The 54,925-nt window shown below is 74.8% G+C and carries 51 protein-coding genes (1 of these 51 cut by a window edge); 29 read left to right on the top strand and 22 right to left on the bottom strand.

Annotated elements, in window-relative coordinates:
• Positions 1–512, bottom strand: the 5' portion of a protein-coding gene (locus AB0K43_RS25530; protein ID WP_363643598.1) for a hypothetical protein. 127 nt of this gene lie to the left of the window's left edge; only the first 512 of its 639 coding nucleotides appear in the window; its start codon is at positions 510–512; its stop codon lies off the left edge, out of view.
• Positions 513–704: 192 nt separating this feature from the next.
• Between AB0K43_RS25530 and AB0K43_RS25525 the strand changes: the two genes are divergently transcribed.
• From AB0K43_RS25525 to AB0K43_RS25510, 4 genes are read left to right on the top strand one after another with little or no spacing between them, the layout of a single operon-like run.
• Complete coding sequence (locus AB0K43_RS25525; protein ID WP_363643596.1) at positions 705–1,184, top strand: hypothetical protein; 480 nt, start codon at positions 705–707, stop codon at positions 1,182–1,184.
• A 4-nt stretch (positions 1,185–1,188) separates the two neighbouring features.
• Complete coding sequence (locus AB0K43_RS25520; protein WP_363643594.1) at positions 1,189–3,090, top strand: ABC transporter permease; 1,902 nt, start codon at positions 1,189–1,191, stop codon at positions 3,088–3,090.
• Positions 3,087–3,848 carry an ATP-binding cassette domain-containing protein gene (locus AB0K43_RS25515; protein ID WP_363643592.1) on the top strand — a complete coding sequence of 254 codons (762 nt, stop codon included), beginning with the start codon at positions 3,087–3,089 and terminating at the stop codon, positions 3,846–3,848. Before AB0K43_RS25520 ends, AB0K43_RS25515 begins: the two co-directional genes overlap by 4 nt.
• Complete coding sequence (locus AB0K43_RS25510) at positions 3,845–4,492, top strand: ATP-binding cassette domain-containing protein (RefSeq protein ID WP_363643590.1); 648 nt, start codon at positions 3,845–3,847, stop codon at positions 4,490–4,492. Before AB0K43_RS25515 ends, AB0K43_RS25510 begins: the two co-directional genes overlap by 4 nt.
• Positions 4,493–4,551: 59 nt before the next feature.
• Here the strand turns inward: AB0K43_RS25510 and AB0K43_RS25505 are convergent, their stop codons facing one another.
• Positions 4,552–6,027 carry a carboxyl transferase domain-containing protein gene (locus AB0K43_RS25505; RefSeq protein WP_363643588.1) on the bottom strand — a complete coding sequence of 492 codons (1,476 nt, stop codon included), beginning with the start codon at positions 6,025–6,027 and terminating at the stop codon, positions 4,552–4,554.
• 340 nt (positions 6,028–6,367) lie between these two features.
• Between AB0K43_RS25505 and efeO the strand changes: the two genes are divergently transcribed.
• From efeO to AB0K43_RS25460, 9 genes are all read left to right on the top strand, one after another.
• Positions 6,368–7,507: an iron uptake system protein EfeO gene (gene efeO, locus AB0K43_RS25500; protein ID WP_363643586.1), complete on the top strand. Its 1,140-nt coding sequence runs from the start codon at positions 6,368–6,370 to the stop codon at positions 7,505–7,507.
• An 88-nt stretch (positions 7,508–7,595) separates the two neighbouring features.
• Positions 7,596–8,909, top strand: a complete 1,314-nt coding sequence (efeB, locus tag AB0K43_RS25495) for an iron uptake transporter deferrochelatase/peroxidase subunit (protein ID WP_363643584.1) — start codon at positions 7,596–7,598, stop codon at positions 8,907–8,909.
• A gap of 34 nt (positions 8,910–8,943) precedes the next feature.
• Positions 8,944–9,786: an iron uptake transporter permease EfeU gene (efeU, locus tag AB0K43_RS25490; protein WP_363643582.1), complete on the top strand. Its 843-nt coding sequence runs from the start codon at positions 8,944–8,946 to the stop codon at positions 9,784–9,786.
• Positions 9,787–10,148: 362 nt separating this feature from the next.
• Entirely contained in the window at positions 10,149–11,741 is a 1,593-nt protein-coding gene (locus tag AB0K43_RS25485; RefSeq protein WP_363643580.1) for an amino acid adenylation domain-containing protein, read from the top strand.
• Complete coding sequence (locus AB0K43_RS25480) at positions 11,738–11,959, top strand: acyl carrier protein (RefSeq protein WP_363643578.1); 222 nt, start codon at positions 11,738–11,740, stop codon at positions 11,957–11,959. Before AB0K43_RS25485 ends, AB0K43_RS25480 begins: the two co-directional genes overlap by 4 nt.
• Positions 11,956–13,296 carry an FAD-dependent oxidoreductase gene (locus AB0K43_RS25475; protein ID WP_363643576.1) on the top strand — a complete coding sequence of 447 codons (1,341 nt, stop codon included), beginning with the start codon at positions 11,956–11,958 and terminating at the stop codon, positions 13,294–13,296. Before AB0K43_RS25480 ends, AB0K43_RS25475 begins: the two co-directional genes overlap by 4 nt.
• A 35-nt stretch (positions 13,297–13,331) precedes the next feature.
• Positions 13,332–15,056, top strand: a complete 1,725-nt coding sequence (locus AB0K43_RS25470; RefSeq protein WP_363643574.1) for a class I adenylate-forming enzyme family protein — start codon at positions 13,332–13,334, stop codon at positions 15,054–15,056.
• Entirely contained in the window at positions 15,053–16,435 is a 1,383-nt protein-coding gene (locus AB0K43_RS25465; RefSeq protein WP_363643572.1) for a lysine 2,3-aminomutase, read from the top strand. The genes AB0K43_RS25470 and AB0K43_RS25465 overlap by 4 nt, the downstream gene beginning before the upstream one ends.
• Before the next feature lie 3 nt (positions 16,436–16,438).
• Positions 16,439–17,026 carry a TIGR03086 family metal-binding protein gene (locus tag AB0K43_RS25460; RefSeq protein ID WP_363643570.1) on the top strand — a complete coding sequence of 196 codons (588 nt, stop codon included), beginning with the start codon at positions 16,439–16,441 and terminating at the stop codon, positions 17,024–17,026.
• A 25-nt stretch (positions 17,027–17,051) separates the two neighbouring features.
• Here AB0K43_RS25460 and paaI read toward each other — a convergent pair whose 3' ends face one another.
• The gene (gene paaI / locus AB0K43_RS25455; RefSeq protein WP_363643610.1) at positions 17,052–17,456 is read right to left on the bottom strand and encodes a hydroxyphenylacetyl-CoA thioesterase PaaI; all 405 of its coding nucleotides are present in this window, start codon (positions 17,454–17,456) and stop codon (positions 17,052–17,054) included.
• 173 nt (positions 17,457–17,629) lie between these two features.
• Between paaI and AB0K43_RS25450 the strand changes: the two genes are divergently transcribed.
• Positions 17,630–17,812, top strand: coding sequence for a hypothetical protein (locus AB0K43_RS25450; RefSeq protein WP_363643568.1), 183 nt, complete (start codon positions 17,630–17,632; stop codon positions 17,810–17,812).
• Here the strand turns inward: AB0K43_RS25450 and cobF are convergent.
• A complete protein-coding gene (gene cobF / locus AB0K43_RS25445; RefSeq protein WP_363643566.1) occupies positions 17,792–18,550 on the bottom strand; it encodes a precorrin-6A synthase (deacetylating) in 759 nt (252 codons plus the stop codon). The genes AB0K43_RS25450 and cobF overlap by 21 nt on opposite strands.
• Before the next feature lie 159 nt (positions 18,551–18,709).
• Between cobF and AB0K43_RS25440 the strand changes: the two genes are divergently transcribed.
• Positions 18,710–19,648 (top strand): DUF5996 family protein, encoded by a 939-nt coding sequence (locus AB0K43_RS25440; protein WP_363643564.1) that lies wholly within the window; start codon positions 18,710–18,712, stop codon positions 19,646–19,648.
• A 32-nt stretch (positions 19,649–19,680) separates the two neighbouring features.
• On the opposite strand, the gene AB0K43_RS25435 is transcribed toward AB0K43_RS25440, so the two are convergent.
• Both AB0K43_RS25435 and AB0K43_RS25430 read right to left on the bottom strand, forming a co-directional pair.
• Positions 19,681–20,034 (bottom strand): UBP-type zinc finger domain-containing protein, encoded by a 354-nt coding sequence (locus AB0K43_RS25435; protein ID WP_363643562.1) that lies wholly within the window; start codon positions 20,032–20,034, stop codon positions 19,681–19,683.
• Between the two features lie 133 nt (positions 20,035–20,167).
• Positions 20,168–20,506, bottom strand: coding sequence for a hypothetical protein (locus tag AB0K43_RS25430; protein WP_363643560.1), 339 nt, complete (start codon positions 20,504–20,506; stop codon positions 20,168–20,170).
• A gap of 86 nt (positions 20,507–20,592) precedes the next feature.
• Here AB0K43_RS25430 and AB0K43_RS25425 point away from each other — a divergent pair, with 86 nt between their 5' ends.
• The gene (locus AB0K43_RS25425; protein WP_363643558.1) at positions 20,593–21,381 is read left to right on the top strand and encodes an oxidoreductase; all 789 of its coding nucleotides are present in this window, start codon (positions 20,593–20,595) and stop codon (positions 21,379–21,381) included.
• 229 nt (positions 21,382–21,610) lie between these two features.
• On the opposite strand, the gene AB0K43_RS25420 is transcribed toward AB0K43_RS25425, so the two are convergent.
• Both AB0K43_RS25420 and AB0K43_RS25415 read right to left on the bottom strand, forming a co-directional pair.
• Complete coding sequence (locus tag AB0K43_RS25420; RefSeq protein ID WP_363643556.1) at positions 21,611–21,835, bottom strand: hypothetical protein; 225 nt, start codon at positions 21,833–21,835, stop codon at positions 21,611–21,613.
• A gap of 120 nt (positions 21,836–21,955) precedes the next feature.
• Complete coding sequence (locus tag AB0K43_RS25415; RefSeq protein ID WP_363643554.1) at positions 21,956–24,745, bottom strand: LuxR C-terminal-related transcriptional regulator; 2,790 nt, start codon at positions 24,743–24,745, stop codon at positions 21,956–21,958.
• Positions 24,746–25,000: 255 nt separating this feature from the next.
• Here AB0K43_RS25415 and AB0K43_RS25410 point away from each other — a divergent pair, with 255 nt between their 5' ends.
• The 4 genes from AB0K43_RS25410 (at position 25,001) to AB0K43_RS25395 (ending at position 27,521) form a co-directional block, all read left to right on the top strand.
• Positions 25,001–26,260, top strand: a complete 1,260-nt coding sequence (locus AB0K43_RS25410; RefSeq protein WP_363643552.1) for a DUF2254 family protein — start codon at positions 25,001–25,003, stop codon at positions 26,258–26,260.
• A 68-nt stretch (positions 26,261–26,328) separates the two neighbouring features.
• Positions 26,329–26,739 carry an SHOCT domain-containing protein gene (locus tag AB0K43_RS25405; RefSeq protein WP_363643550.1) on the top strand — a complete coding sequence of 137 codons (411 nt, stop codon included), beginning with the start codon at positions 26,329–26,331 and terminating at the stop codon, positions 26,737–26,739.
• Between the two features lie 15 nt (positions 26,740–26,754).
• Positions 26,755–27,174, top strand: coding sequence for a DUF6325 family protein (locus AB0K43_RS25400; RefSeq protein WP_363643548.1), 420 nt, complete (start codon positions 26,755–26,757; stop codon positions 27,172–27,174).
• 32 nt (positions 27,175–27,206) lie between these two features.
• Complete coding sequence (locus AB0K43_RS25395) at positions 27,207–27,521, top strand: SHOCT domain-containing protein (protein WP_363643546.1); 315 nt, start codon at positions 27,207–27,209, stop codon at positions 27,519–27,521.
• Positions 27,522–27,542: 21 nt separating this feature from the next.
• Here the strand turns inward: AB0K43_RS25395 and AB0K43_RS25390 are convergent, their stop codons facing one another.
• Positions 27,543–28,397: a carbon-nitrogen hydrolase family protein gene (locus AB0K43_RS25390; protein WP_363643544.1), complete on the bottom strand. Its 855-nt coding sequence runs from the start codon at positions 28,395–28,397 to the stop codon at positions 27,543–27,545.
• 182 nt (positions 28,398–28,579) lie between these two features.
• Between AB0K43_RS25390 and AB0K43_RS25385 the strand changes: the two genes are divergently transcribed.
• The 3 genes from AB0K43_RS25385 to AB0K43_RS25375 all read left to right on the top strand — a co-directional run bounded on the left by AB0K43_RS25385 (position 28,580) and on the right by AB0K43_RS25375 (position 31,554).
• A complete protein-coding gene (locus AB0K43_RS25385) occupies positions 28,580–29,425 on the top strand; it encodes an inositol monophosphatase family protein (protein WP_363643542.1) in 846 nt (281 codons plus the stop codon).
• Positions 29,422–30,687 carry a hypothetical protein gene (locus tag AB0K43_RS25380; RefSeq protein WP_363643540.1) on the top strand — a complete coding sequence of 422 codons (1,266 nt, stop codon included), beginning with the start codon at positions 29,422–29,424 and terminating at the stop codon, positions 30,685–30,687. Before AB0K43_RS25385 ends, AB0K43_RS25380 begins: the two co-directional genes overlap by 4 nt.
• A 267-nt stretch (positions 30,688–30,954) precedes the next feature.
• Entirely contained in the window at positions 30,955–31,554 is a 600-nt protein-coding gene (locus tag AB0K43_RS25375) for a hypothetical protein (protein ID WP_363643538.1), read from the top strand.
• Positions 31,555–31,561: 7 nt separating this feature from the next.
• On the opposite strand, the gene AB0K43_RS25370 is transcribed toward AB0K43_RS25375, so the two are convergent.
• Positions 31,562–32,335 (bottom strand): hypothetical protein, encoded by a 774-nt coding sequence (locus AB0K43_RS25370; protein ID WP_363643536.1) that lies wholly within the window; start codon positions 32,333–32,335, stop codon positions 31,562–31,564.
• Between the two features lie 302 nt (positions 32,336–32,637).
• Here AB0K43_RS25370 and AB0K43_RS25365 point away from each other — a divergent pair, with 302 nt between their 5' ends.
• Both AB0K43_RS25365 and AB0K43_RS25360 read left to right on the top strand, forming a co-directional pair.
• Complete coding sequence (locus AB0K43_RS25365; RefSeq protein ID WP_363643534.1) at positions 32,638–34,491, top strand: phosphatidylglycerol lysyltransferase domain-containing protein; 1,854 nt, start codon at positions 32,638–32,640, stop codon at positions 34,489–34,491.
• Entirely contained in the window at positions 34,484–35,245 is a 762-nt protein-coding gene (locus AB0K43_RS25360) for a hypothetical protein (protein WP_363643532.1), read from the top strand. Before AB0K43_RS25365 ends, AB0K43_RS25360 begins: the two co-directional genes overlap by 8 nt.
• Before the next feature lie 107 nt (positions 35,246–35,352).
• Here the strand turns inward: AB0K43_RS25360 and AB0K43_RS25355 are convergent, their stop codons facing one another.
• The 3 genes from AB0K43_RS25355 to AB0K43_RS25345 form a co-directional block, all read right to left on the bottom strand.
• Positions 35,353–35,637 carry an SHOCT domain-containing protein gene (locus AB0K43_RS25355; protein WP_363643530.1) on the bottom strand — a complete coding sequence of 95 codons (285 nt, stop codon included), beginning with the start codon at positions 35,635–35,637 and terminating at the stop codon, positions 35,353–35,355.
• Positions 35,638–35,701: 64 nt separating this feature from the next.
• On the bottom strand, positions 35,702–36,145 hold the full coding sequence (locus AB0K43_RS25350) for a DUF6325 family protein (RefSeq protein ID WP_363643528.1): 444 nt from the start codon (positions 36,143–36,145) through the stop codon (positions 35,702–35,704).
• 111 nt (positions 36,146–36,256) lie between these two features.
• A complete protein-coding gene (locus AB0K43_RS25345) occupies positions 36,257–36,757 on the bottom strand; it encodes a gluconokinase (protein ID WP_363643608.1) in 501 nt (166 codons plus the stop codon).
• A 205-nt stretch (positions 36,758–36,962) separates the two neighbouring features.
• Here AB0K43_RS25345 and AB0K43_RS25340 point away from each other — a divergent pair, with 205 nt between their 5' ends.
• Both AB0K43_RS25340 and AB0K43_RS25335 read left to right on the top strand, forming a co-directional pair.
• A complete protein-coding gene (locus AB0K43_RS25340; RefSeq protein WP_363643526.1) occupies positions 36,963–37,922 on the top strand; it encodes a 2-hydroxyacid dehydrogenase in 960 nt (319 codons plus the stop codon).
• A 252-nt stretch (positions 37,923–38,174) separates the two neighbouring features.
• Positions 38,175–39,956 carry a cation:proton antiporter gene (locus tag AB0K43_RS25335; protein ID WP_363643524.1) on the top strand — a complete coding sequence of 594 codons (1,782 nt, stop codon included), beginning with the start codon at positions 38,175–38,177 and terminating at the stop codon, positions 39,954–39,956.
• Here AB0K43_RS25335 and AB0K43_RS25330 read toward each other — a convergent pair.
• Genes AB0K43_RS25330 through AB0K43_RS25320 form a run of 3 tightly spaced genes read right to left on the bottom strand, consistent with a single transcriptional unit; the run spans position 39,937 to position 44,331 of the window.
• A complete protein-coding gene (locus AB0K43_RS25330) occupies positions 39,937–41,517 on the bottom strand; it encodes a GMC family oxidoreductase (protein ID WP_363643522.1) in 1,581 nt (526 codons plus the stop codon). The genes AB0K43_RS25335 and AB0K43_RS25330 overlap by 20 nt on opposite strands.
• Before the next feature lie 29 nt (positions 41,518–41,546).
• A complete protein-coding gene (locus AB0K43_RS25325) occupies positions 41,547–42,491 on the bottom strand; it encodes a cyclase family protein (RefSeq protein WP_363643520.1) in 945 nt (314 codons plus the stop codon).
• 19 nt (positions 42,492–42,510) lie between these two features.
• Positions 42,511–44,331 (bottom strand): glycoside hydrolase family 15 protein, encoded by a 1,821-nt coding sequence (locus AB0K43_RS25320; protein ID WP_363643518.1) that lies wholly within the window; start codon positions 44,329–44,331, stop codon positions 42,511–42,513.
• Positions 44,332–44,512: 181 nt separating this feature from the next.
• Here AB0K43_RS25320 and AB0K43_RS25315 point away from each other — a divergent pair, with 181 nt between their 5' ends.
• Together AB0K43_RS25315 and AB0K43_RS25310 are read left to right on the top strand one after the other, a co-directional pair.
• On the top strand, positions 44,513–45,943 hold the full coding sequence (locus tag AB0K43_RS25315) for a DUF2252 domain-containing protein (protein WP_363643516.1): 1,431 nt from the start codon (positions 44,513–44,515) through the stop codon (positions 45,941–45,943).
• Between the two features lie 193 nt (positions 45,944–46,136).
• On the top strand, positions 46,137–47,501 hold the full coding sequence (locus AB0K43_RS25310) for a chloride channel protein (protein WP_363643514.1): 1,365 nt from the start codon (positions 46,137–46,139) through the stop codon (positions 47,499–47,501).
• Between the two features lie 21 nt (positions 47,502–47,522).
• On the opposite strand, the gene AB0K43_RS25305 is transcribed toward AB0K43_RS25310, so the two are convergent.
• The 6 genes from AB0K43_RS25305 to AB0K43_RS25280 all read right to left on the bottom strand — a co-directional run.
• On the bottom strand, positions 47,523–47,951 hold the full coding sequence (locus AB0K43_RS25305) for a hypothetical protein (protein ID WP_363643512.1): 429 nt from the start codon (positions 47,949–47,951) through the stop codon (positions 47,523–47,525).
• A gap of 182 nt (positions 47,952–48,133) precedes the next feature.
• Complete coding sequence (locus AB0K43_RS25300) at positions 48,134–49,240, bottom strand: acyl-CoA dehydrogenase family protein (RefSeq protein WP_363643510.1); 1,107 nt, start codon at positions 49,238–49,240, stop codon at positions 48,134–48,136.
• A 3-nt stretch (positions 49,241–49,243) separates the two neighbouring features.
• Entirely contained in the window at positions 49,244–50,410 is a 1,167-nt protein-coding gene (locus tag AB0K43_RS25295; protein WP_363643508.1) for an acyl-CoA dehydrogenase family protein, read from the bottom strand.
• Complete coding sequence (locus AB0K43_RS25290; protein ID WP_363643506.1) at positions 50,407–51,144, bottom strand: alpha/beta fold hydrolase; 738 nt, start codon at positions 51,142–51,144, stop codon at positions 50,407–50,409. Before AB0K43_RS25290 ends, AB0K43_RS25295 begins: the two co-directional genes overlap by 4 nt.
• 1 nt (position 51,145) lies before the next feature.
• Positions 51,146–52,192 (bottom strand): guanitoxin biosynthesis L-enduracididine beta-hydroxylase GntD, encoded by a 1,047-nt coding sequence (gene gntD / locus AB0K43_RS25285; RefSeq protein WP_363643504.1) that lies wholly within the window; start codon positions 52,190–52,192, stop codon positions 51,146–51,148.
• A gap of 3 nt (positions 52,193–52,195) precedes the next feature.
• On the bottom strand, positions 52,196–54,925 hold a 2,730-nt coding region (locus AB0K43_RS25280), incomplete at its 5' end, for an amino acid adenylation domain-containing protein (protein WP_363643502.1).

The following is a 54,925-nucleotide window of genomic DNA, read 5'->3' as shown; positions in this document are numbered from 1 at the left end:
ACCGCGCCCTCCAGGGAGAGCGAGTAGGTCACCGTGGCGGTGGTCGGCGAGGTGAAGTCCACCGAGGTCACCTGGGCCTTCACCTGCCCGACCCGGGGGTCGGAGGCGAAGCCCTGGAGCACCGGCACCAGCTGCTCGCCGTTCTGCAGCAGGGCCGCCTTGTCGGCCAGCGAGGTGGCCGGGTCGAAGAACTTCTCCCAGGTGGCGGTGACCTGGGTGGTCGCCGTGGCCACGTCGGCCGGCCCGCTCCCGGAGGCCGAGGCCGAGGCGGACGCCGAGACCGAGATGGAGATCGAGGCGGACGGCGAGGCCGAGATCGAGATCGAGACGGACGGGTTGCTGGAGCCCGAATCCGAGCTCGAGCAGCCTGCCGCCAGCAGCGTGGCCAGCACGGCGCCGGTGAGGCCCAGGGCGGTGGCCGCCCGTGGCCGCCGGAGGCGGTGGCCGCCGTGCGGGTGGGGGTGCGGCCCGGGGACGGCCCCGGCCCGGTGGTCACTGTGCCTGATGCGCATGGCTCACTCACCGCGTTCTTCCCGACCTGATGGCCCGTCCGCCCCGGTCGCTCGGTTGGCTGCCCGGCCGACGGGCCGGGCTGCGGCTGGATACGCCGCACGGGACACTATGAAGGAAAATCACCGGACAATGTGCAACATAGCGAGCATAAGACTCAAATCGGGCGGCCGGTACCGCCCACGGAAGGGCCCATGACGCGCCTGCACCTGCGGACCGCAGCCCGCGCACTGCGCGACCGCCCCGGCTGGCCGGTGGCCATCGCCGGCCTGCTGCTCTGCCTGCTCGGCTGGTACGGCGTGTCCGGCGAGCGGGTGACCGCCCGCCAGCTGCCCTACCTCGCCTCCGCCACCGCCCCCGGCGCCGCGCTGCTCGCCGCCGGCGCGCTGCTGCTCGGCACCCGCGCCGGAGCCGATCGCCCCAACACGCCGACCGACCCCCGGGTGGAGCAGCTCTACGCCCTGCTCACCGCGGAGGCGGCCGCCGTCGACCCGGCGCCGGCCGAGGGACCGCCGCTCGCCGTGCCCGACGGCACCCTCTACCACCGCCGGGACTGCCCGCTGGTGGCCGGCAAGCCGCAGGCCGTCCCGGTGGACGCGGTCACGGCCCGGCAGCGGGAGCTCACCCCCTGCCCGGTCTGCGACCCCGGCCCGCCCCCGCCGGCGGACGGCTGACACCGTGCCGGACACCCTTTCGCTCGGCCTCGACCTGCTGCTCGCCGGCCTCGCCGCCGGCAGCGCCGCCGCGCTCAGCGGCGTCGGACTGATCGTCACGCACCGCGCCACCGGCGTGCTCAACCTCGCCCAGGGAGCCCAGGCGATGCTGATCGCCTACCTGCTGCGCGAACTGGTCGTGGTCCGGCACTGGCCGCTCGCCCCCGCCGCCCTCTGCTGCCTGCTGGTCGCGGCGCCCGCCCTCGGGGTGCTGCTGGAGGTGGCGGTCTTCCGCCCGCTGCTGCGCCGCGGGGCCGGGCCGGCCGAGACCCTGGTCGCCTCCGTCGGCGTGTTCGTGCTGCTGATCGGCACCGCCGTCCTGGTCTGGGGCACCACCCCGTACGGCGACGCGCCCGCGCTCGCACCGGCCACCGTGCTGGCCCGCCCCGGCGGGCACCCGCTGCGGCTGGACACCCTGGTCCAACTCGCCGGCGTGCTCCTGCTCACCGTCGCCATCGGCCTGATCGACCGGCACACCGGGCTCGGCGTACGGCTGCGCGCCGTGGTCGACGACCGGCGGCTGGCCGGCCTGGCCGGGATCGACGCCGACCGGGTGTCGGCGTACGGGTGGGCGTTCGGCTCGTTCACCGCCGGACTGGTCGGCGTCCTGCTCGCGCCCTACCTGCTGCTCGACCCGTACGGGCTGCCGCTGCTGGTGCTGGAGACCATGGCGGTGGCGGTCGCCGCCCGGCTGCGCAGCCTGCCGGTCGCGGTGGTCACCGGCCTGGCGCTCGGCGTGGTGCAGAGCGAGCTCACCCGGTGGCGCCCGCCCGGCCAGCTGCTACCGCTCGCCCAGGCCCTGCAGGCCAACCTCTTCGTGGTCGCGCTGCTGGTCGCGGCGCTGCTGCCGTGGCGGACCGCGCTCGCCGCCGACCGCGGCCTGCCGGTGCCGCACGGGCGCAGCACCTCGGCCGGCGTCCGGGTGGCCTGCCTGGTGCTCCTGCTGCTGCCGCTCTGGTTCCGCGCCGACGACCTGCGGCACGCCCTCGCGGTGCCCGCGCTCGCCCTGGTGCTGCTGTCCACCGTCGTGGTCACCGGCTACGGCGGCCAGGTCTCGCTCGGCCAGGCCGGGTACGCCGGGCTCGGCGCGCTCGGCACCGCGCTGCTGCTCTCCGGCCGGGTGCCCGGTGTGCCCGCGCTCCCGGCGGTGCCCGCGCTGCTGCTGGCGGTCGCCGCGGCGGTGCCGCTCGGCCTGCTGACCGGCTGGCCCGCGATCCGGCGCCGCGGCCTCGCCCTCGCGCTGACCACGCTCGCGGTCGGCACCGCGCTCAGCCGCCTGGTCTTCGACCAGCCGTACGCGATCGCCGGCCTGGACCTCGACCGGGCGGTGCTGCCCTGTGGCGACCGCGGGCTGTACGCGGTGGAGTTGCTGCTGCTCGGCGTGGCCCTGCTGCTGGTCCGCAACCTGCACCGGGGCCGGCTCGGGCGGGCCCTGACCGCGCTGCGCGACCAGCAGGGCGCCGCCTCGGCCGCCGGCATCGACGTGCCCCGGCTCAAACTGCTGCTCTTCATGGCCGGCTCCGGGCTCGCGGCGCTCGGCGGCGCCCTGACCACGCTGGCCGCCCACTCCTTCGACCCCCACTCCTTCGACCCGGTCCGCGGGCTGCTCTGGTTCGCCGCGGCGGTGGTCGCCGGGGTGGACAGCGCCGCCGGGGCGGTGGCCGCCGCGGCCGCCCTCACCACCCTGGACACGCTGGCCGGGCAAGGCGTGTCCGCCGTCGTGGTGGGCGCCGGCGCGGTCGCGATCGGCCGGCTGCCCGGCGGGCTGGCCGGGCTCGCGGGGCGGCGCCGCGGCGCACCCCGGCCGGTGCTCAGCCCGCTCGGGCGGCGGGTGCGCGAGCGGCTCCCGGGCGGTGGGTCCGGATGAGCGCCGGCCCGGCCGCGGGGCTGAGCGCGCACGGCCTGGTCCGCCGGTTCGGCGGCGCCACCGCCGTCGACGGTGTCGACCTGAGCGTGCCGCCGGGCCGGATCACCGCCCTGGTCGGCCCCAACGGCGCGGGCAAGAGCACCCTGTTCGACTGCCTCAGCGGCGCCGCCCGCGCCGACGGCGGCCTGGTCCGGCTGGACGGCCGCGACATCACCCGGCTGCCCGACCACGCCCGGGCCCGGCTCGGCCTGGCCCGCACCTTCCAGCAGCCCGCCGTCTTCCCCGGCCTGACGGTCGGCGAGAACGTCCGGGTCGGCGCCGAACAGCGCACTCCGGGCACCGTCCGCGGCCTGCTCGGCCTGCCCCCGGCCGGGCGCGCGCAGGCCCGCGCCGCCACCACGCGGGCGCTGCGCCTGCTGGGCCTGGAAGCCGTCCGCGACCGGCCGGCCGCCGACCTGCCCACCGGCGCCCTGCGCCTGCTGGAACTCGCCCGGGCGCTGGCCGCCGACCCCCGGGTCCTGCTGCTGGACGAACCGACCGCCGGGCTGGACACCGCCCAGACCGAGCACCTCGCCGCGGTGCTGCGGGCGCTGGCCGCCGAGGGACTGGCCGTCCTGCTGGTCGAGCACGACGCCGAGCTGGTCGCCGAACTGGCCCACACCGCCTACGTGCTGGCTGCCGGGCAGGTGGTGCTCAGCGGCCCCGCCCGGGCCGTGCTGACGGACCGCAGGGTGACCGGGCTGTGGGGCGGGCGGTGAGCGCCGCGGCCGAGCTGTCCGCGGTCCGGGTCCGGTACGGCCTGCTGGAGGCACTGCACGGCGTCGACCTGGCCTGCCCGGCCGGGCGGGTCACCGTCCTGCTCGGCCGCAACGGCGCCGGCCGGACGACCGTGCTGCACACCCTGGCCGGCACGCTGCGCCCCGCCGCCGGGCGGGTCCGCTGGCAGGGGCGGGACATCACCGCCGCCGACGCCTTCCGCCGGGCCCGGCTCGGGATCGCCCTGGTCCCCTCCGAGCGGGCCGTCTTCGGCTCGCTCACGGTGGCGGAGCAGCTGGCCCTCGGCGGCCCGGGCCCCGCCGACGCCTGGTTCCCCGAACTGGCCCCGCTGCTCGACCGCCGGGCCGGCACCCTCTCCGGCGGCCAGCAGCAGCTGGTCGCCCTCGGCCGAGCCCTGCTGGCCCGCCCCCGCCTGCTGCTCCTGGACGAGCCCGCCCGGGGCCTCGCCCCCGCCGTGGTCGCCCGCCTGCACGGCATCCTGCTGGACCTGGCCGCCGAGGGCCGCACCGTGGTCCTCGCCGAACAGTCACTGCCCCCCGCCCTCACCCGCCCGGGCGTCCTGGTCCACGTCCTCACCCGCGGCCGCCTCACCTTCAGCGGCGAGGCCGGCGAACCGCGCCCGTGAACCCGACCGGCGAACAGTGCTGGTCCGCATCCGCGAGCTCTTGAGCTGACAGGCCGCCGTCAGGCGTGACCCCCGAGGTCACCCCCGCCCAGGTGGCGGTGGCGGCGGGCGCGGGCTGCCAGGAGGTCGGGGGGTGGGGTGGTGGTGAGGTCGGTGAGGGCGGCGGCGATCGCGTGGCCGACCCGGGCGCAGAAGGCGGCGGGTTCCTCGGCCGCGTCCGGGAGTTCGGCGATCACCGTGTCGACCAGGCCGGTGGCGGCCAGGGCGGTGGCGCCGATGCCCTGGGAGCGGGCCAGTTCGGCGGCGTGGTCGCCGTCCCGGTGGACGATGGCGGAGGCGCCCTCGGGTGGCAGCGGGGCCAGCCAGGCGTGTTCGGCCGCCAGCACCCGGTCGGCGGGCAGCAGGGCGAGCGCCCCGCCGCCGGAGCCCTGGCCGAGCAGGACCGCCAGCACCGGCGTGCGCAGCGCCACCAGGGTGGTCAGGCAGCGGGCGATCTCGACCGCGATGCCGTCCAGCTCGGCCTGGGCGGAGAGTTCGGCGCCGGCCGTGTCCACCAGGGTGACCAGCGGCAGCCCGAGCTGCTCGGCCAGCCGTGCGGAGCGGCGGACCAGCCGGAGGTCGGCCGCGGTGAACGGCCGGGCGGCGTCGCCCTCCTGGCGCTGCTGGCCGACCACCACGGCCGGCCGGCCGTCGAACCGGGCCAGCGCCCGGACCAGCGCGCCCTGCCCGTCCAGCGGGAGCAGCCCGTCCGCGCACTGCCGCAGCAGCTGCCGGGCGCCCGGCCGGTCCGGGCGCCGGGTGCGCCGGACCGAGTCCCAGGCGTCCGCCGCGCCGGCTGCCTCGGGCGGCGCCGGGACGACCGCCGCCGACGGCGGTCCGGACAGGACGTCGAGCGCCCGCCGCAGCACCTCGCGCAGCCGCTCCTGCGGCACCACGGCGTCCAGCAGCCCGCGGGCGGCGAGGGTCTCGGCGAGCTGGACGTCGGCCGGCAGCGGTTCGCCGCGCAGCTGCTCGTACACCCGGGGGCCGAGGAAGCCCAGCCGGGCGCCCGGCTCGGCCAGCACCAGGTGCCCCAGCGTGCCCCAGGAGGCGAAGACCCCGCCCATGGTGGGGTTGCGCAGGTAGGTGAGGTAGGGCAGCCCGGCGGCCTGGTGCGCCTGGACCGCGGCGGTGACCCGGACCATGCACAGGAAGGCGGCGGCGCCCTCCTGCATCCGGGTGCCGCCGGAGACCGGCAGTGCGACCAGCGGCAGGCGCTCGGCGGTGGCCCGCTCCACGGCGCGGGTGATCCGCTCGGCCGTGGCGACCCCGATCGAGCCGCCCAGGAAGGCGAACTCCGAGGCCACCAGTGCCACCGGACGGCCTGCCAGCAGACCCTGCCCGGTGGTGACCGCCTCGTCCAGACCGCTGCGCTGCCGGGCCCTGGCCAGCGCGGCGCGGTAGTCCCGGTCCTGGGGCGGGGCGCCGAGCGGCTCGTCCCAGCGGACGAAACTGCCCGGGTCCACGATCCGCCCGATCAGCTGAACTGCCGTCACCACGCCTCCTCGCCGCCGCGCTTGCCGCTGCCGGGCCCCACCCTAGGCTCGGCGGGGCCCGGACGGCTGTGACGGCCGTCGCAGGCCGCTCGCGCGGCGGTGGACCGGATCGGTGCCCGGAGGGCCGTGCCTCGGCCGCCGGGCCCGGGGGCACGGTTTGGTAAAACCCCGCCCCGAGGGTGGGGGGCGGTGTGGACGGCGCGCCGGGGGGCTTCTAAGGTATGCCTCAGCTAACTGGACGACCGGGGGGTCGAGCACCTGCCCGGTCGTCCTTTTTGCTGCCCTGTACCTGTCATGCCACGCCTGTCACGCCCTGTAGGCCCTCGCCCGTGGAGTTCTCATGTCCGCCCGTCGCCGTACCGCCGCAGCCGCCCTGCTCTCCGTCGCCGTCATAGGCGGGGCCCTGGCCGGCTGCTCGAAGAAGGACGACAAGGCCTCCGCCGACGCGATCCAGGTGAACGCCTCGGACACGGCGTGCGAGCTGTCCAAGACCACCTTCCCCGGTGGCCAGGTCAAGCTGTCCGTGCACAACAAGGGCAGCAAGTCCACCGAGGTCTACGTCTACGCGGCCGGCGACAAGATCGTCACCGAGCGGGAGAACATCGGCCCCGGCACCCACGTCGACATCTCGGCCGAGATCAAGGCCGGCAGCTACGAGGTGGCGTGCAAGCCCGGCATGACGGGCGACGGCATCCGCCAGAAGATCACCGTCACCGGTGACGGCGGCGCCACCGCCAAGGCCGACGCCCGTCTCCAGGACGCGGTCGCCGCCTACCAGAAGTACGCGCAGGAGCAGGCCGACGCCACCATCCCGGTGGTGACCCGGTTCGCCGAGGCGATCAAGGCCGGCGACCTGGAGCAGGCCAAGGGCCTGTTCGCCCCGTCCCGGGTGGGCTGGGAGCGCACCGAGCCGGTCGCCGAGAGCTTCGGCGACGTCGACCCGAAGACCGACACCCGCGAGGACGGCCTGGAGCCCGGCCAGGAGTGGACCGGCTGGCACAAGCTGGAGAAGTCCCTCTGGGCGGACAACGCCATCACCGACGCCGACAAGAAGCTCGCCGACCAGCTGGTCGCCGACCTGACCGACTGGCAGAAGAAGATCCCGGCCGCCGAGATCACCGCCACCAGCATGGCGAACGGCGCCAAGGAGCTGCTGGACGAGGTCGCCACCGGCAAGGTCACCGGCGAGGAGGACCGCTACAGCCACACCGACCTCTCCGACTTCGCCGCCAACGTCGAGGGTGCCAAGAAGGCGTACGACCTGCTCAAGCCGGTCGCGGCGGAGAAGGACGCCGAGCTGGCCAAGACCCTGGACAGCGAGTTCGCCGCGATCCAGACCCTGCTCGCCAAGTACAAGCAGGGTGACGTCTACACCTCCTACGACAAGGTCACCGAGGCCGAGCGCAAGACCTTCGCCGACTCGGTGAACGCCCTGGCCGAGCCGCTCTCCAAGCTCGCCGCCGCTGTGGTCGTCAGCTGAACCGCGCCGTAGCCTGCTTGCCGTGACGGCCGTGACCGGCCGTCACGGCAGCCGTGTCCCCACCCCAGACCGACGAAGGACCCAAGGTATGAACGCCGAGACCCCCAGCGACTCCGACCACGGCCAGTCCGCCGCGCCGAGCGGTGAGCCGCAGGGCGGCGTCAGCCGGCGCGCCGTGATCGGCTGGGCCGGCGCAGGCGTGGCGCTCGGCGCCGCGGCGGCCGGTTCGGTGGCGGCCGCCACCCTGCGCGACTCCGACCCCGCGCCGGCGGCCGGGGCGAGCGTGGACATCCCGTTCTACTCCGACCACCAGTCCGGGATCGCCACCCCGGTCCAGGACCGGCTGCACTTCGCCGCGTTCGACGTCACCACCACCAGCCGTGACGCGCTGGTGAAGATGCTCAAGGAGTGGACCAAGGCCGCCGCGGTGATGACCGGCGGCCGCGAGGTCGGGGCCGGGGCGACCGGCCTGGCCGAGGCGCCGCCGGACGACACCGGCGAGGCGCTCGGCCTGCCGTCCTCCCGGCTGACCCTCACCGTCGGCTTCGGACCCACCCTGTTCGAGAAGTCCGGCCCGGACGGTACAACGGTCGACCGCTTCGGCCTGAAGGCCAAGCGCCCCGAGGCACTGATCGACCTGCCCAAGTTCCCGCACGACAACCTCGACCTCGCGCGCAGCGGCGGCGACCTCTGCGTGCAGGCCTGCGCCGACGACCCGCAGGTCGCGGTGCACGCCATCCGCAACCTGGCCCGGATCGGCATGGGCGTGGTCAACGTCCGCTGGTCCCAGCTCGGGTTCGGCAAGACCTCCTCCACCACGCCCGAGGCGCAGACCCCGCGCAACCTGATGGGCTTCAAGGACGGCACCCACAACATCTCCGGCAGCGACGCCGACGCCCTCGGCAAGCACGTCTGGGTCAACCCCGGCGAGGGCCCGGAGTGGATGACCGGCGGTTCCTACCTGGTCGCCCGCCGGATCCGGATGCACATCGAGACCTGGGACCGCACCTCGCTCAAGGAGCAGGAGGACGTCTTCGGCCGCACCAAGCGCGAGGGTGCCCCGTACGGCAAGCAGCAGGAGCGGGACACCCCTGACCTCAAGGCGATGCCCGAGGACTCGCACGTGCGCCTCGCCCACCCGGACAGCAACGACGGCCTGATGATCCTGCGCCGGGGCTTCTCCTTCACCGACGGCACCGACGGCCTCGGCCGGCTGGAGGCGGGCCTGTTCTTCCTCGCCTACCAGCGCGACACCCGCAAGGCCTTCGTGCCGCTGCAGCAGCGGCTGGCCGGCTCCGACAAGCTCAACGAGTACATCCAGCACGTCGGTTCGGCCCACTTCGCCTGCCCGCCCGGCATCCGCAAGCCCGGCGAATGGTGGGGCCAGGCCCTCTTCGGCTGAGCCCCGCCCCGTACAACCCCTTGAGGAGACCGCCGTGTTCGGCAACTACCTGATCGGCCTGCGCGAGGGCCTCGAAGCCAGCCTCGTCGTCTGCATCCTGATCGCCTACCTGGTGAAGACCGAGCGCCGCGACCGGCTCACCCCGGTCTGGGCCGGCATCGGCGCGGCGGTGCTGCTCTCGATGGCGTTCGGCGCCGTGCTGCAGTACGGCTCGACCCAGATGACCTTCGAGGCCCAGGAGGCGCTCGGCGGCTCGCTGTCGATCATCGCGGTCGGCCTGGTCACCTGGATGGTGTTCTGGATGCGCCGCACCGCCCGGCACCTGAAGGCGGAGCTGCACGGCAAGCTGGACGCCGCGCTGGCGATGGGCACCTTCGCCCTGGTGTCCACCGCCTTCCTGGCGGTCGGCCGCGAGGGCCTGGAGACCGCGCTGTTCATCTGGACCGCGGTGCAGGCCACCAACGACGGCTGGAACCCGCTGGTGGGCGCCGTGCTCGGCCTGCTCACCTCGGTGGTGCTGGGCTGGCTGTTCTACCGGGGCGCGCTGAAGATCAACCTGGCCAAGTTCTTCACCTGGACCGGCGCCATGCTGGTCGTGGTGGCGGCCGGGGTGCTCGCCTACGGCGTGCACGACCTCCAGGAGGCCGGCTGGCTGCCCGGCCTGCACAGCCTGGCCTTCGACATCAGCTCCACCATCCCCAAGGACAGCTGGTACGGCACCCTGCTCAAGGGCGTGTTCAACTTCCAGCCCGACCCGTCGGTCCTCCAGGGGCTGGTCTGGCTGGCCTACCTGGCGCCGACCCTGTTCCTGTTCCTGCGCCCGGCCGGCGGCACCGGCCCGCGGCCGGCCGCGCCGGTCGAGGCCAGCACCGCCTGACCCGCCCGCCGCCCGCCGCCTGCGCGCCCAGCGCCCCGTTCCCCGGTCGACCGGGGGCGGGGCGCTCGGCGTTGCGGCACCGGTGCGCCCGGCGTTGCGGCACCGGTGCCCCCGGGCGGCCGTCGGGCTGCCGACCGCCCGGCCGTGGCGAACTGTTGCCGCGGGGAATTGGCGCCCGCGGTGGCGCCGGTACCGAAGTGACGCAGCGTCAGTGGGTGACGGCGGACGGTTTCGCAATTCGCCCAGGATGCTTGCGGGGCAAGCGAATTCACGAGTGATTGGCAACTTGCAACCCGTTGTGGCCACCCCCCGCCGCCGGTACAGTCCCCCTGAATTACCGAGGGCGCAAAGGGGCGTTCTCCGTGGCGGTTGGGGGAGCGGTCATTTTAGGGACTCGTGGTGTCGGTCCGGTCGCCTCGGACTTGATTGACGTGTTCACGCAGATTGTCGAGGGTCATCCCGATCGGGTGGCGATCGAGCACAATGGCCGCACATCGACCTATCGCGAGCTGGACGAGCTGGTCAGCCGGGTGGCGGCACGGCTGGGTGATCGGCCGGGTGTGGTTGGTGTCCGAACTTCCCGTTCTCCGGCGCTGGTCGCCGAGCTGCTCGGGGTGCTGGCCGCGGGCGGTACATACTGCCCGATCGATCCGGCCTTTCCGGCGGACCGGCAGCGCGCCATGGTGGCGGCGGCCGGCTGCCGCACGGTGGTCGATGCAGAAACGTTTCCCCCCTCGGAGTCAGGCCATCGGCCGGTCGACCTGGCCGGTGTTCCGGGCCCGGCCGGCTCCGGCGCGCAGCAGCCCGACCCGGCCTACATCCTCTTCACCTCGGGCTCCACCGGGGCGCCGAAGCCGGTGGCCGTCCCGCACGGGGCGATCGGGGTCGCCGTCCAGGCGCTGCGCGACCTGTTCGAACTCGGCCCGGACGACCGGGTGCTGCAGTTCGCCTCGCTGAACTGGGACACCTGCTTCGAGGAGATCCTGCCGGCGCTCACCGCCGGAGCCGCGCTGGTGCTCGACGACGAGGCCCACTGCGGCTCCTTCCCGCGCTTCCTGCGGATGCTGGAGCGTCGCCGGATCACCGTGCTCGACCTGCCGACCGCCTACTGGCACGAGCTGGTGCGCCATCTCGCCGAGGACCCGGCCGCCCTCCCGTCCTGCGTGCGGCTGGTGGTGATCGGCGGCGAGGCCGCGAGCCCGGCTCGGCTGGCCGACTGGTGCGAGCTGGCGACCGGCGACATCCGCCTGGTCAACACCTACGGCAGCACCGAGACCACCCTGGTGACCCACGCCGTCGACCTGCACGGCCCCCGGGCGCCCCGGTTCGACCGGCCCTGGCGCTCGGCCGACCGGGTGCCGATCGGCCTCGCGCTGCCGCACGTCCTCGAACGCATCGGCGAGGACGGCGAGTTGATGATCGGCGGCCCGGCGCTCGCGCTCGGCTACCACGGCCGGCCGGCGGCCACCGAGGCCAGGTTCGGCGCGGGACAGGCCCGCTGGTTCCGGACCGGGGACCGGGTGGAGCGCGGCGCGGACGGGATGCTGGTGCACCGCGGCCGGCTGGACGGCGAGGTCAAGGTGCGCGGCATCCGGGTCGACCCGGCCGAGGTCGAGGCCCACCTGACCGGCCATCCCGGGGTCGCCGCGGCGGCCGTGACGGGCGCCGTCCTGGCCGGCCGCACCACGCTGGTGGCCTATGTGGTGCCGGGCCCGCGGGCCGACGCCGCGGGCCTCGCCGCGGAGCTGCGCGGCCACCTGGCGGCCCGGGTGCCCGGACACCTGGTGCCCGGCCGGATCGAGGTCGTGCCCCACCTCGCCCGCACCGCCAGCGGCAAGGTCGACCGGGCCGGCACGCACCGCCGGCACACCGAGCAGAAGGCGGCCGAGCAGAAGGCGGCCGAGCGGCAGGGGGCCGAGCAGCACACGGAACAAGGTCAAGGAGGCCTGCGATGAGCGTGGACACGGTGATGGTGGTCTTCGGCCGGGTGCTGGAGACCGACGGGATCACCCCCGACTCCGACTTCTTCGCACTCGGCGGCGACTCGCTGATCGCGACCCGGGTGCTGAGCGCCGTCGCCCGCGAGTCGGGCGTGGAGCTGTCCTTCGAGGACTTCCTGGCCGCCCCCACCCCCGAGTCGCTCGCCAAGAAGATCGCGGGTGCCGCCGGATGAGCGTGGTCGTGGTCGGAGCCGGCCTGGCCGGGCTCACCGCCGCCGTCGACCTCGCCCGCGCCGGGGTCGAGGTCACCGTCCTGGAGGCCCGCGACCGGGTCGGCGGCCGGACCCACGGGATCGAGGTCGCGCCCGGCCGCTGGGTCGACGCCGGGGCCGCCTACCTCGGCGACCGGCACACCGAACTGCTGGCGCTGATCGACGAGTCGGGCCTGAAGACCGTGCCGACCGAGCTGGTCGGCGACAGCCGCTTCGCGCTCGGCACGGCGTCCGACGGCACCCGGGCGGGCCGTTTCCCGCCGCTCGACGCGGTCGCCCTGGGCGGGATGTTCGACCTGCTGGCCGACCTCACCGCCACAGTCCGCGTCGACGCCCCGTGGCTGACCCCCGGCGCCGCCGAACTGGACGCGCTGACCGCCGCCGACTGGGCCGAGCAGCACCTCACCCACCCGGACGCCCGGCTGTTCTTCCCGCTCTTCCTGGGCGAGATGATGGCCGCCGACCCGGCCGCGATCTCCGTCCTGCATCTGGCCTTCTACCTGCGCTCCGGCGGCGGCATCCGCTACCTCAACGCCTTCGAGGGCGGCGCCCAGCAGGACCGGGTGGCCGGCGGCGCCCACCAGCTCTGCGAGCGGCTCGCCGAGCGCCTCGGCGGGCGGGTGCGGCTGTCCGACCCGGTCCACGCGATCGACCAGGACGCCGCCGGCGTCACCGTGCACTCCGCGAGCGGGGCCACCCGGGCCGAAGCGGTGGTGGTCGCGCTGCCGCCGCTGCTGGCCGACGCGCTGGCGTACCGGCCCGCGTCGACCGCCCGGCGCAGCAGCGGGCGGACGGCACGCGGCTGCGCGATCAAGGTCCAGCTGGTCTACCCGGAGCCGTACTGGCGGGCCCAGGGCCTGTCCGGCTGGTCGGTCAACGCCGAGGGGCCGTTGCTGTCCACCGTGGACGACACCCCACCCGGCGGCGGGCCCGGGGTGCTCACCGGCTTCGTCACCGGCGCCGAGGCGCACCGCTTCGCGGCCCTCACCCCCGAGCGGCAGCGGGCCGAGGCCGTCGCCCAGGCTGGCCGGCTGTTCCCGCAGCTGCCGCCGCCGACCGCCTGCCACCTCACCGACTGGGTCAACGAGCAGTACAGCAGCGGCTGTTACGCGGCGCTGCTCGGCCCCGGCGACTGGACCGAGCTCGGCCCGCGGCTGGCCACCCCGCAGCAGCGGGTGCACTGGGCCGGCACCGAGACCAGCACCGAGTTCTTCGGTCTGATGGAGGGCGCCGTCCGCTCCGGCCACCGGGTCGCGGCCGAGCTCCTGGCACCGCGGCAGGTCCCGTACCAGTTCTGAACCACCCTCACAGACAGTCCGGTTGGGAGACAGCGATGCACGAGACCAGCCCGATAGCCCCGCTCGCCGTACGACAGCAGCTGATGACCGAGCCGGAGTTGGGCGCCGGCAACTTCCTGGACCACGCCCTCGCGGTCAACCCCAACCGCGCCGTGCCGTTCGCCTTCGGCCACCACACCGACCACCGCGGCCAGGTCGTGCTGCGCGGCCACAGCCTGCTCGACCTGGCCGCCCACCGGGACAGGTACGCCAAGTGGTACCACGCGAACGGCGTGCGGCCCGGGGAGCCGGTCGGCATCGTGGTCGCCGAAGGCCTGGAGCCGCTGCTGCACTTCTTCGCCCTGACCGCGCTCGGCGCCGTGCCGGCCCTGATCAACGACGCCATGCGCCCCGACGTGATGCTCCGCTACCTCGACCACGTGGGCGTGGTCGGCATCGTCGCCGACGACCCGACCCGGCTCGCCGCCGCCTACCGGGCCGACCCGCAGCGCCGGCCCCGGTTCATCGCGCTCACCGCCGAGGTGCAGGCCTTCGACGCGGAGTCGGCCGGGCTGCCGGAGCAGTACCCGTACCGGCACGCCGCCGACGACGTGGTGGCGCTGATCCACTCCTCCGGCACCACCGGGACGCCGAAGTCCACCATGCTCGCGCACCGCCAGTTCTGGGACGGCAAGCAGCCGCGGATGGTCCGCTTCCCGGCCGAGCCGTACGACCGGCTGATGTCGCTGATGCCGCACACCCACGCCGGCGGCCTGAGCTACTTCCTCACCGCCACCCTGCTCGGGCTGCCGACCGTGGTGATGGGGGACTGGCGGCGCGCCGTCGTGGAGCCGGTGATGGAGGCCTTCCGGCCGACCATGGTGGCCTCCTTCCCGCGGACCTTCGTCGAGCTGGCCACCGGTGAACTCCCGGTCGCCGGAGCCGCCAAGGTGCACTCCTGGTTCAACACCGGCGACAGCGCCCACTACGGCCACATCCGGCGGCTGGTGCAGCTCGGCGAGCGGCCGGCCGGCCTGATCAGGCCCTGGCTGCTGCCACAGGAACGGGACGAGCAACCGGCGCTGTCCGGCTCGCAGTTCATCGACGGGCTGGGCTCCTCGGAGATGGGCATGGCGCTGTTCGGCCAGGTCACCTCGCCGGAGACGGAGCGCAACGACCGCTGCGTCGGCAAGCCGCTGGAGGTGGTCCGCAAGGCCGCCGTGCTCGCCGAGGACGGCACCGAGCTGCCCGACGGCGAGGTCGGCCTGCTCGGTGTGGTCACCCCGTCCCGCACCCCCGGGTACTGGAACAACCCCCGGCTGACCAGCAGCTTCGAACTGGCCGGCTACTGGCTCACCGGGGACGTGGCCCGCCGGGACGCCGAGGGCCGGTTCTACCACCTGGACCGCACCGTGGACGTGATCGACACCGCGGACGGCCCGCTGCACAGCCTGCCGATCGAGGAGGTCCTGCTCGCCGACTGCGCCGACCTGGTGCAGGACTGCTCGGTGGTCGGCGTGCCCGGGCCGGACGGCGGTGGGCAACTGCCCATCGCGGTCGTCAAGTTGCAGGCCGAGGCGGCCGGTACCGGGGCGTCGGCGGTGCGCGAGGCCGCCGACAAGGCGCTGGCCGGCGCCGGCCTGCCCGGCCTGGCCGCGGTGCGGATCGTCCGGGAGAGCGGCGACTTCCCGCTCGGGCCCACCGGCAAGGTGCTCAAGCGCGAGCTGCGCACCCGCTACGCCACCCTGTTCACCGGCGGTCCGGACAGCCCGGACCGATGAGCGAGGACACCGCCCGGCAGCCGTACCGGTACGTCCGCAGCGCCCTGGTCGAACCGGACTGGCGACGGCTGCCGGGCTGGCGGGACGTCACCGAGGCCCAGTGGCGCGACGCCCAGTGGCAGCGGGCGCACTGCGTGCAGAACGCGCGGCAGCTGCGGGCCGTGGTCGGCGACCTCCTGGAGGAGCGCTTCTACCGCGAACTGGAGGCCGACCGGCAGCAGTTCGCGACCATGTCGATGCTGGTGCCGCCGCAGATGCTCAACACCATGGCGCCGGGCGCGCCGGGTCGGCCCGCGGCCTTCACCGACGCCTTCCTGGCCGACCCGCTGCGCCGCTACCTGCTCCCGGTCCGCTCCGACCGGGAGCAGGTCTGGCCCAGCCACCCGCTGGCCGAGCGCGACTCGCTGCACGAGGCCGCGATGTGGGTGGTGGAGGGGCTGACCCACCGCTACCCGACCAAGGTGCTGGCCGAGTTGGTCTCCACCTGCCCCCAGTACTGCGGGCACTGCACCAGGATGGACCTGGTGGGCAACTCCACCCCGCAGGTCACCAAGGCGCGCCTGGTGCTGCGGCCGGCCGACCGCCAGGAGCAGATGCTCGACTATCTCAAGCGCACGCCCCAGGTGCGGGACGTGGTGGTCTCCGGCGGCGACCTGGCCAACGTGCCCTGGCCCCGGCTGGAGAGCTTCCTGCTGCGGCTGCTGGAGCTGGGCTCGGTCCGCGACATCCGGCTCGCCACCAAGGCGCTGGTCGGCCTGCCGCAGCACTGGCTGCAGGCCGACGTGCTGGCGGGGATGGCCCGGGTCGCCGCGGTGGCGGCCCGGCGGTCCGTCAACCTCGCCGTGCACACCCACGCCAACCACGTGCGGTCGGTCACCCCGCTGGTCGCCGAGGCGGCGCGGGCGCTGCTGGACGCGGGGGTCCGGGACGTGCGCAACCAAGGGGTGCTGATGCGCGGGGTGAACGCCACCGCCGGCGACCTGCTGGACCTCTGCTTCGCGCTCCAGGGCGAGGCCAACATCCTGCCGTACTACTTCTACCTGTGCGACATGATCCCCAACGCCGAGCACTGGCGGGTCGCCGTGCACGAGGCCCAGCGGCTCCAGGAGGACATCATGGGGTACCTGCCCGGCTACGCCACCCCGCGGATCGTCAACGACGTGCCCGACCTGGGCAAGCGCTGGGTGCACCAGGTCGTCGACTACGACCGCGAGCGCGGCGTCTCGTACTGGACCAAGAGCTACCGCACCGCGCCCGAGGCCCGGACCGCCGCCGACCCGGCCGAGGCCGGGCGGCGCTACCCGTGCTACGACCCGATCCCCACCCTCCCCGAGTCCGGCCGCCGCTGGTGGGCCGACCGGTACGGCAGGAAGGCCTGAACGATGCTCGAACTCCACCGGCTGGCGATGCGGCACAGCGTCGCGGCCGTCTCGCTCGTCGAGGCCGACCAGTGGACCCTGCCCACCCCGTGCGCGGAGTGGGACCTGCGCCGGCTGGTGGAGCACATGACCGCCGAGAACCACGGGTTCGCGGCGGCCGCCGACGGCGAGCGGACCGACCGCTCGGCCTGGGACCACCGGCCGGCCGGCGGCGGCCCGGTGGCGGACTACCGGGCCTCGGCGGAGCGGGTGGTCACCGCCTTCGGGGCGGCGGGTGTGCTGGAGCGGGAGTTCTGGCTGCCGCGGATCGACCCGGCGGTGCCGTTCGCGGGGCGGCGGGCGGTCTCCTTCCACCTGCTCGACTACCTGGTGCACACCTGGGACGTCGCCCGCGCACTCGGCCGCCCGGTGGCGTTCGAGGCCGAACTGCTGGCGGAGGTCGCGGACATCGCCGACCGCGAGGTACCGGACACCCCCCGCCGGCTGCGCCCCGGAGCGGGCTTCCGCCCCCGGCTCCCACCGCCGGCCGACGCGACCCCGCTCGACCGGCTGTTGACGGACCTCGGCCGCTCCCCGAGCTGGCCCGCCTGAGGCCGCTCCGGCGCGCCCGGCGGCGTCAGCTCGGTCGGAGCTCCCCGGAGAGCATCACGCTCTGGCCGCGGAACTCGGCCACCACCGTGCCGTCGGCCTTGCGGACGGTGACGTCGTAGACCCCGTGCCGGCCGGCCCGCACCCGCTCCACCGCCTCGGCGGTCAGCTCGTCGCCGGCGGCGGCCGGCCGCAGGAAGCTGACCTGCGCGCCCTGCGCCACGGTGACCGGGCCGTGGGTGTTGCAGGCGAACGAGAAGGCGGCGTCGGCGAGCAGGAAGAGGAAGCCGCCGTGGGCGATGCCGTGCCCGTTGACCATGTCCCCGGTGAGCCGCAGCCGCACGGTGGCCCGCCCCGGCCCGACCTCGCCGAGCGTGATCCCCAGCGATCGGCAGACCGGGTCCTGGTCGTACAGGGTCTTGGCGCGGGACATGCTCAGCGCGAGCGGATCGGTCTCCGTACCCATGCCTACCTGCGCTCTCCCGGCGTGCTGTGACGACCGCATTAGATCGGTTGCCGGAGTCACTGTCAACGATCGCACCCGGTGCGGAGGTTGGCCGGATTTCGTTTATCGGTCGTTGAGCGCGGGGCTCTAGCGTTCCCCCCATGCCTCAGCCGAACCCCACGCGCGACCAGCTCTCGGACCACGACGCCGCCACCTTCCAGCTGCTGCTCAGCAGACTCAGCGACTCGCTGGCGCAGGACCTTTCGGCCGCGGCGGCGCCCTCGCCCGCCGGGTCGGGCGCCGACCCGGCGGGGGGTGCAGGGTCAGCTCTCCGAGCGCCGTAGCAGGTAGCTGTCCATGATCCAGCCCTTGCGCTCCCGGGCCTGCTCGCGCAGCTCCCGGATCCGCGGCGCGGCCTCGGCGAGCGGACCGGCGGCGAGGATCTCGTCCGGGGTGCCGAGGTAGGCGCCGTAGAAGATCTCCAGGCCCTCGGGGTCGATCTCGGTGAAGGCCGCCCGCCCGTCGAGCATCACCACCACGTCGTCCACGCCCTCGGGGAAGCCCTGGGCGAGGCGGCGGCCGGTGGTGATCTGGACCGGCCGGCCGACCCGGGTCAGCGTGGTGCGGTGCCGGGCGGCGAGCGCCGAGACGCTGCTGATGCCGGGGATCACCTCGTACTCGAAGGTCGCGGCGCCGCGGGCCAGCACCTCCTCCACCACCGCGATCACGCTGTCGTACAGGCTCGGGTCGCCCCAGACCAGGAACGCGCCGGTCTCCTGCTGGCCGAGGTGCTCGGCCAGCAGGCCTTCGACCAGGTCGGCCCGCCGGCGGCGCCAGTCGTCCACCGCCGCGGTGTAGGCCGGCGTGGTGCGGTCCCGCTCGGCGTCCGGGACGCCGACCACGCGGTGGTCCGGCTTGGCGTGCTCGGCCAGGATCTGCCGGCGCAGCCGGATCATGTCCTGGCGCTCCTCGTTCTTGTCGAGGATGAAGAAGACATCGGTGCGGGCGAGGGCCTTGGCCGCCTGCAGGGTGAGGTGGTCGGGGTCGCCCGCGCCGATGCCGATGACGAGGATCTGCTGCATGGCAGCGATTGTGCCGTGCGGACGGGACCGCCGGGCGCACGGGGGTGCCCGGGAGCCGTCCGGGTGAGATGTCGCCACCGGTCCGTGCCGTCATGATGGAGGAGATGGAGGAGGGGGTGCCGGCACCGCCGCGGCGGCCGGCCAGGAAGGGGCTGCGTGATGGAGCTGTTCCCACCGATCCCGCTGGCCGATTGGCAGGACACCAAGGAGACGCTGCACCGGTTCGCCCAGGTCGTGGGCAAGATCCGGCTGGCCGGGAGCATGCGCCGCAACCACTGGTGGAACGTGCCCTTCCACCTCACCGGCCGGGGCATCACCACCCGCCCGACCGGCTGGGCCGACGGCGGCCCGGTCTTCACCCTCGACTTCGACTTCGTCGGGCACCGGCTGGTCGCCGCCACACTGGACGGCCGGGAGGCCTCCTTCCCGCTGCTCGGCCGCTCCGTGGCCGACTTCCACCGCGACACCCTGGCGACCCTGGCCGGGCTCGGGGTCCGGGCGGAGATCGAGCACCCGCGCCCGTTCGACCTCCCCGACGCCGCCCGGCCGTTCGCCGAGGACACCGAGCACGCGGCCTACGACCCGGCCAAGGCCCTGCGGTACTGGCAGGTGCTCAGCCAGGTGGCGCTGGTGCTGGAGGAGTTCGCGGCCCGCTTCTCGGGGAAGTCCAGCCCGGTGCACCACTTCTGGCACACCTTCGACATCGCCCACACCCGGTTCTCCGACCGGGTGGCCGAACTGCCCCCGCAGGCCGACCCGGTGACCAGGGAGGCGTACTCCCGTGAGGTGATCAGCTTCGGCTTCTGGTTCGGCGACGACGAGTTCCCCGCGCCGGCCTTCTACTCCTACACCGCCCCCGAGCCGGCCGGGCTGGACGGGGAGCCGCTCGACCCGCCGGCCGCGCGCTGGGTGCCGCGCAAGGGCAGCCACCTGGCCGTACTGGGCTACGAGGAAGCCCGGGCCGCCGCGGACCCGCGGGCGGCCGTGCTCGACTTCTTCGAGAGCGCCTACCTGGCCGGAGCCCGCCGGGCGGGCTGGGACGCCGCTGCGCTGGCCTGCCCCGGCGGGATCACCGACCCGTACCTGCCGGCCCGCTGACCGCCGCAGGGCCCCTCGGCGGGCAGGCACCCTCAGTGCAGGTGCTGCCGCCAGTCGTCGGGGACACTGCCGCTCGGCCCGGGGGTCGGCTGCGACAGCGGGTGCGCCAGCGGCTCGGCGAGCTCAGGGCCCTCGTAGTACTCCTCGGTCTCGACGTTCCAGAACCAGTCCTCACCGGGCTCGAAGCTGGTGATGAACGGGTGGCCGGCCGCACGCGCGTGCGCGCCGGCGTGCTGTGCGGGCGAGGAGTCGCAGCAGCCGATGCGCCCGCACGCCGCGCAGCGGCGCAGGTGCAGCCACCAGCCCCCGACCGCCAGGCAGTCGGCGCAGCCTTCGCCGCTGGGTTTCGCGGTGGGGTCGATGCCCGGGATCAGTTCCTCGGCCATTCGGGGTACCTCCCTGCTGCGGCGCGCGAGTCGCCGCGGCCCGGGCCCGCTCGGGTGCGGGCGCCTGTTCGCAGCGTACGACCGCGGCCGCCGCGCCGCCGCCGCTGCCGGCCGCTCACCGCTTCCGGGCCGCTCACCGCTTCCGGGCCGACCGCCGCCCCCCGGCGGCCAGCGCGGCGCAGGCCACCGCGGCCACCAGCCCGGCGGTCAGCACGCCGCCGCCGGAGCAGCGCGAGGACAGCACCGACCAGCGGGAGCGCTCGGACAGCACCGAGCCGGTGCTCAGCCAGGAGCCGGCCGAGACCAGCGAGAGCGCGGAGCCGATCGAACCGATCGACAGCGCGCTGCCGATCGAGCCGATGGACAGCACCGAGCCGACCGAACCGATCGAGAGCGCCGAGCCGACCGAACCGATCGACAGCACGGAGTTCTCGGACCAGAGCGACAGCGACGAGCCGGAATGCTTGGACATGCCCCGATCGTAAGGTGCGGGGCCGCTCCGTTGCTGGGATCGTGCCAGTGGAGTCCGTGCGCCCGTGCCTCGCGAAGGAGTACCCGGTGGACCTTCAACTGACCGGCAAGGTGGCCGTGGTGACCGGGGCCAGCCGGGGGATCGGGCTGGCCGTCACCCGGGCGCTGGTCGCCGAGGGGGCGAGCGTGCTGGCGGCCGCCCGAGGTGTCACGGACGAGCTCGCCGAGCTGGCCGGATCGGCGCCGGTGCACCCCGTCGCGGTGGACCTCACCGAGCCGGACGGTCCGGCCCGGCTGATCGCCGAGGCCGTCGCCCGGTTCGGCGGCCTGGACGTGCTGGTGAACAACGTCGGCGCGGTGCGACCCCGGACGGGCGGCTTCGGCTCCGTCACCGACGAGGACTGGATCTGGGCGCTCACGGTCAACTTCCTGGCCGCGGTCCGCACCACCCGGGCCGCGCTGCCGCACCTGGTCGCGGGCGGCGCGGGCTCGATCGTGACGGTCAGCTCGGTCAACGCCTTCCTCCCGGACCCGGGCGTCATCGACTACAGCGCGGCCAAGGCGGCGCTGACCAACTTCTGCAAGTCGCTCTCCAAGGAGGTCGGCCCGCAGGGCGTCCGGGTCAACACGGTGAGCCCCGGGCCGGTCGAGACGGCGCTGTGGCTGTCCGAGGACGGGGTCGCGGCGACGGTGGCCAGGGCCGGCGGTGCCCGGCCGCAGGACGTGGTCCGCGGTGCGGCCGCCCAGTCCGTGACCGGCCGCTTCACCCGTCCCGAGGAGGTGGCCGACCTGGTGGTCCTGCTGGCGGGCGGGCGCGCGGGCAACGTCACCGGGGCCGACTTCGTGATCGACGGCGGCCTGATCACCACGACCTGATCACCGCGGCTCGGACGCCACGACATGGTCACCGCCGGCCGGTCAGGTGGCGTCGCGCGGCCGGCCGGCCCCGGAGCCCCAGCGACAGTGCCGCAGCCGGGACGGCGGCCGGCGCGGCGGGCAGAGCCGGACGCGCCCCGAGCGGCCGAGGCGCCGCCGCCGAAGCTGCTGCGCCGTCACCGGGCCCGGACGGCCGACCCCGAACGCGCAGCGGGCGTACCCGGACGGCTCACCCCTCACGGCCGGCCCCGGCCGTCGCCTCCGGCAGCTGCCGCAGCTCCACCACCCGCAGACCCACGGACTGGAAGCGCAGCAGCAGCCCGTACAGGTGGGCCTCGTCGGTGACCGCCCCCAGGAACAGGCTCTGCTCGGGGACGGGTGCGTGGGCCAGCTCGGGGAAGGCCTCGGCCAGGGCCGGGGAGACCAGGCCGGCGACGCGGAACTCGTAGCGCATACGATCCTCATCCCTTCCGGCCGCCACCGGTGCGGTGCCCCGCCGTCCTCGGCACCATCCTCCGCCCGGGCCACCCCGGTGTCCTCGCCCGGAACGGGCGAGGCGCCCGCCCGGTGGCGTTCACAGCAGCCCCAGCTCGCGGGCCCGCCGGACGGCCTCGCTGCGGCGGTTGACGCCGAGCTTGCGGAAGACGCTCTTGAGGTGCGTCTTCACGGTGTTGACCGACACGTACAGCTCGGCCGCGATCTCCTCGGTGGACAGCAACTGCGCGGCCTGGCCGAGCACCTCCCGCTCCCGCCCGCTCAGCGGTTCGACCGGCACGGTCAGCCGCCCGCCCAGCACCGCGTACGGCCGCGCCGTCCGTCCGAGCAGCCGGGCCGGCAGCCAGCCGTGCGCCTGCGCCAGCTGCGGACTGCTGCGCAGCGCGCCGGGCAGCCAGGGTCCGGCCTCGGTGAACGGCCGCCGCAGCGCCTCGGGCCGGGCCAGTGTGAGCGCCCGGCCCAGCAGGCGCCGAGCCGAGCCGGTGTCCCCGCGCCGCTCGGCGAGCTGAGCCCGCAGCAGGCAGAGCTCCACCCGGCCGACCGCGCCCGCCGGCCAGCTGTCCTCGCCGACCCCGTCGCCCTCGCCGGTCCCGCCACCCGGCGTGGCGCCGTCCGGCCGGGCGCCGTCGCGTTCCGCCGGCAGGCCGGCCAGCACCGCCGCCGCCTCCGGGTCGTTCCCCGCCGCCAGCAGCGCCCGCGCCCGGGCGAGCGCGGACTCCGGGCGGGCCGGGTCGGCGCCCGCCAGGGCGGCCAGCGCCGCTTCCGGGTCGGGCCCGGCCAGGTGGACGGCGGACTCGGCGATCGCCAGCTCCCCGGCGGCCCAGGGCGACAGCCCCGGCCCCGCCTCCCGCAGCCGCGACCCGGCCGCCCGGAGGACGGCCAGCGCCGCCGCCGGCTCCCCGGCGGCGGCCGCCGACCGGGCGCCGACCACGGCCGCCACCACCGCGCTGGCGGGCTCGATGGCGCCGGTGCTCAGGGCATGGGCGAGGTGGTCGCGGGCGGCCGCGGGCTCGTCCTGCTCGCTCGCGATCCCGGCCAGTACGAGACGGCCCAGCGCGGCCGGGCGCGTCGCGGGTTCGGCGAGCGCCAGGGCGTCCTGCGCGTGCGTCCGGGCCGCGCCCAGCCGCCCGAGCAGCAGCTCGGCCAGCGCCAGCGACCCCAGGCAGTCGCCCGGCGGGTACTCCGCCCCCGGCGGAGCGCGGAGCGCCAGCGCGGCCGCCAGGTGCGCCCGCGCCGATGCCGGCCGGCCGGCACCGAGCTCGGCCGCGCCGTGCCCGGCCAGCACCGCCGCCGGGATCTCCGGGTGCCGGGCCAGCAGCGGCGGTGCCACCCGGGGCATCAGCCGGTCGGCGCTCGCCGCCGCCCGTCCGGTCGCCGCCGGGTCGCCGGCCAGCCGTGCGCCCAGCACGCCCAGGTAGGCGGCGCCGAGCCGGGCCGCCGGGTCGCCGGCCCGGTCGAGCCGGGCGTCCGCCCGGCGCAGCGCGGCGGCGAGGCCCGCCGGGTCGCGGTCGGCCAGCCGGACGGCCGCCTCGACCAGCGCCGGCGCCGCGCCGGGGGTCCCGGGCGGCAGGCCGGCGAACAACTGGTCCAGCCGGTCCGGCGCCGCACCGGCGGCGAGCCGGCCCAGTGCCAGCTCGCCCACCACCAGCTCCGCGCCGAGCCGCCAGGCACCGGCGGCCGCCGCCTGCGCCACGGCCTCGGCGAGCAGCCCCTGCCCGGCCAGCCAGCGGGCCGCCCGCCGGCGCAGCCGGGGCTCCAACCCCGGGTACCGGTGCCGCAGATGGGCCCGCAGCACCTCGGCGAACAGCGGGTGCAGCCGGTACCAGGCGGAGCCGTCCACCGGTTCCAGGAAGGCGTTCGCCCGGGCCAGCCGGGCCAGCGTCCACTCGCCGTCGCGCCGTCCGGTCAGGGCGTCCGCCAGGCCGGGGTGGATCCGGGCCGTGACGCCGGCGCGCAGCAGCAGGTCCTGGGTGGCCGGCGGCTGCGCCTCCAGCACCTCGGTGAGCAGGTAGTCGGCGACGGTGGTCCGGTCGGCGGCGAACTCGCGCACGAACGCCTCCGGGTCGCCGGCCCGCTGCATGGCCAGCGCGCACAGCCGCAGCCCCGCCGCCCACCCCTCGGTGCGGCCGACCAGCATCCGCAGGCCCCCCTCGGACACCGTCAGCCCGTGGTCGCGCAGCAGGGTGTCCGCGTCCTCGGCCGAGAACCGCAGGTCGGCGTTGCGGATCTCGGTGATCTCGCCGGCGGCCCGGTAGCGGTGCAGCGGCAGCAGCGGCTCGCTGCGGCCGAGCATCACCAGCCGCAGCCCCGGCGCGCCGCAGCGCAGGACGAAGGCGAGCCCGTCGGCGACCTCGCGCGAGGGCACGGCGTCGGACTGGTCCAGCACCAGCACCACCGGTTCGGGTGCCTGGGCCAGGCTTTCGGCGAGGCGCGCCAGCAGCCGCCGGTCCACCCCGCCGGCGCCCGGCGCCCGGTCCGGGCCGCCCGACCCGCCCGGCCCGTCCGGCAGCCGCACCCCCCGGCGGCCCAGCGCCGTCAGGACGTACGCCCAGAAGGTGTCCGGGGTGTCCCCGGGTTCGAGGGTCAGCCAGACGGCGGTGCCCGGGGCCCGGCCCGCGGTGGGGTCGAGCCAGTGCGCTGCGAGCAGGGTCTTGCCGGCGCCGGCCGGCCCGTTGACGAAGGTGAGCGGCCCCCGCACGCCGGCCGTCAGCCGCGCCAGCAGCGCCGGGCGGTGCACCAGCGTCCGCGGCACCGCCGGGACGGCGAACCGGGCGGCGAGGACGGGGTCGCCGGCCGGTGCCGGGTCACCGCCGGGCGGCACGGCGGGGGAGTCGGGGCGGGCGGGGTCGGGGCGGGCGGGGTCGAACATGGGCTCACCCCGGTTCGCGGGAGGGCGGTCGGCGACACCTCCACTGAACCGCCGCCCGGCCCCGGCCGCCAGTCGCGGTCACCCGCGGCGGGTGAGGCGCACCCGGCCTGCGGCGCCCACGCTCGGCCCTGTACGGGCGGAGGCCGGCGGTCGGCCCCGCACGGGCGGAGGTCCGATGGAAGCTCTCGCGGCGGCTCGGCCGCCCTGGCCCGCGGCCGCTCGGCGCCCGGTGACGGGGTGAGGGGGCGTGCCCGCGTGACCCACGCGCTGCCGGCCCGCCGGCGGCGGCTGCGGGCCGGGCTGGCCCAACTGCTGGGCGCGCTGGTCGGGTTCGGCCTGGGGCTGGTGGTGCCCAGGGCGACCGCCGGCCCCCAGGTCCCGGCCCGGCAGACCGCCGAGTTGCTGCTCGGGCTCGGGCTCGGCGTGCTGGGTGCCGTCACGGTGGTCTTCTCGCTGCTGTTCCTGGTCCTGCAGTGGGCGGCGACCACCTTCACCCCGCGCCTGACGCTCTTCCGGGACGCCCCGATCGTCTGGCGCACCTTCGCCTTCTCGGTCGGCCTGGCGGTCTTCGGGGTCACCGCCGCGCTGGCGATCGGCGACCGGACCGAGGTCTCGGTGGTGGTGCCGATCGTCACGCTGATCCTGCTGCTGGCCATGCTGGTGCTGCTGCGCGCGCTCCAGCTGAGGGCGTTCGCCGCCATCCAGCTGGCGCCCGTGCTCGACTCGGTCGCGGTCCGCGGCCGGGCCGTCCTGGACACCCTGTACGCGGGCCCGCCGCCGCCGGCCCCGCCGCCGCTGCCGCCGCTGCGCTCGACGGTGCGCTGGCCTCGGCCGCCGGCCGTGCTCCAGCAGATCGACGTGGACCGGCTGGTGGCGTCCGCCCGGGCGGCCGACGCGGTCCTCGTCCTGCGGGCCGCGCCCGGCACCACCCTGCAGCGCGGTACCCCGGTCGTCGACGTGCACGGCCCCGCCGCGCCGGGCCCCGTCGCGCAAGGCCCCGCCGTGCCCGACTCCGCGGTGCTCGAAGGGCTGCGCACCGGCATCGAGCGGAGCTTCGACCAGGATCCGCTGTTCGCCTTCCGGCTGCTGGCCGACATCGCCCTGCGGGCGCTGTCCCCGGCGGTCAACGACCCGGCCACCGCGGTGCAGGCGCTGGACGACCTGGAGGACCTGCTCGGCCGGACGGTCGCCCGGCCGGCCCGGATGCTGCGGTTCACGGACGGCGCCGGGGTGGTGCGGCTGCTGGTCCGGCTGCCGACCGGGGAGGAGTACCTGCGCACCGGCCTGGACGAGGTCGTGGTGGCCGCCGCGCGGTCGCCGATGGTGCTCGGCCGGATCCGTACGCTGCTGCACCACCTGGCCGCGGCGGCCGGCCCGGAGGCGGGCGGCCCGCTGGCGTCCAGGCTCGACCGGGTGGAGGCGGAACTGGCCCGCCGCTTCCCCGCCCTCGGCCCCGACGGCGCGCTCGACCCCGACGATCCCCCGTCACCCGCCGCGGGTGACGCGGCCGGGTGAGCGCGGACGCATCCTGGAGGCAGAGCGGCTGTGCGGCCGAGCGGTCGCGGGCGCCCGGGAGGCACAACATGATCGCTACGTCACTGGCCGGCGACTACCCCCTGCTCGACCTCTTCTGGACCATGGCGGAGATCTTCCTCTGGATCCTGTGGATCTTCCTGCTGGTCCGGGTCATCGACGACATCTTCCGCGACGACTCGCTCGGCGGTGGCGCCAAGGCGGCCTGGGCGATCGTGGTCGTCCTGCTGCCGTTCCTCGGCATCTTCATCTACCTGATCGTCCGGGGGAGGGGCATGGGCGAGCGCAGCGCGAAGGTGGCGCAGAAGCGCGAGGAGCAGTTCCGCTCGTACGTCCGGGACGCTGCCGACGACGGCGGCGCGAGCCATGCCGACCAGCTGGCCAAGCTGGCCGAGTTGCGCGGGCGCGGCGACCTCACCGAGCAGGAGTACCAGCAGGCCAAGGCCAAAGTGCTGGCCTGAGAAGGGAGTTGTGCGATGGACCTGGGTCCGGTGGAGTATGTCGTGATCGCCTTCCCCGGCAACCGCTTCAACGGCGAGATCGCCCCCGAACTGCAACGGCTGGTCGGGAACGGCACGGTCCGGATCCTGGACCTGACCTTCATCAAGAAGGACGCCGACGGCGCGGTCAGCTATCTGGAGCTGGAGGCGCTGGAGCCGGACGAGGCGCTGGTCTTCCGTGACATCGACGGCGAGATCGAGGGCCTGTTCAGCGAGCAGGACCTCGCCCAGATCGCCGAGGAACTGGTGCCCGACTCCTCGGCCGCCCTGCTCATCTGGGAGAACAGCTGGGCCGCCACCATCGCCGGAGCCGTCCGGCGGGCCGGTGGGGTGCTGCTGGAGCACGAGCGCATCCCCGCCCCCGTGGTCGAGCAGGCACTGGAGGCCGCCGGCTGAGCCGGCGGCCCGAACCAGGAAGGGACAACCCGATGTTGGGACGCTCCGTACGCCGGGCCGGTCGCCCGGGCGTGCTCGGCATGGCCGCCCGTACCGCGGTGGTCGCCGGTACCGCGACCGCCGTCTCCGGCCGGGTCTCCCGGCGCCAGGACGAGCGCGCCACGGCGCAGCAGGAGGCACAGGCGCCCCCGCCGGCCGCACCCCCGCCCGCCACGCCCCCGGCTCCGGCCGGCGGGCTCACCGACGAGGACATCAGCAGCCTGGAGCGGCTGGGCAAGCTGCACCAGCAGGGCGTGCTCTCGGACCAGGAGTTGGCCGCCGCGAAGGCCCGCATCCTGGGCGGCTGAGCGGGCGCGGGCCCGCCGCGCTCACAGCCGGACGCCGCCGCGCGGGCGCACCGGGGCGGTGAGCGACGGATCCACCAGCACCGGCTCCTCGGCCCGGGCACGCGCCAGTACCCCCGGATCGAGCCGGGCCACCGCCAGCGCGGTGTCCGCCTCGCCCGCCTCCACCAGCAGCGTCCCGTCGGGGTTCCAGACCGCGCTGCCACCGCAGCCGTGGTACGGGCCGCTCGGGCCGTTGTGGTTGGCCAGCAGCGCGTACGCGGTGTTGTCCAGGGCCCGGGCCGGAAAGACCGTCGCCCGCTGGCGGGCCCCGCTGCCCCGGCCGAGCATCGCCCCGACCAGGTAGGCGTGGCAGCCGTCCAGCGCGGCGGCCCGCGCGTGCTCGGGGTAGCCCGCGTCCCAGCAGATGCCGAGCCCGAGCCGCCAGCCGTCCAGCTCGACGGTGCAGCCCCGGGTGCCCGGTGCGAAACCGGCGGCCCGCTCGCTCGGCGTGACGTGCTGCTTGTCGTACCGCGCCGCGAACCGCCCGTCCCGCCCGAGCACCAGCGCCGAGATGTGCAGCGCCCCCGACCCGGCGTCCCGCACCGGCGCCCCGGCCACCACGGCGGTCCCCGTCTCCGCGCAGGCGGCGGCCAGCGGATCCAGCCGGGAGTCCGCGGCACCCACCGTGCACCCCCGCGGATCGGCCGCGATCCCCGCCAGCTCGTACCCGGTCAGGAAGAGCTCCGGCAGCACCACCACCCCGGCCCCCCGAGCGGCCGCCTCCCGCACCAACCCGGCCGCGACCCCCACATTGGCGACCACATCCAGCCCGACACACCCCGCCTGCCCGGCCGCCACGACCAACGGCCCGGCCGGCAGCACCTCAAGATCACCCATGACCCCCCAACCTACCCGACCGCACCGGTCCTGGCAGCGGCCGGGCGATGGCCCGGGCCGGCAGGCGAGGGACCGTGTCGGAGGCGGCGCCCTGTCGAGCCGCCGCTGCTTGTGCCAGGATTTGACAAAGCGTCAGTTCAGCTCAGCCGCCGATCGGTGGCCCCAGCGCGGGGGTACCTGCCATGACCGTCACTTCCCTCTGGGGCACCCTGGAGGCGCGGCTCCTGCCCGTCTTCGCCGAGTACCGCAGCCGGATCGCCGAGCTGCCGGTCGAGGTCAAGCCCGACCGCACCCTGCTCACCGAGGCCGATGTCGCCGTGCAGAAGCTCATCATCGACGCACTGCGCGAGTTGGAGGGCGACGCGGTGATCATTGCCGAGGAGGACGAACGCGCCGGTGTTCGGGCCGAGGTGGCCGCCTCCTCGGGCCGGGTGTGGGTGGTCGACCCGATCGACGGTACGGCCGAGTTCGTGCGGGCCGAGCGGACCGAATTCTGCTCGGTGGTCTGCCTCCTGGAGGACTGGGCGCCGGTGGCGGCCTTCGTGCTGGCCCCCGAGCTGGGCGCCGGCCGCACGCCGCTGGTGGTCACGGCCGATGTTCGGCGCGGACAGGTCGAGCTGAACGGGAAGCCCGCCGGAGCCGCCTCCACCCGGTGGATCTCTGCGACCCGAAGCGCCGGCGATCCGCCACGCCCCTTCGACGCCGCGGCCGAGCGTGAGGGCTACCGGCTGAAGCTCCGCACCACCTCCCAGACCCTGGACATGGTGCGCACCGTGGTCGACCTGGCGGATCGGACCGACCCCCCGGCCCCCGGCTTCGACCTGTTCTGGCGGCGCGATCAGAAAGTCTGGGACGGCCTGGCGGGGCTCTGCCTCGGTGCGGCCGCCGGCCTGCACAGCTCTGACGAGTCCGGTGAGCCGCTCCCTCTCGGGCCGGAGCTGCTGAGCCGGGCCGAGCCCGTCTTCGAGTCGACGGTGATGGGCCGCCGGGAGACCGTCGAATGGTTCCTGGAGGTGACGCGCGGATGAGTCGGCGGAGCACCGCCGTCCTGGTGGACGTCACCTCGCTGATCAGCGCCGAGGATTTCCTCCTCGCCCAGAACCGCGGCGGGCAGCCGCAGGATCCCTTCGCCAGGCAATGCTTCGTGGAGATCGTGCAATCGCTGATCTTCATGTCAAGGGTCTGTGTCCCGCATCCGCTCCTGCACAGCCCCCGCCCCGAGGACTTCGGCGAGCGCCCGCTGCTGCTGCGAGCACTGATACGGGCGGGGCTCCTGAATCCGCTGTTCCTGACTGTGCCCCAGCAGCGAACGGCGGAGCAGCTGGAGAGCGCGGCGCTCCGGGACCTCGAGAGCGTGCACGGGATCACGAGCATGGCGCGCTTCGTCGAGCAGGCGTTCGTCATCGACGAGGCGAACCGGGGAGGACAGGCCCCGCTGGCGCGGCGGCTGCGCGACTGGAGCGCCTTCCAGGAGCAGCAGGTCAGGGCGGCGGCAGGCCATCACGGTGATCGGATACCCACCCAGGACGGCGTCGAGCAGGATGCGTTCGGTGAGTGGGCGCGCGCCGCCGCCGTGATGCTCGCCGGGCCCTTGCGCGAGATCGCGGCTCCCGGCCAGGGCAAGTACCTGATGGCGACCCTCGCCCGCGCGATGAAGTACCGCGCCAGGGCGGAGGCCGGCGTGATCTCCTACCAGTCCCACCCGCTGCGCCGCGACTTCTCCCTCACCTTCGACCTCACCCGCGACGGTGCCGCGGACAGTACGGTGCTCGACATCATCCAGGCCGTCCGCGGCATCCACGATTCGCTCACGCAGGCGGCCGGGGCGGAGGAGTCGCACCGGCTGCGCCTGCTCCAGCTGGAACTTCCTTTGCTGGGCGGCCGGTTGTGGGTTCCGGAGGAGACCGGGCGGATGTCCGACGTGGACTGGGTGGAGCTGGTGGCCGACCGGATCCGGGAGTACCGCACCAGGGCCGCGGCCTTGCGGCATGCCGTTGAGCGCTGCGTCACGGACGAGGACCAGCTGCGCCTCGCCCGCGACATCGAGGGGGTCAAGCGTCAGCTGCTCGAACGGCTGGGGCTGCGGAGGGTGGAGATGTCCCCGGTGGAGCGCGAGTTGGTGGACAGCGTTGCGTCGGTCGCCGAGATGGCGACCGGTGTGCCGGTGGTCAGCGGGCTCTGGTTCGGGGCGAGGGCCTTGGGCAAGCAGTTCGGCTTCTCCGGCGCCCAGCCGTTCCAGCGGTTCCTCTACCGCGAGTTCGTGCACGCCTGGAAGCGCGCCGGGCGCTGACTGTCTGGGTCGGTAGCCGGTCCGCGGCCCTGGGGCGTATCTCGGCCAATCTGGTGGTGGGCCGGTGGATCGGTGGGGCCGGAGCGGGTGCGGGAGTGAGGGGTGGGGCGGGAGTGAAATCCGGACAGGCGTGCGGGAGGGCGGGTGTGACGATCTGTCAGGAGGTGAAGGGTCGGTGCTATAACTGCGACGATCATGTGACCGCATGATCAGTCACCACGGTCGCCACCACACCGACCGTGCCTCCTGGGGGGACCCATGTCCGTCATGAGCCCACTGCGCCGGATCGGCCGCCTCGCCTCGCGCGTGACCATCGCGCTCGCGGCCGCCGCCGCCCTGCTGTTCGCCTCCCTCGCCGCCGTGCCGGCCGCCCCGGCGCAGGCCGCCGGCCTCGACGGCACCTGGGCGTGCAGCGTCCCGGCCGGCTACACCTACGACCAGGTCCAGCAGACCCGCCAGTGCAGCGGCGGTGCGAGCTGGACGTCCACCGTGTTCCACCTGCGGACGCCCGCCGAGGGCGTGCTGTCCTGCACCCCGGTCGACGGGTTCGTCTACGACTACGTCTCGTTCGGCAGCGCCTGCGCCCAGGTCGGCCCGCAGGCCACCAGCTACCGGCTGCGCACCCCCGTCGACGGCCTGACGGCCTGCACGGTGAAGCCCGGCTGGACGTACGACCTGATCAGCTACACCACCGCCTGCAGCACCTCCCCGGGGGTGCCGGCGACCACCTACCGGATCAAGCAGCCGGTCAACGGCCTGTGGGCCTGCTGGGCGCCGGCCGGCTGGTCGTACACGGCCACCACCAGCACCTACGACTGCAGCTACACCAGCGGCGTGCCGTCCACCAAGTACCGCCTGGCGGGCTGACCGCGCCTCACCCCGCCGCCGCCCCCGCGCCGAGACCCGGTGCGGGGGCGGTGCGGCGCCGCACCTCGGCGGAGCGCCGCCAGATCCGCTCCCGCACGCTCTGCGGCAGGTCCCGGCCGCTGTCCGCGGCCAGCACCTCCCGCCGGGCCACCACCGCGCTGGACACCATCGCCCGGTACCGCCGGAAGGTCTGCACCTCGCCGGGCGCGAAGCACCCCTCGCCGAGGTACGTGTAGTCCATCTCGTCCGGGCCGCGCTCGCCCAGCCGGGCGGTGTCCACCGCCCACTCCCGCAGCTGCCACGGCGCCGCGGACACCGTCACCAGCCCGCCCCGGCGGGTCACCAGGCTCCGGAAGTCGCCGCCCCGCCGCTGCTCCTGCCGCACCCGCCGCCCCCAGCCCTCGGCCTCCGCGAGCGCCCGGTCCAGCCCGGTGGTGCGCCAGCGCACCGTCCCGTCCGGCGCCGGGCCCAGCGGCAGCGCCCGCCGCAGCGCCCGGGCGGCGCCCTCGCCCAGCGGCGTCAGGTCGCGGGGCACCAGCACCACCGGGTCGCTCGGCTCGCCCTCGAACGGGGTCGGGTCGAGGAACGGCCGGTCGATCACCACCAGCGTGCCGGGGTGGCGCTCGTACGACAGCCCCCACAGCAGCCGCGCCAGCAGCTGCGCGCCGGGCGGGTCGGACAGGATGTGCCAGGTCCGGTGGAAGTGGTTGGTGGCGAACCGCGCCGCCGTCCCGGGCCGCAGCCCGAGCACGGTGTACGGGCGGCCGTCCAGCCGCAGCACCCGGCGGTGCAGTTTCAGGCCGTCCGCGGCCGCGCGCGCGTGGCCGGGCCGTTGGTGAGCGCCGCTGATGGTGGTGCACCTCCCGGATGCGGGCCCGGCGCCCGTGCGCCGCGGTCCCGGTAGGCATGGTGACGGACCGGGCGGCGGCGGTCACCCGGTTTTCCGCTCGCCCGTCCGGGCGCCTGCGGTGGCCGCCCCGGACCGCCCGCCGGATGCTGGAGCAGGGATCCGCCCTGCCCCCGTCCAGGCGCCGTGGCCGACCGTCGGGGGCAGCGGACACGGGTGAAGGCGGTGCGCTGCGCATGTCACAGCCGCAGGAGCGGGCCAAGGACAGCCGGCTGGCCGGGTACGCGGCGGGCCTGGTGGTCGGCTACCTCAGGGTGGTCGCCGCGCTGATCCTGCTCGCCGTGGTGCTGGCGCCGCTGCGGGCCCAGTTCAACCGGGTCAACACCGGGGACCTCTACCCGCCGTTCCCGCTCACCACCGGCTTCACCTCGCTGGCGCTGGCCACCTTCCTGGCCGTGATGCTCGGCCGGGGCAAGCGCGCCGCCTGGTGGTTCGCCGTCATCCTGTTCGTCCCGTTCTCGGTGCTGTTCGTGGCCGCGCTCGGCGAGGCGGCCTTCCGCTCGCACGTCGTGAACTGGTTCTCCACCGCCATCACCTGCCTGGTCACGGTGGCGCTGTTCCTCGGCCGGTCCCGCTTCCGGGGCCGCGGCGCCCGCGGCAACGCCCGGCTGGCGGCGGCCACCGCGGTGTTCGGGCTGATCCTGGTGGTGGCCGGCGGCGCCGTCCTGGTCGAGGCCACCGACCGCGACCCGAGCGGGGGTTGGGGCGGCGAGCTGGGGTACTCGCTGGCCCGGGTGCTGACGCTGTCCGGCGACGTGGACGTGGCCGGCGTCGACGTGCCGCGCTGGGTGGACGTGGTCGTCAACATCGCCGGCGTCCTGCTCTTCCTGCTGGTCCTGTACGTGCTGTTCCGCTCCCCGAAGAACCGCGAGTGGCTGACGGCCGAGGACGAGGCCCGGATGCGGGCCCTGCTGGACCGCTGGGGCGAACGCGACTCGCTGGCCTACTTCGCCCTGCGCCGGGACAAGTCGGTGGCCTGGTCACCCTCCGGCAAGGCGGCGATCGCCTTCCGGGTGGTGGGCGGGGTCTCGCTGGCCTCCGGCGACCCGATCGGCGACCCGGAGGCCTGGCCGGGCGCCATCGAACCGTGGCTGGCGCAGGCCCGCGCCAACGCCTGGGTGCCCGCCGTCATCGGTGCCGGCCAGGAGGCCGGCACGGTCTACGCCCGACACGGCCTGGACGCCCTGGAGCTCGGTGACGAGGCGATCGTCGAGGTGGACGAGTTCAGCCTCGACGGGCGCGCGATGCGCGGGCTCCGACAGGCGTACAACCGGGTCCAGCGCGCCGGGTACACCACCCGGATCCGCCGCCACGCCCGGATCCCGGAGGCGGAGATGGACGCCCTGGTCCGGCTGGCCGACCACTGGCGCGGGGGGCAGACCGAGCGGGGCTTCTCGATGGCGCTCGGCCGGCTCGGCGACGCGGAGGACGGGCAGTGCCTGATGGTCGAGTGCACGGACGCCGACGGCACCCTGCGCGCCCTGCTCAGCTTCGCCCCGTGGGGGAGCGACGGGGTCTCGCTCGACCTGATGCGCCGTGACCGCGAGGCGGACAACGGGCTGCTGGAGTTCATGGTGCTCGACCTGGTCGGCGCGGCCGAGGAGCACGGCATCGTCCGTATCTCGCTGAACTTCGCGATGTTCCGCGCCGTCTTCGAGCGCGGCTCCCGGCTGGGCGCCGGCCCGGTGCTGCGGCTGTGGAAGGCGGTGCTGTCCTTCTTCTCCCGCTGGTGGCAGATCGAGTCGCTGTACCGGGCCAACGCCAAGTACCGGCCGATCTGGGAGCCGCGCTACCTCTGCTTCCGCAAGGGCAGCGAGCTGCCGCGGATCGCGATGGCCTCCGCCCGCGCGGAGGGCTTCCTGGAGACCCCGAGCCTGCCCGCCATGTTCAGCCGCCGTCACCGGCCCGCCGCGCCGCCACCGGCCACCCCACCGGCTCCACCTGACCCACCGGCTCCACCCGACCCACCGACCTCGATCGACCCACCGACCCCGCCCGACCCACCCACCCCGCCCGGCACCGATGGCTGACCACCCGGCCGGCCGGGCCCGCCTCGCGGAGGTGACCGTGCAGATCGACACCGGCAGCACCCCGCTGCGCAACGGGATCGGCTGGATGGTCGGGGCGTTCATCCTGACCTTCCTGCTCACCCGCGTCATCACCAGGATGATCAGGGCCGGGAAGGGGCCCTTCCGGGACGTCTCGGTCGGCGGCCTGCACATCCATCACCAGGTCTACGGGATCTTCCTGATGCTGATCGCCGGCGCCGCCGAGTTCGCCTACCAGCCCGGCACCGTCTGGCGGGCGGTGCTGGCGGCGATGTTCGGCGCGGGTGCGGCGCTCACCCTCGACGAGTTCGCGCTCTGGTTCCACCTGGACGACGTCTACTGGGCGGCGGAGGGCCGCAAGTCGGTGGACGCGGTGCTGATCGCCGCCGTCATCGGGATCCTGGTGCTGCTCGGCGCCAACCCGTTCGACACCGGCGACAGCGGTGACGGCGGGGGCGGCGCGCCGGTGATCGCCGTGGCGCTGCTGATCAACCTCGCCTTCTCGGTGCTCTCCCTGCTCAAGGGGAAGATCGCCACCGGGCTGTTCGGCGTCCTGGTGCCGCTGATCGCGGTCGTCGCCGCGATCCGGATCGCCAAGCCCGACTCGCCCTGGGCCCGCTGGCGCTACCCGGACGGATCGGCCAAGCGCGCCAAGGCGCTGCGCCGCTTCCCGCCCGACCGGCGGACCGTCTGGGACCGGGTCAAGGACTTCCTCGGCGGCACCCCGACCGGCTGAGGCGCACCGACCCGGCACCCCGACCGGCTGAGGCGCACCGCACCGCGCCCCGCCCGGGCACGCCGGAGCGCCGCGGGCCGGGCCCGCGGCGCTCGTCGTCCGGGTGGTCAGGAGGCCAGCAGCCTGGCCTTCTGCGCCTCGAACTCGGCGTCGGTGAGCACGCCTTGGCTCTTCAGCTCGCCCAGCTCCTTGAGCTGGGAGATCTTGCTGCTCATGTCGTCGGCCGGCGCGGCCTGCGGCGGCGGGGCCTGGTAGGCGGGCTGGGCCGGTGCCTGCTGGGTGTCCTGCTGGGCCCAGCGGCCGGCCTGCCGGCGGGAGACCCGGTTGGAGACCGCGGTGGCGGTCCCGGCGACGACGGCGGTGCGGGCGACACCGCGCAGTAGTCCTGGCATGGTGGTGCTCCTCTTCTCGGACGAACCGGTCGAACCGGTCGAACCGGCCGACCGGCCGAACTTCTCAGGCCCCGGCCTCGGCGGCGTCCAGCGAGGCCAGGATCGCCTGGACCGGGATGCGGCCGTTGGCCACCAGCCGGGCCCCGCCGCGGCGCAGGGCGGCGGCGAAGGGCCCGGCCCACACGTTCTCGTAGACCAGGATCCCGGCCGCGCTGCCCGGTTCGAGCACCGTGCTGACCTCGTCGATGTCGTCCTGGCCGAGCAGGCCGGAGGAGACGCCCTCGAACACGGCGAGGTCGAGCCGGCCGTCGCCGGTCAGGTCGGCCAGCTCGACGCCGACGATCGACCCGTCCGCCTCCTTCTTGACGAACACCAGGTCCAGGATCCGGATGATGCCCCGATCGACCAGGTCGACCAGCAGGGGCAGTCCTTCGCCGGTCATCCGGCTGCCGGGGAACTCGACCACCAGGTAGTCGATCGGTCCCGGCTCGTTGGGCTCTTCACACACGTCGACTCCTCGGCCGATCGGACGGGTGCGGCGGAGGGCCGCCACCTCGGTCGTTGCACGCCACCCAGCCATTGCAACAGCGCGGGGATCAGCACGCATCTCGGTGCGCCCTCAGCCCCGCCGGCCGCCCTCGAAGCACTCGAGCGCGGCCTCGGCCCGGTCGAGACAGGCGGTGGTGCCGGCGGCCGCGTCGACGGTCAGCCCGGGCTCGTCCGGCCCCAGCGGTTCCAGTACGTCGAACTGGGAGTCCAGCAGCGCGGCCGGCATGAAGTGCCCGGTGCGGTGGGCGACCCGGCGCCGCGCGGACTCCCGGTCCAGCGACAGGTGGAGGAACCAGACGCCCGGCCCCGCCGCGCGCAGCCGGTCCCGGTACGAGCGCTTGAGCGCGGAGCAGGAGAGCACGGCGCCCTGCCCGGTGCGGGTGGCGTCGCGGATCCGGTCGGCCAGCATCCGCAGCCACGGCTCGCGGTCCGCGTCGTCGAGCGGGTGCCCGGCGGTCATCCTGGCGATGTTCGCGGCCGGGTGGAGGGTGTCGCCCTCCACGAAGGGCACGCCCCGGCGCTCGGCCAGCAGCCGGCCGGTGGTGCTCTTGCCCGACCCGGAGACACCCATCACCACGACGACCGTCGGCGCCGGTACGGCAGTCTCCACGGCGGTTCTCCCTGCTCCGGCACGGTGTCGGTCACCCCTGTCGGACATGCTGCGCGCCGGCGCCCGCCGCCGCGCGGTCGCGTCGCCGCGGGGCCGGCCGGACTTACCCGGATGGCCCCGGCGAGCCGTGCCCGCCGAGCGGGGGGATCGCTGCTGTGATCCCTCCATGAGCTCTTCAGCCGCCGGGCCGGCCCGGCCAACGGTCAGGATCCTGCTCCCGTACCCGCCCGCGCAGATCGGCCGCCTGCCGGAGCTGGCGGCCACCGTGTGGGACGGCCGGGGCGAGCCGCCGCCCGCGCCGCTGCTGGCCGCGGTGGAATTCTTCGTCCTCCCCTACCTGCACGCGGCGGCGGCGCTGCCGCTGCTGGACCGGATGCCACGGCTGCGGGTGGTGCAGAGCCTGTCGGCGGGGGTCGAGAACGTCGTCCCGTTCCTGCCGCCCGGGGTGACGCTGTGCAACGCCCGGGGAGTGCACGACACCAGCACCGCCGAGCTCGCCGTCACGCTGGTGCTGGCGGCGCTGCGCGGGATCCCGGACTTCGTCCGCGCCCAGGACGCCGGGGTCTGGCGGCCCGGGCCCGCCGCCTCGCTCGCGGACCGCACCGTCCTGGTGGTCGGCCACGGCTCGATCGGCGCGGCTGTCGAGGAGCGGCTGGTGCCCTTCGAGTGCGAGGTGCTGCGGGTGGCCCGGACCGCCCGGACCGCCCCGCGCGGGCCGGTGCACCCGCTCGCCGAGCTGCCGGGCCTGCTGCCCCGGGCGGACGTGGTGGTGCTGACCCTGCCGCTCACCGAGACCACCCGCGGCCTGGTCGACGCCCGGTTCCTGGCGGCGATGAAGGACGGCGCCCTGCTGGTCAACGTGGCCCGCGGCGCCGTGGTCGACACCGACGCCCTGCTGGCGCAACTGCGCAGCGGTCGGCTGGCCGCGGCCCTGGACGTCACCGACCCGGAGCCGCTGCCGGCCGGGCACCCGCTCTGGCACGCGCCCAACACGCTGATCAGCCCGCACACGGGCGGCAACAGCTCCGCCTTCCTGCCGCGCGCCCACCGCCTGATCCGCACCCAGCTGAACCGCTTCCTCGCGGGCGAGCGCCTGGAGAACGTGGTGGTCGCCCCCGGCGCCTGATCCGGCGCCCCCGCTCCTGATCCGGCGCCCCCCGGCTCCTGATCCGCCGGGTGGGCGGTTGCTCCGTCCGGGGGGCATGGCTGCTCCGGCCGGGCGAGCGGCGCGAGCCGACGCCCCGGGCCGGGCGGCCCCAGGGGAAGGTAGTGCCGGAGTCGAGGTGCGGCGCAGGACGGCTGGAGCCGCGGGCGGGCCGGCGACCGTCCGGCCTCGCGGTGGGCCGGCCGGCCGGATGAGCACCAGGGAGGCGACATCATGACGGAAAGTCAGATCCTGGTGGGCATCGGGCTGATCGTGGTCCTCGCGGTCGGCTCCCAACTGCTGGCGAGCCTGCTGCGGATCCCGGCCATCCTGGTCCTGCTGCCGGTCGGGTTCACCGCGGGCGCCCTGACCGACGAGGTCAACCCCGAGCAACTGCTCGGCGACGCCTTCTCCCCGCTGGTGTCGCTCGCGGTGGCGGTGATCCTCTACGACGCGGGCCTCGGCCTCGACCTGCACCGGCTCAGGGGCCACACCCGGCGGGTGGTGGTCCGGCTGCTCTGGCTCGGCGCCCTGGTCACCTGGGGGTCGGCCGCGCTGCTCGCCGTCCCGGTGATCGGGATGTCGCTGCCGGCCGCCGTGATGCTGGGCGCGATCCTGGTGGTGAGCGGCCCGACCGTGGTCGGCCCGCTGCTCGCGTACGTCCGGCCGACCGAGCGGTTGCAGCGGATCCTGGTCTGGGAGGGCTCCCTGATCGACCCGCTCGGCGGCATCCTGGGCGCGCTGGTCTTCCACGGCGTCCTCGCCAGCGACGAGGACGGGCTGGCCCGCCAGCTCGGCAAGTTCTTCGCCAGCGCGGCGGTCGGCCTGGTGGCCGGGGCGGCCGGGGCGGCGCTGCTCTGGCTGGTCCTGCGGCACCTGGCGCTCGGCGAAGTCCTCGGCACCACGGTGCAGTTGGCCGCGGTGGTCGGCGTGGCAGCCGGTTGCGACGCGTTCCGGGACGACACCGGGCTGATCTCCGCCGTGGTGATGGGGATCGCCCTGGCCAACCGGCCGGACCTCGACATCCCGGTCCGGCGCCCGTTCCTGGAGACCCTGGTCTCGCTCACCATCGGCCTGCTCTTCGTCTCCATTTCGGCCACCGTGACCCCGGAGTCGCTGCGGCACGTGGTGCTGCCCACCCTCGGCCTGGTCGTCCTGCTGATCCTGGTGGTCCGGCCGCTGGTGGCGCTGCTCGCCACCGCCGGTACGGACGTGGCGCGCGGTGAGCGCTGGTTCATCGGCTGGATGGCACCGCGCGGCATCGTCGCCGCCGCCACCGCCTCCACCTTCTCCGCCTCCCTGGTCCAGGCCGGGGTCGGCGGCGCCCAGAAGATCCTCCCCGCCACCTTCGTGGTGATCGTGGCCACCGTCATGGTCTACGGCCTCACCGCGCTCCCGGTGGCCCGCCGGCTGGGCGCCCTGCGTTCCGCGCGCTCCCGGCCGCTGCTGGTCGGCGGTGCCCCCTGGGTGGTCGACCTCGGCCGGGCGCTGCGTTCGGCCGGGCTGGACGTGCTGATGTGGGCCGGAGGGGACCGCCAGCGCCGCAGCATCCGCGAGGCCGGGCTGGACCTGGCCCCCGGCGAGCTGCTCGCGGCCGCCACCGGCGCCGGCGCCGAGCTGGAGGGGATCACCGGCGTGCTGCTGCTCACCGACGAGGACGACTTCAACGCGCTCGCCTCGATGACGCTCAAGGAGAGCGTGGACGGCCCGGTCCACCGCCTGGGCCCGCCGGCCGGCAGCCAGGGCGTGGTCGCCCCGTACGCGGGGGACGGTGCGCTGTTCGGCACCGGGCTGGACCGCCCGGAGCTGAAACACCGCTACGCGCACGGGGCGCGGATCGTCACCCACCGGGTCGACGGCCGGCTCCCGGCCGGGCACGAGCTGCTCTTCGTGGTCCGCCCGGACGGGAAGCTGGCGGCGGTCACCCGGACGGACACCCCGGTGCCGCGCCCCGGCGACACCGCCGTGCTGCTGAGCCCTCCGGCCGGGCCGGAGCTCAGCCCAGACGCTCCGTGAGGTGGTCGCCGACCCGAAGGGCGTTGGCGATCGCGGTGAGCGACGGGTTCACCGCGCCGATGCTCGGGAAGAAGCTGGTGTCCACCACGTAGAGGTTGTCCAGGTCGTGGGCCTTGCAGTTGACGTCCAGCGCGGAGGTCCGCGGGTCGGTGCCGAACCGGACGGTGCCGGCCTGGTGGGCGGTGGCCCCGATCGGCATGCCCTTGTGCAGGTAGAGGCTGTGCGGCAGCAGGTGGTGCGGGTGCATGCCGAGCTTGCCGAGCATGCCCCGCAGCTTGTGCTGCAGGCGCTTGAGGCCCTCGATGTTGTTCTTCTCGTCCAGGGCGAGGTGGATGTCGCCGATACCGTCCAGGGTGACGCGGTTGTCCGGCTCGGGGAGGTCCTCGCCGCACAGCCAGAAGTCCACCGCGTGGTGGGCGAGCACCTCGAACGGCATGTCGGGTGAGGCCATCCCGGCCCAGCGCGGCGCCTCACCCTTGATCTGGTCGGAGTCCGACTTGCCGAGCATCTGGATGCCGCCGAGCGGGAACTCCCAGTCGTCCGCGCCCAGGTACCAGTCGTTCACCGCCAGGGTCTTCTGGAACTGGGTGTCGTTCGGCTCCTTGGAGACCGCCATCAGGGCCAGGTTGTTGTGCCGCATGTAGTGCCGGCCGACCGTGTCGGAGCTGTTTCCTAGGCCGCCCGGGTGCCGGTCGTTGGCCGAACGCAGCAGCAGGGCAGCCGAGTTGACGGCGCCGCAGGCGACCACCACGAGGTCGCCGCCGAAGCGGGCCGTGCTGCCGTCCGCCAGCTCCGCGACCACGGCCGTGACGGTGCGGCCGGTGGCGTCGGTCTCCAGCGTCCGGACGTTGGCCTCGGTGACCATCGTGACGTTGTCGTGCTCCAGCGCCGGTTCGACGCAGATCACCTGGGCGTCGGCCTTGCCCCGGACCAGGCAGGGGAAGCCGTCGACCCGGTTGCAGCGGATGCACACGCTGTCGTGGGTCGCGCGCCCGTCGGCGTCCTGGGTGAGGTTGACGCCGATGGGGAGGTGGAAGGGGTGCAGGCCGTGTTTCTCGAGGTCGTCGCTGAGCTGTTGGATGCGCGGTTCGTGCTGGACGGGCGGGTACCTGTACTGGGCGCTGACCGGTCCTTCGCCCGGGTCCTCGCCGTGCTGCCCGTGCACGAGGTAGAGGTGCTCGGCCTGGGTGTAGTACGGCTCGAGGTCCTCGTAGCGGATCGGCCAGGCGGGCGAGACGCCGCCGTGGTGGCGGATCTCGCCGAAGTCCTCGGGGCGCAGCCGGAACAGCGCGGCGCCGTAGAACTTGGTGTTGCCGCCGACGTAGTAGTTGACCTCGGGTGGGAACTGCTCGCCGTGTTTGTCGTACCAGAACTCGGGGGCGCGGTACTTGCCCTTGACGAAGACGGCGGTCGACTCCCAGTTGTCGCGCTCGCGGGGGAGGTAGCCGCCGCGCTCCAGGATCAGGATCCGCTTGCCGGTGGGGGCGAGGCGGTGCGCCAGGGTGCCGCCGCCGGCTCCGGTGCCGATGATGATGACGTCGTAGTGCTGGTCCTCGGCCATGGGTGCACCGTCCTCGGAGTTGTCGCAGCTCACAGGATCGCGATCGGGTTGACGGGGGAGCCGGTGGCCTGTGGCAGCCGCAGGGGGGCGACCACGCACAGGAACGACCAGCGGGCCTGCTGCTCGCACAGCGGCACCAGGTCCTCGAAGCGGAGGTAGTCGAGCAACTGGACGCCCAGGGCGTGCACCGCCAGCACGTGCACCGGGAAGTCGACGCCCTCGGTCGGGCTGGGCGCGGTGTCGTTGTTGCCGTCGCCGCCGAGCAGCGCCACCCGGCGCTCGGCCAGGAAGCGCACCGCGGCCGGGTCCAGCCCGGCCCGGGCGTGCGCCGAGTCCCACGGGCCGCTCTCGCCGCGCCGCAGGCGGTGGCCGACCCGGACGAACAGCAGGTCCCCGGGGCCGACCTCGACCCCTTGGGCCCGCTCGGCGGCGATCAGGTCGTCCAAGGTCACCCGGTCGCCGGGTTCGAGCCAGCGCACCCCGCGCAGCCGCGGGATGTCGAGCAGCACGCCGCGGCCGACGATCCCGTCGTGGTCCAGCTCCACCGAGAGCGCGGTGGCTCCCGCCGGCGTCACCGTGGTGGCCGGCACCCCGCCGTACAGTGTGCCGTCGTAGACCACGTGGCACAGGGCGTCGAGGTGGCTGTCGGCGTCCCCGTGCACGTTCATGCTGAACCGGTCGGTGGCGAAGTGCAGCCCGGTGCTGCCGGCCGCGGCCTCCGGCGGGCTGGTGAGCCGGTGGCCGGCCGGCTGCGGGTTGTCCGGCCCGGGTTCGGTCTCGACCGGCGCGGCCAGCGTGACGCTCCGGCCCAGTCGCACCTCCTGGGCCGCCGCCCGCACGGTGGCGGCGGTGATGTGCGCCAGGGCGCCGCGCGGGTCGCCCTCGGGCCGTCGCAGCTCGCGGTGCAGGGCGCGGAATTCCGCCAGGCTCTGACGGGGCGTCCGGTCGGCCGCGGTGTCGGTGTCGGTATCCATCGGCATCGGTCCTCGCGGCTCAGCGCCGCCGTCGCTCTTCCAGCGCCTCGTCCAGCGTGCTGGCGGCCATGATCAGCGACATATGGGTGAACGCCTGGGGGAAGTTGCCCAGTTGCTCGCCGCTCGGGCCGATCTCCTCGGCGAACAGGCCGACGTGGTTGGCGTAGGTGTGCATCTTCTCGAAGGTGTACCGGGCGTTGCGGAGCCGGCCGGCGCGGGCCAGCGCGTCCACGTAGAGGTAGGTGCACAGGCTGAAGGTGCCCTCGGAGCCCCGCAGGCCGTCCGGGGAGGCGGCCGGGTCGTAGCGGTACACCAGGCTGTCCGAGACCAGCTTGCGTTCCATCGCGTCCAGGGTGTCCAGCCAGCCGGGGCCCTTCGGCGAGAGGAACCGGACCCGGGGGATGAGCAGCAGCGAGGCGTCCAGCACGTCGCCGCCGTAGTGCTGGACCAGCGCCTTCTCCTTCTTGCTCCAGCCCTTGTCCATCACCTGGTCGAGGATGGTGTCGCGGGCCAGGGTCCAGCGGGCGGTGTCGGCCGGCCGGCTCAGGTCGGCGGCCAGCCGCAGGGCGCGGTCGAAGGCGACCCAGCACATCACCCGGCTGTAGGTGAAGTCCTTGCGGCCGCCGCGGGTCTCCCAGACCCCCTCGTCCGGCCGGTCCCAGTTGTCGCAGAGCCAGTCCATCAACCGGGCCAGCCCCTTCCAGCCGTGGTACCCGGTCTGGATCCCCACCTCCATGCTCTCGGCCAGCGCGTACATCGCCTCGCCGTAGATGTCGAGCTGGAGTTGGTCGGCGGCGGCGTTGCCGGCCCGGACCGGCCGGGAGCCGCGGTAGCCCTCCAGGTGGTCCAGGGTCTCCTCGGTCAGGTACGGGTCGCCGTCCACCCGGTACATGATCTGCAGGCGTTCGCCGGGTATCTCCGCGCGGTCGCGCAGCCGGTCGCCGAGCCAGTGGGTGAAGTCCGTGGCCTCCTCGACGAATCCGAGGTCCAGCAGCGCGCGCACCGACAGCGCGCCGTCGCGCACCCAGCTGTAGCGGTAGTCCCAGTTGCGCTCGCCGCCGACCTGCTCCGGCAGGCCCATGGTGGCGGCGGCGACCGGGGCGCCGGAGGGGGCGTAGGTGAGCAGCTTGAGGGTGATGGCGGAACGGTTCACCATCTCGGCCCAGCGGCCCCGGTAGTGCGAGGTGTGCAGCCAGGTCTGCCAGAAGTCGACCGCCGACCACAGCTGTTGCTCGGTCTCCTCGACGCTCATCGGCGCGGGCGGCGGGCCGTCGGCGGCGCAGGCGGTGAACGAGGCCATCGCCGACTCGCCGTTGCTCAGGGTGACCGAGCCCACGATGTCCTCGCCGTCCCGCTCCAGCGGCATGCTGCTGTGCAGGTGGCCGGCGATGCCCGGGGCCATGAAGACCGCGCCCTGCGGCCGCAGGTCGAGCTCATGGGTGGCGCGGCCGTAGTCGAACCGCGGCCGGCACTCCAGGGTGAACCGCACGGTGCCTCGGACGGCGCGGGCGACCCGCAGCAGGGTGTGCCGGTCGGTCGGGGTGCGGCTGGTGTTCGCGTTCATCCAGTCGATCACCTCGCCGACCCCGTCGGGCGACAGGAAGCGGGTCACCAGCACCCCGGTGTCCGGGTAGTAGAGCTGCTTGCAGGTGACCTCGGCGTGCTCCGGCGCCAGCCGGAAGTAGCCGCCGCGGTCGTGGTCGAGCAGCGAGGCGAAGATGCTCGGGGAGTCGAACCTGGGGGAGCAGAACCAGTTCACCACGCCCTGGGAGGACACCAGAGCGGCGGTCTGCAGGTCTCCTACCAGGCCGTGATCGGCGATCGGGGGGTATCGGTCCATGACCATCCAATCTCGGGCTGATCCCTACAGGCCCACTATCCGCCCGCCGTCCGGGTGGTGCCTCCCGGGCCCGGCGGGCCCCGGGCGACAGTCGTGCCGGGACCGCACACACTGGAAGACGGGGCTGCGGTGCTGTCCGGCTGCCGGGCATCGCCGCGCCCGCGACGAGTCAGGAGGGCCCATGCCCAGCAAGCAGAGCAAGGTGGTCGGCGACGTCCAGCACATGACGCCGGCGGAGCGGGCCGGCCGGGGCAAGTCCGCCCGCGGTCACACCCCGCGTTCGAGCCACGCCGGCTACCAGCCGTCCAAGGACCGGCCGGACCCGGTGGACATCCTGGAGGCCCAGTCGGCGACCAGGGTGCCCGAGCTCGTCCCGGTCCGCTACGGCCGGATGATCGAGTCGCCGTTCCGCTTCTACCGCGGCGCCGCCGCGATCATGGCGACCGATCTGGCGGGCACCCCGAAGTCCGGTATCAGGGCCCAACTCTGCGGGGACGCGCACCTGTTGAACTTCCGGATGCTGGCCTCCCCGGAGCGTCACCTGCTGTTCGACATCAACGACTTCGACGAGACCCTGCCGGGCCCCTGGGAGTGGGACCTCAAACGGCTGGCCACCAGCATGGTCATCGCGAGCCGGGCGAACGAGTTCTCCGACGCCGAACGCGCCGCCATCGTGCTGGCCACCGTCCGGTCCTACCGGGAGTGGATGAACCGGTTCGCCGCGATGCGCAACCTCGACGTCTGGTACACCAAGGTCGACGTGGAGCACCTGCAGGACCTGGCGGAGGGCCGGTTGGAGAAGCGCGGCCGCAAGAAGCTGGCCAAGGCCGCCGAGAAGGCCAGGGGCCGGGACACCATGCAGGCCTTCGACAAACTCACCGAGCTGGTGGACGGCGAACGCCGGATCGCCGCGGACCCGCCCCTGGTGGTGCCGATCGAGCAACTGCTCCAGGGTGTCGAACGCGAGGCGTTCCAGCGCGAGTTCCGCAAGCTGATCGGGCGCTACGGCCGCACCCTGCCGACCGACCGGCGCCGGCTGCTGGAGCAGTTCCACCTGGTGGACGTGGCCCGCAAGGTGGTCGGGGTGGGCAGCGTGGGCACCCGCTGCTGGATCGTCCTGCTGCTCGGCCGGGACGGCGAGGACCCGCTGTTCCTCCAGGCCAAGGAGGCCGACACCTCGGTGCTGGCCCCGTTCGCCGGCGCCAGCGAGTACCAGAACCAGGGCGAGCGGGTGGTCGCCGGGCAGCGGCTGATGCAGGCCGCCAGCGACATCTTCCTCGGCTGGGAGCGGGTGGACGGCATCGACGGCCGCCGGCGCGACTTCTACATCCGTCAGCTGCGGGACTGGAAGGGCATCGTGGAGCCGGAGACCATGGTGCCGGCCGGCCTGGAGGCGTTCGGCCAGCTCTGCGGCGCCACCCTGGCCCGCGCGCACGCCCGGTCGGGCGACCGCATCGCGATCGCCGCCTACCTGGGCCGCAGCGACAGCTTCGACCGCGCGCTGCAGGTCTTCGCCGAGGACTACGCGGACCAGAACGAGCGCGACCACCAGGCGCTGGTGGACGCCGTCCGCACCGGCCGGGTGCCCGCCGAGCAGCTGGCCGCCTCCTGAGTCCGCCCGCCGGCGGGCCCGCTCGCCGTCGGGCGCCGGTGCCGCTCGGCCCTGGTGCCGTTGGGCCGGCGGAATGACACTCGGCCCCCGCCGTCAGGTCGCGGCGGGGGCCGGTCGCGGTTCCGTGGTACGACGGCAGGAACGCTCTGGGGGCAGCGCTCCAGACGGTCCCGGCGCCGAGGAGACCATCAGCATGTCGGCCAAGCCCACCGCCGGAGCCGAGGCGGCTCCGGCGGATCCGTTCGCGCTCGTCCGCACCCGCGGGTACCCGGTCGTGCTGCTGGTGGCCGCGCTGCTGGGCGTCCCGATCTCCGCGGCGGCGTTCGGCTTCCTCGCCCTGGTCACCGAGCTCCAGTCGCTGACCTACAACGACCTGCCCAAGGCGCTGGGCTTCCACGGGACGCCGTCCTGGTGGGCCATCCCGCTGCTCGCGGTGGCCGGCGTGCTGGTCGGGCTGACCATCCGGTACCTGCCGGGCACCGGCGGCCACAAGCCGGCGCACGGGCTGAGCACCACCGGGCCGACCCGCCCGGTCGACCTGCCCGGCATCGCGCTCGCGGCCCTCGCCTCGCTCGGCGCCGGCGCCGTCATCGGTCCCGAGGCGCCGCTGATCGCGCTCGGCAGCGGGCTCGCCGTCGGCGCCGTCCGCCTCGCCAAGCGGGAACTGGCGCCGAACGCCGCCGCGGTGGTGGGGGCTTCCGGCAGCTTCGCCGCCGTCTCCACCCTGCTCGGCTCGCCGCTGCTCGGGGCGTTCCTGCTGATGGAGGCCTCCGGACTGGGCGGGCCGATGCTCGGGATGGTGCTGGTACCCGGACTGCTCGCCGCCGGGGTCGGTTCGCTGATCTTCGTCGGTCTGGGCTCGTGGACGGGCCTGGGCACCTACTCGCTCGCCATCCACGACGTGCCGCACGCCGATGCGCCGACCTTCGGCGGGTTCGCCTGGGCGCTGGCGATCGGCGTGGCGGCGGCCCTCGCCGGCACCGGCATCCGGTGGCTCGGACTGTTCCTGGAACCGCGGGTCGAGCGGCGGATGGTGCCGGGCACGGCCGCGCTGGGCGTGGTGGTCGGCCTGCTCGCGCTGCTCTACGCGGAACTCACCGGAAAGTCGGCCACCGAGATCCTCTACTCCGGCCAGAGCGCGCTGAGCCCGCTGCTGGCCGACCGCGCCGACTACTCGGTGGGCGCGCTGGTGCTGCTGGTCGCCTGCAAGTCGCTGGCGTACAGCGTGTCACTGGCCGGGTTCCGGGGCGGTCCGGTCTTCCCGTCGATGTTCGTGGGGGCGGCCGGCGGCCTGGCGCTGTCGCACCTGCCCGGTCTCCCGGCCACGGCCGCGTTCGCGATGGGCATCGGCGCGATGTGCGTGTCCATGCTGCGGCTGCCGATGACCGCCGTGCTGCTGGCGACCCTCCTGCTGGGCACGGACGGCCTCACCGTGATGCCGCTGGTGATCGTCGCGGTGGTGGTCTCGTACTTCGTGACGCTGCGGCTCGTGCCGGCCCCGGCCCCGGCCGCCGCCCCCGCGCCGGCCGGCGGTGCCGGGTCCGGACGGCGGCCGTGAGCCGGACCGTCGCCGCCGCGGCTACCAGGAGGTGTCCCGGTTCGCTCCGGCGCACAGGGCCCAGATGATGAAGATGTTCACCGCGATCAGCACGATGGCCCAGAACGGGTAGTAGGGCAGCCACAGGAAGTTGGCGATCGCTGCCAGCCCCGCGAGCACCACGCCCACGGCCCGCGCCCACACCGCGCCGGTGAACAGCGCGAACCCGGCGAGCACGATGATGATGCCGAGGATCAGGTGCACCCAGCCCCAGCCGTTCACGGAGAACCGGAACGCGTAGTTGCTGGTGGTGACGAAGAGATCGTCCTTGGCGATGGCGGCGATTCCCTCGAAGATCGCCATGGCCCCACCGAAGATCATCAGAACGGCGGCGAGGACGGTCCAGCCGGACCGGAAGGGGTGGTGTTCGCCCGGGGCAGCGGCCCGCGGTTCGTTGACGTTACTGGCCATCTCGGCCTCCTAGGCGGGCGGAGCCGCCGGGCCGACCCGGACGGGCCGACCAGCGGCCTTTATTCCAGCCTTACACGCCATCGCCCGATCGGCTCCCCGGACGCCCGGCGCACCGGACCGGCGCGGTGACCCGGGGCGGACGTCGCGCCAGGCGTCCCAGCGGCCCGCAAGCGCGGGGCCGGTCAGGCCGGGACGAGCTTGCGCAGCTCGGGGACGACGCCGAGCCAGACGCTCTCGGCGCCCGCGGTGCGGAAGTACCGCTGGGCGCCGGATTGGAGGGTCATCCCGAAGGCGCCGTGGATGTGCAGCGCCTCGGCGGTCACGGTCCGGCCGAGCTCGGCCGCGAAGGCGAGCGCGCGGGCGGCGGCCGCGGCCACCGGCTCGCCGCCCTCCGCGCGGACGGCGGTGTCGCGGACGAGCAGGCGGGCGGCCTCGATCCGCGCGGTCGCGGCCGCCAGCCGGAAGGAGATCGACTGGAAGCGGCCCAGCGGCTTGCCGAACTGGCGCCGGTTGCGGGCGTAGCCGACCGCGGCGTCCAGGGCTCCGCCCGCCAGTCCGACCAGGTGGGCGGCCTGCCGCAGCCGGGCCTGGCCGAGCACGTCGCGCCAGACCGCGGCCGGGTCGGCGGTGAACTCCAGCAGGTCGGAACGCGGGACGGACGCCCCGGACACGTCGACGTCGAAGAGCCGGCGCTGGCCGAGCACGGAACGCGGCTCCAGCAGGACCGCCGGGTCGCCGGCGGCGAGCGGCAGCACGCCGGCCACCCCGTCGCCGACCAGCAGGAGGGTGTCCGCCTCGTCGGCCGACACCACGGTCGGGAAGCGGGCCTCGAACCGCAGCCGGTCGCCGGCGAGCGCCAGGTCGGTCCACCGCGGCAGCGTGTCCGGCCCGCGGTCGGCGGTGCCGTCGCGGAACCCCACCGCGATCCGGTGCCGCCCCTGCACGACGTCCCGGATCAGCCGGGCGCGCGCGGCCGAGGGCCGGCAGCGCTCGAGCAGATCGATCCCGAGCAGGGTGTCCAGGTAGGCACCGGCGGGGAAGGCCGCGGCGCCCATCAGCTCGGCGATCAGCACGGCGGCCGGCCGGCCGAGGCCGAGCCCGCCGGCGGCCCGCGAGGTGGGCAGGACCAGCGCGCCGCGCTCGACCAGCGCCGACCAGGCGGTCGGCGACGGTGCCGCGGTCGGCACCGCGGCCAGCGCGGCCGGGTGCTCCTCCAGCGGCGGGGTGTGCTCCGGGAAGAACCCGGTGAAGCGGGCGCGCAGCAGCTGCTCCAGCTGTCCGATCTCCATGTGTCAGCCCTCCAGGCCCAGGCCCAGGGTCGCCACGACCTTGAGCATGATCTCCGATGTGCCGGCCGAGAGCCGCAGGTTGGGACTCTCGCGGTAGATGCCTTCGACGGTCTCCCGCCAGCCCGGCTCGCCGTCCCACCGGGTCGCCGTGCCGGCGAGTCCGGCCACGTCCAGCGCGAGCTCCACCACGGGGCGGGCGAGTTCGGTGTTGAACCACTTTGACCGGGCCGAGACCACCGGGTCGACCGCCCCGGCGTCCACCGCCTCGACGGCCTGGTAGGCGAGCAGGCGCCCGGCCAGGATCTCGGTGTCGAGCGCGACCAGCCGCTGGCGCAGGGCTTCGTCGCGGAGGAGCCCGAGCTGCTCGGCGGTGTCCCGGACGGCGTCGAACCAGCGCCGTACCTTGGCCTGGTAGTCGATGCCGGTGCGCTCCAGCGCGAGGCAGGTGTTGAGGATCGTGAAGCCGGCGTGCAGCGGGCCGACCCGGTCCCCGTCGCTCACCCGGACGTCCAGCGTGACGTCGTCGAACCGCTCCTCGGTCGCGTTCCAGATCGGGGAGATCCGGACGCCCGGTGCGGCGAGGTCCACCATGAACAGGGTGATGCCGCTGCCGTCCCCGTCCGCGGTGCGGGCCGCGCACAGGGCGTGCGAGGCGAACTGGGACTTCTGGCTGTAGATCTTGCGGCCGGTCAGCCGCCAGTGGTCGCCCTCGCGCTCGGCGGTCGTGCGCAGCGATCCGAGGTCGGAGCCGACGCCGGGCTCCGAGTACAGCACGGTGGCGAGGTGCTCGCCGCGGGCGAGCGGCGGCAGGTGACGGGCCTTCTGCTCGTCGGTGCCGGCCATCAGCAGGAAGAGGCCGACGATGTCGACGCTGAGCACGTGGGCGACATCGGGGACGCCGGCCAGGCCGAGCTCCTCGGCGACGGTCGCCGCGTCGACCGCCCGCAGGCCCAGGCCGCCGTACTCCACCGGCCAGTTGGCGGCCAGCCAGCCGCGCTCGCCGAGCAGGCGGAACACCTCAAGGTTGCCCGGTTCGGCGCCGGGCTGCAGGTCGCCGAACCGGTGCAGTTCCGCGCGGACCTCGGGCGAGGCCAGGAACGCCCGGACCTCGGCCCGGAAGTCGCCGTCCCGGGCCGGGGCGGGGCGCGCGGTGGTGAGCTGTGCGGTCATCGGACGGCCGTCCTCTCGTGCAGGTCCTCGGTGAGCCGGGCGAGCACCTCGTGCGGCGCCGTGCGGACGAAGAAGTGCCCGCCGGGGAAGCCGTGGGCGCGCGGCGGGTCGGTCGCGGCCGGCGTCCAGTCGGCCACCAGCCGCGCCGGGTCCGGCACTTCGTCCCAACCGTGGTAGAGCCGCAGCGGGGCGCGCAGCGGCGGGCGCGCCGGGTCGTCGCGGTACGAGGCGACGACGGCGAGGTCGGCCCGCAGGACGGGCAGCAGCAGCGCCATCAGCTCCGCGTCGGCGAGCACCTCGGGCGGGGCGGCCTCGTCCTCGCGCAGTTCGGCGAGCAGCAGGTCGTCGCTCACCTCGGCCACCGGGTGCGGGCCGGAGAGCACCCGGGGCGCGGCGGCGCCGGAGGCGATCACCAGCTCGGGCCGGTGGCCGGCGGCCTCCAGCCGCCGGCCCAGCTCGTAGGCGAGCAGGCCGCCCATGCTGTGGCCGAACAGGGCGAACGGCGTGCCCAGGTAGGGGGTGAGCTCGGCGAGCAGGTGGTCGACCAGCGGCTCGAACTCGGTGGCCGCGGGCTCGGTGAACCGGCTGTCCCGGCCGGGCAGCCGGGCGGCGACCACGTCGACGCCGGGGACGGCGTCGGCCCAGGGCCGGTAGTCGTTGGCGCCGCCGCCCGCGTGGGGCAGGCAGATCAGCCGCTTGTCGGCGAGCAGCGGGCGCCTGAAGGTGGTGTACACCTCACACCGTCCAGGAGGTGGAGGAGTCGGCGGCGATCCGCTGCCGGCGCAGGTCCCGGGTGACGCTGACCCGCTTGAGCCAGCGGTCGCGTCCGTCGTAGCGGGCGCGGAAGGGCCGGCGGCCGTGCACGCCGCGGTAGTTGTCCAGCACCAGCACGTCGCCGGGGGCCAGCGCGACGTCCCGCAGGCTCCGTTCGACCAGCGCGTAGGCCTCGGCGAGGGCCCGGGCGGCGAGCTCGTCGCCCGGCACCGGCGCCATGTAGGCGGGGTCGATCCGCAGGTACGGCCGGTCCGGCGGACCGAACAGCAGGGACACCGCCGTGGGGTCGGTGAGCCGCCGCTCGACGTCCTCGAAGCGGTCGGCGAGGCCGGGGGTGGCCAGGTGCCCCGGGTTGCGCGCGCTCAGGTGCGAGTCGTCCGGCAGGATGTGGAACCGGGGTTCGGCCAGCGCCCGCCGGGTCTCCGCGGAGAGTTCGTGCAGGTCCGGCACGGCCACGGTGGTGCCGACCTGCTCGTCGTTGCGCAGGCACAGCAGGGCCAGGTAGTCGCAGCGCAGCTCGTGGAAGGCGTCCTCGGTGTGCCAGAGCAGCTCGGTGGCGCTGCTCGACCCCAGCTGCACGTGCTCGTCCCCCCGGGTGGGCAGGATGTCGTGCACCAGGCGGCCGCCCTGCTGGGTGGACCAGGCGTAGGGCTCGCCGAGCGCCGCGGTCAGCACCAGGAGCAGCAGTTCCTCGCGGACCCGCCGGCCGGCCGACCGCCAGCTCGCCGGGGTCGGCCCGATCGCCGCGTCGTCCACCCGGCAGCCGCTGACGAGCAGCCCGCTGGGCCGCTCCCACAGCCGCATCGCGTCGAGGGTCGAGCACAGCCGGGCGGGTACCCGCCGGGCCGCGTCGCGGGCGAGGGTGACGAGGTCCTCCTCGTGGGCGTCCCCGGCGAGCGCCAGGGTCTCGTCGAGCAGCTGGTCCAGCCGGTCGGCCTCGGCGGCGTCCAGCCGCAGGCGGGTGAACGCCGCGGTGGTGCGGGGGGTGTCAAGGGAAGTCACGGACATCGGTCAGTCGTCCTCTCCTGGCCGCGCGGACCGGCAGGCCGTCGCGAGCTCCTCGATGGTCTGGTGCTGGAACACGTCCCGCAGGTGGATCCGGATCCCGGCCCGTGCGGCGCGGGCGATGACGCGGGTGGCGACGAGCGAATTGCCGCCGAGGTCGAAGAAGTTGTCCCGCACGCCGATCCCCGTGAGGTGCAGGACCTCGCCCCAGATCGTGGCGAGCAGCGCCTGCACGGGGGTGCTCGGCGCCACCGAGCCGACCGTGACGCCCGGCACCGGCAGCTCGTCCGTCTTGAGCTTGCCGTTGACGGTCAGCGGGAGGGCCGGCACGCAGACCACCGCCTGCGGGACGAGGTACTCGGGCAGCCGGGCCGCCAGGTACTCCTTCAGCTCCTGCCCGAGCACGACCGAAGTCTCGGTCGAGACCGGGTCGTTGGCCGTCCGGTCGGAACTCCGGCGGGGCGCCGGGGCGGGGAAGCGGCGGTCCTCGGGGGAGCCGCCGATCACCGCGTCGAAGGCGCCCTCCGGGTGGTCGGCCCGCCAGCTGAGCGCGACCTCCAGCCCGTGCCGGGCAGCGAGCTCGGTGACGTCGACCGGGCGCAGCGCCTCGGCCGTCGCGCCCGGCGCCACGTCCTCGCCGAGCAGCAGTGCCGCCGCGCGGGCCGACCCGGCCACCAGCGCGTTGGGCACCCGGGTGAGCCGCAGCACGCCGTCGCGGGCCAGCAGCGTCTCGGCCTCGGCCGCCGTGAGCCGGTCGGTCACCCAGTCGCGCCACCCGCCGGCCGGCTGCGGCGGGTCGGCCGGCTCGCTCGACAGCACGACGTCGTACCGGTAGCGGGACAGCTCGTTGTCGAAGCGGCCCGCCTTCGGGGACACCGTGACGCCGGGGAGTCGCGCACCGGCCGCGAACTCCTCGAACCAGGCGGGGGAGAGCACGAGTTCGCCCTCCTGCTCGCGCCGGCGCAGGAAGTCCTGGTACAGCCGGCGCGGCGAGCCGTCGCCCAGCCGGGCCAGCGCGACGCCGTGGTGGAACGAGTCGAGCAGCCCGAGGTTGCGCACGTCGCCGACGAAGATCCTCCCGCCGGGGGCGAGCAGCGCGCGGGCGCCGGCCAGCACCTCGCGCAGGTAGGCCTCGTGCGGGAAGTACTGGACCACCGAGTTGATCACGACGCAGTCGAACGCGCCGGGCTCGAGGCCCGCCAGGTCGTTCGCCTCCCGGTGGAGCAGTTCGACGCCGGGGATCGGCCGGTCGGCGAGACGGGCCGCCAGGCCGGCGAGCGTCGAGGCGGAGAAGTCCGTGCCGACGTACCGCTCGCAGTGCGGCGCCAGGCGCCACAGCAGCAGGCCGGTGCCGGTACCGATCTCCAGGACCCTCCGGGGCCGCAGCGCGCGGATCCGGGCCACGCTCTCGTCCACCCAGTCGCGCATCTCCTCGGCCGGGATCGGACCCCCGGTGTAGCTGCTGGTCCACCCCTCGATGTCGAAGGTGGGGTCGGCGGTGCCGACCTCGGCGTGGGTGGTCTGGAAGACCTCGCGCCACTTCTCGACCTGGTCCCGCGTGGTGGCCGGCGCGCCGCCCGCGCTGGGCTCACCCGGGACGGCGTACGCCAGCAGGCGTGCCGCGCCGTCCGCGTCGGGCCGTGCGATCACCACGGCCTCGCGCACGCCCGGGTGTTCGGCGAGGACGGCGGCGATCTCGCCCGGCTCGACGCGGTGGCCGCGGATCTTGACCTGGTCGTCGATCCGGCCGCAGAACTCCAGCTCCCCGTCGGCGTTCCAGCGGCCGAGGTCGCCGGTGCGGTAGACCCGCTCGCCGGGCCGGAACGGGTCGTCGAGGAAGCGTTCCGCGGTCAGTTCCGGCCGGTTCCAGTAGCCGGGGGCCACGCCGGCGCCGCCGATCCACAGCTCGCCGGGGACCCCGATCGGGGCCGGGGCGCCGTGCCGGTCCACCACGTACACCCGGGTGTTCGGCAGCGGGCGGCCGATGCTCGGCCGTTCCCGCGTGGTGTCCAGCGGGTGGATGGTGACCTCGACGGCGCACTCGGTGGGCCCGTACAGGTTGAAGAAGCGGGTGCCGGTGGTGGCGCGCATGGCCGCCCACAGGGCGGGGCCGATCGCCTCGCCGCCGATCATCACCAGCTCCGGGTGGGCCCCGCCCGGGCCGAACAGGCCCAGCGAGAAGAGCAGTTCGAGCTGCGTGGGGGTCAGGCTCAGCGCGTCGATCTGCTGCTCCCGGACGAGCGCGGCCAGCGCGTGGGTGTCCCGCCGGACGTCGTTCGGCACCAGGTGCAGCTCGTGGCCGTTCAGCAGCCAGCACAGCTGGTCCACCGAGGCGTCGAAGCTGAACGGCGCGGTGTGCGCGGCCCGCACCGGGCGGCGCCCGGAACCGGCCGGCCGGGGGCGTTCGGCGGCGATCAGGTTGGCCAGCGCACGGTGCTCGATCTGGACGCCCTTGGGCTTGCCGGTGGAGCCGGAGGTGTAGATGACGTAGGCGAGTTGGTCGGGTGTGGTCGGCAGGTCGGGGTTGTGGTCGGCGGTGTGGTCGGGGGTGTTGTGGGGGTTGTTGTCTTCGAGGAGGAGGGTGTGGGGGTGGGGTGCGAGGCGTTGTGCCTGGGGGTGGTCGAGGAGCAGGAGGTGTGGGGCGCTGTCGGTGATGAGGTCGTCGAGGCGGGTGGTGGGGTGGGCGGGGTCGAGGGGGATGTAGGCGGCGCCGGTTTTCCAGATGGCGAGGATGGC

This window comes from Kitasatospora sp. NPDC049258 (assembly GCF_040678895.1).
In the GTDB taxonomy this organism is placed as follows: Bacteria; Actinomycetota; Actinomycetes; order Streptomycetales; family Streptomycetaceae; genus Kitasatospora.
This window is presented reverse-complemented; position numbering and strand designations above follow the sequence as displayed.

What these genes read in the sequence shown, in the direction of transcription:
- AB0K43_RS25435 (WP_363643562.1), bottom strand. Translation starts at nt 20,034, where the DNA reads ATGGCCGAGGAACTGATCCCGGGCATCGACCCCACCGCGAAACCCAGC.
- AB0K43_RS25405 (WP_363643550.1), top strand. Translation starts at nt 26,329, where the DNA reads ATGATCGCTACGTCACTGGCCGGCGACTACCCCCTGCTCGACCTCTTC.
- gntD (WP_363643504.1), bottom strand. Translation starts at nt 52,192, where the DNA reads ATGTCCGTGACTTCCCTTGACACCCCCCGCACCACCGCGGCGTTCACC.
- AB0K43_RS25380 (WP_363643540.1), top strand. Translation starts at nt 29,422, where the DNA reads ATGAGTCGGCGGAGCACCGCCGTCCTGGTGGACGTCACCTCGCTGATC.
- AB0K43_RS25415 (WP_363643554.1), bottom strand. Translation starts at nt 24,745, where the DNA reads ATGTTCGACCCCGCCCGCCCCGACCCCGCCCGCCCCGACTCCCCCGCC.
- efeO (WP_363643586.1), top strand. Translation starts at nt 6,368, where the DNA reads ATGTCCGCCCGTCGCCGTACCGCCGCAGCCGCCCTGCTCTCCGTCGCC.
- AB0K43_RS25305 (WP_363643512.1), bottom strand. Translation starts at nt 47,951, where the DNA reads ATGGCCAGTAACGTCAACGAACCGCGGGCCGCTGCCCCGGGCGAACAC.
- AB0K43_RS25365 (WP_363643534.1), top strand. Translation starts at nt 32,638, where the DNA reads ATGTCACAGCCGCAGGAGCGGGCCAAGGACAGCCGGCTGGCCGGGTAC.
- cobF (WP_363643566.1), bottom strand. Translation starts at nt 18,550, where the DNA reads ATGCAGCAGATCCTCGTCATCGGCATCGGCGCGGGCGACCCCGACCAC.
- AB0K43_RS25300 (WP_363643510.1), bottom strand. Translation starts at nt 49,240, where the DNA reads ATGGAGATCGGACAGCTGGAGCAGCTGCTGCGCGCCCGCTTCACCGGG.
- AB0K43_RS25515 (WP_363643592.1), top strand. Translation starts at nt 3,087, where the DNA reads ATGAGCGCCGGCCCGGCCGCGGGGCTGAGCGCGCACGGCCTGGTCCGC.
- AB0K43_RS25385 (WP_363643542.1), top strand. Translation starts at nt 28,580, where the DNA reads ATGACCGTCACTTCCCTCTGGGGCACCCTGGAGGCGCGGCTCCTGCCC.
- AB0K43_RS25335 (WP_363643524.1), top strand. Translation starts at nt 38,175, where the DNA reads ATGACGGAAAGTCAGATCCTGGTGGGCATCGGGCTGATCGTGGTCCTC.
- AB0K43_RS25400 (WP_363643548.1), top strand. Translation starts at nt 26,755, where the DNA reads ATGGACCTGGGTCCGGTGGAGTATGTCGTGATCGCCTTCCCCGGCAAC.
- AB0K43_RS25315 (WP_363643516.1), top strand. Translation starts at nt 44,513, where the DNA reads ATGCCCAGCAAGCAGAGCAAGGTGGTCGGCGACGTCCAGCACATGACG.
- AB0K43_RS25310 (WP_363643514.1), top strand. Translation starts at nt 46,137, where the DNA reads ATGTCGGCCAAGCCCACCGCCGGAGCCGAGGCGGCTCCGGCGGATCCG.
- paaI (WP_363643610.1), bottom strand. Translation starts at nt 17,456, where the DNA reads ATGTCCCGCGCCAAGACCCTGTACGACCAGGACCCGGTCTGCCGATCG.
- AB0K43_RS25440 (WP_363643564.1), top strand. Translation starts at nt 18,710, where the DNA reads ATGGAGCTGTTCCCACCGATCCCGCTGGCCGATTGGCAGGACACCAAG.
- AB0K43_RS25375 (WP_363643538.1), top strand. Translation starts at nt 30,955, where the DNA reads ATGAGCCCACTGCGCCGGATCGGCCGCCTCGCCTCGCGCGTGACCATC.
- AB0K43_RS25395 (WP_363643546.1), top strand. Translation starts at nt 27,207, where the DNA reads ATGTTGGGACGCTCCGTACGCCGGGCCGGTCGCCCGGGCGTGCTCGGC.
- AB0K43_RS25475 (WP_363643576.1), top strand. Translation starts at nt 11,956, where the DNA reads ATGAGCGTGGTCGTGGTCGGAGCCGGCCTGGCCGGGCTCACCGCCGCC.
- AB0K43_RS25295 (WP_363643508.1), bottom strand. Translation starts at nt 50,410, where the DNA reads ATGACCGCACAGCTCACCACCGCGCGCCCCGCCCCGGCCCGGGACGGC.
- AB0K43_RS25345 (WP_363643608.1), bottom strand. Translation starts at nt 36,757, where the DNA reads ATGGGTGTCTCCGGGTCGGGCAAGAGCACCACCGGCCGGCTGCTGGCC.
- AB0K43_RS25325 (WP_363643520.1), bottom strand. Translation starts at nt 42,491, where the DNA reads ATGGATACCGACACCGACACCGCGGCCGACCGGACGCCCCGTCAGAGC.
- AB0K43_RS25420 (WP_363643556.1), bottom strand. Translation starts at nt 21,835, where the DNA reads ATGCGCTACGAGTTCCGCGTCGCCGGCCTGGTCTCCCCGGCCCTGGCC.
- AB0K43_RS25320 (WP_363643518.1), bottom strand. Translation starts at nt 44,331, where the DNA reads ATGGACCGATACCCCCCGATCGCCGATCACGGCCTGGTAGGAGACCTG.
- AB0K43_RS25480 (WP_363643578.1), top strand. Translation starts at nt 11,738, where the DNA reads ATGAGCGTGGACACGGTGATGGTGGTCTTCGGCCGGGTGCTGGAGACC.
- AB0K43_RS25465 (WP_363643572.1), top strand. Translation starts at nt 15,053, where the DNA reads ATGAGCGAGGACACCGCCCGGCAGCCGTACCGGTACGTCCGCAGCGCC.
- AB0K43_RS25390 (WP_363643544.1), bottom strand. Translation starts at nt 28,397, where the DNA reads ATGGGTGATCTTGAGGTGCTGCCGGCCGGGCCGTTGGTCGTGGCGGCC.
- AB0K43_RS25450 (WP_363643568.1), top strand. Translation starts at nt 17,630, where the DNA reads ATGCCTCAGCCGAACCCCACGCGCGACCAGCTCTCGGACCACGACGCC.
- AB0K43_RS25460 (WP_363643570.1), top strand. Translation starts at nt 16,439, where the DNA reads ATGCTCGAACTCCACCGGCTGGCGATGCGGCACAGCGTCGCGGCCGTC.
- efeB (WP_363643584.1), top strand. Translation starts at nt 7,596, where the DNA reads ATGAACGCCGAGACCCCCAGCGACTCCGACCACGGCCAGTCCGCCGCG.
- AB0K43_RS25330 (WP_363643522.1), bottom strand. Translation starts at nt 41,517, where the DNA reads ATGGCCGAGGACCAGCACTACGACGTCATCATCATCGGCACCGGAGCC.
- AB0K43_RS25525 (WP_363643596.1), top strand. Translation starts at nt 705, where the DNA reads ATGACGCGCCTGCACCTGCGGACCGCAGCCCGCGCACTGCGCGACCGC.
- AB0K43_RS25360 (WP_363643532.1), top strand. Translation starts at nt 34,484, where the DNA reads ATGGCTGACCACCCGGCCGGCCGGGCCCGCCTCGCGGAGGTGACCGTG.
- AB0K43_RS25430 (WP_363643560.1), bottom strand. Translation starts at nt 20,506, where the DNA reads ATGTCCAAGCATTCCGGCTCGTCGCTGTCGCTCTGGTCCGAGAACTCC.
- AB0K43_RS25470 (WP_363643574.1), top strand. Translation starts at nt 13,332, where the DNA reads ATGCACGAGACCAGCCCGATAGCCCCGCTCGCCGTACGACAGCAGCTG.
- AB0K43_RS25340 (WP_363643526.1), top strand. Translation starts at nt 36,963, where the DNA reads ATGAGCTCTTCAGCCGCCGGGCCGGCCCGGCCAACGGTCAGGATCCTG.
- AB0K43_RS25355 (WP_363643530.1), bottom strand. Translation starts at nt 35,637, where the DNA reads ATGCCAGGACTACTGCGCGGTGTCGCCCGCACCGCCGTCGTCGCCGGG.